The sequence below is a fragment of the Streptomyces scabiei 87.22 genome (genome assembly GCF_000091305.1).
In the GTDB taxonomy this organism is placed as follows: Bacteria; Actinomycetota; Actinomycetes; order Streptomycetales; family Streptomycetaceae; genus Streptomyces; species Streptomyces scabiei.
This window is the reverse complement of sequence record NC_013929.1, coordinates 5,567,606-5,623,603: the sequence shown is the minus strand read 5'-3', so window position 1 is coordinate 5,623,603 and position 55,998 is coordinate 5,567,606. Positions and strand designations below refer to the sequence as shown.

Annotated in this window: 52 protein-coding genes, 1 tRNA gene, 3 pseudogenes and 1 riboswitch (1 of these 57 running past the window's edge); of the genes and pseudogenes, 28 read left to right on the top strand and 28 right to left on the bottom strand. The window is 71.5% G+C overall.

Annotated elements, in window-relative coordinates; all coding sequences use genetic code 11:
* Window positions 1–150: 150 nt before the first annotated feature.
* Window positions 151–1,014: a hypothetical protein gene (locus SCAB_RS24085; RefSeq protein WP_049875771.1), complete on the top strand. Its 864-nt coding sequence runs from the start codon at window positions 151–153 to the stop codon at window positions 1,012–1,014.
* Window positions 1,015–1,073: 59 nt separating this feature from the next.
* On the top strand, window positions 1,074–1,754 hold the full coding sequence (locus SCAB_RS24080; protein ID WP_106437297.1) for a Uma2 family endonuclease: 681 nt from the start codon (window positions 1,074–1,076) through the stop codon (window positions 1,752–1,754).
* A gap of 21 nt (window positions 1,755–1,775) precedes the next feature.
* On the opposite strand, the gene SCAB_RS24075 is transcribed toward SCAB_RS24080, so the two are convergent.
* The 5 genes from SCAB_RS24075 to thrC form a co-directional block, all read right to left on the bottom strand.
* Window positions 1,776–2,897, bottom strand: coding sequence for an NADH:flavin oxidoreductase (locus SCAB_RS24075; RefSeq protein WP_013002671.1), 1,122 nt, complete (start codon window positions 2,895–2,897; stop codon window positions 1,776–1,778).
* 215 nt (window positions 2,898–3,112) lie between these two features.
* The gene (gene groL / locus SCAB_RS24070; RefSeq protein ID WP_013002670.1) at window positions 3,113–4,735 is read right to left on the bottom strand and encodes a chaperonin GroEL; all 1,623 of its coding nucleotides are present in this window, start codon (window positions 4,733–4,735) and stop codon (window positions 3,113–3,115) included.
* A 389-nt stretch (window positions 4,736–5,124) separates the two neighbouring features.
* Window positions 5,125–5,331: a cold-shock protein gene (locus SCAB_RS24065; protein ID WP_005486335.1), complete on the bottom strand. Its 207-nt coding sequence runs from the start codon at window positions 5,329–5,331 to the stop codon at window positions 5,125–5,127.
* 462 nt (window positions 5,332–5,793) lie between these two features.
* Complete coding sequence (locus SCAB_RS24060; RefSeq protein WP_013002669.1) at window positions 5,794–6,069, bottom strand: MoaD/ThiS family protein; 276 nt, start codon at window positions 6,067–6,069, stop codon at window positions 5,794–5,796.
* A gap of 119 nt (window positions 6,070–6,188) precedes the next feature.
* A complete protein-coding gene (gene thrC / locus SCAB_RS24055) occupies window positions 6,189–7,481 on the bottom strand; it encodes a threonine synthase (protein ID WP_037729124.1) in 1,293 nt (430 codons plus the stop codon).
* A 17-nt stretch (window positions 7,482–7,498) separates the two neighbouring features.
* A riboswitch (SAM riboswitch) is annotated at window positions 7,499–7,645 on the bottom strand.
* Window positions 7,646–7,776: 131 nt separating this feature from the next.
* Here thrC and SCAB_RS24050 point away from each other — a divergent pair.
* Complete coding sequence (locus tag SCAB_RS24050; RefSeq protein WP_013002667.1) at window positions 7,777–8,721, top strand: glucosyl-3-phosphoglycerate synthase; 945 nt, start codon at window positions 7,777–7,779, stop codon at window positions 8,719–8,721.
* A gap of 272 nt (window positions 8,722–8,993) precedes the next feature.
* Complete coding sequence (locus tag SCAB_RS24045) at window positions 8,994–10,412, top strand: alpha,alpha-trehalose-phosphate synthase (UDP-forming) (protein ID WP_013002666.1); 1,419 nt, start codon at window positions 8,994–8,996, stop codon at window positions 10,410–10,412.
* 28 nt (window positions 10,413–10,440) lie between these two features.
* On the opposite strand, the gene otsB is transcribed toward SCAB_RS24045, so the two are convergent.
* The 3 genes from otsB to SCAB_RS24030 all read right to left on the bottom strand — a co-directional run bounded on the left by otsB (window position 10,441) and on the right by SCAB_RS24030 (window position 13,174).
* The gene (gene otsB, locus SCAB_RS24040; protein ID WP_013002665.1) at window positions 10,441–11,301 is read right to left on the bottom strand and encodes a trehalose-phosphatase; all 861 of its coding nucleotides are present in this window, start codon (window positions 11,299–11,301) and stop codon (window positions 10,441–10,443) included.
* A 17-nt stretch (window positions 11,302–11,318) separates the two neighbouring features.
* Window positions 11,319–11,546: a DUF3263 domain-containing protein gene (locus tag SCAB_RS24035; RefSeq protein WP_013002664.1), complete on the bottom strand. Its 228-nt coding sequence runs from the start codon at window positions 11,544–11,546 to the stop codon at window positions 11,319–11,321.
* 311 nt (window positions 11,547–11,857) lie between these two features.
* Window positions 11,858–13,174 carry an extracellular solute-binding protein gene (locus SCAB_RS24030; RefSeq protein WP_013002663.1) on the bottom strand — a complete coding sequence of 439 codons (1,317 nt, stop codon included), beginning with the start codon at window positions 13,172–13,174 and terminating at the stop codon, window positions 11,858–11,860.
* Between the two features lie 182 nt (window positions 13,175–13,356).
* On the opposite strand from SCAB_RS24030, the gene SCAB_RS24025 reads away from it, so the two are divergent.
* From SCAB_RS24025 to SCAB_RS24015, 3 genes are all read left to right on the top strand, one after another.
* Window positions 13,357–14,337 carry an ROK family protein gene (locus tag SCAB_RS24025; protein ID WP_013002662.1) on the top strand — a complete coding sequence of 327 codons (981 nt, stop codon included), beginning with the start codon at window positions 13,357–13,359 and terminating at the stop codon, window positions 14,335–14,337.
* On the top strand, window positions 14,337–15,599 hold the full coding sequence (gene nagA, locus SCAB_RS24020; protein ID WP_231885114.1) for an N-acetylglucosamine-6-phosphate deacetylase: 1,263 nt from the start codon (window positions 14,337–14,339) through the stop codon (window positions 15,597–15,599). The genes SCAB_RS24025 and nagA overlap by 1 nt, the downstream gene beginning before the upstream one ends.
* 125 nt (window positions 15,600–15,724) lie before the next feature.
* Window positions 15,725–16,651: a 1-phosphofructokinase gene (locus tag SCAB_RS24015; RefSeq protein WP_013002660.1), complete on the top strand. Its 927-nt coding sequence runs from the start codon at window positions 15,725–15,727 to the stop codon at window positions 16,649–16,651.
* 24 nt (window positions 16,652–16,675) lie between these two features.
* Here SCAB_RS24015 and SCAB_RS24010 read toward each other — a convergent pair whose 3' ends face one another.
* Together SCAB_RS24010 and cdgB are read right to left on the bottom strand one after the other, a co-directional pair.
* Window positions 16,676–17,647, bottom strand: coding sequence for a carbohydrate-binding protein (locus SCAB_RS24010; RefSeq protein ID WP_013002659.1), 972 nt, complete (start codon window positions 17,645–17,647; stop codon window positions 16,676–16,678).
* Window positions 17,648–17,860: 213 nt separating this feature from the next.
* Window positions 17,861–19,624 (bottom strand): diguanylate cyclase CdgB, encoded by a 1,764-nt coding sequence (gene cdgB, locus SCAB_RS24005; RefSeq protein ID WP_013002658.1) that lies wholly within the window; start codon window positions 19,622–19,624, stop codon window positions 17,861–17,863.
* A 328-nt stretch (window positions 19,625–19,952) separates the two neighbouring features.
* Between cdgB and SCAB_RS24000 the strand changes: the two genes are divergently transcribed.
* Window positions 19,953–20,447 (top strand): DUF1877 family protein, encoded by a 495-nt coding sequence (locus SCAB_RS24000; RefSeq protein WP_013002657.1) that lies wholly within the window; start codon window positions 19,953–19,955, stop codon window positions 20,445–20,447.
* A 587-nt stretch (window positions 20,448–21,034) separates the two neighbouring features.
* Window positions 21,035–21,547, top strand: coding sequence for a flavin reductase family protein (locus SCAB_RS23995; protein ID WP_013002656.1), 513 nt, complete (start codon window positions 21,035–21,037; stop codon window positions 21,545–21,547).
* Between the two features lie 21 nt (window positions 21,548–21,568).
* Here SCAB_RS23995 and arfB read toward each other — a convergent pair whose 3' ends face one another.
* Window positions 21,569–21,997, bottom strand: coding sequence for an alternative ribosome rescue aminoacyl-tRNA hydrolase ArfB (gene arfB, locus SCAB_RS23990; RefSeq protein WP_013002655.1), 429 nt, complete (start codon window positions 21,995–21,997; stop codon window positions 21,569–21,571).
* 200 nt (window positions 21,998–22,197) lie between these two features.
* Here arfB and SCAB_RS23985 point away from each other — a divergent pair, with 200 nt between their 5' ends.
* Window positions 22,198–22,773 carry a TerD family protein gene (locus tag SCAB_RS23985; protein ID WP_013002654.1) on the top strand — a complete coding sequence of 192 codons (576 nt, stop codon included), beginning with the start codon at window positions 22,198–22,200 and terminating at the stop codon, window positions 22,771–22,773.
* Window positions 22,774–22,938: 165 nt separating this feature from the next.
* Here the strand turns inward: SCAB_RS23985 and SCAB_RS23980 are convergent, their stop codons facing one another.
* Entirely contained in the window at window positions 22,939–23,643 is a 705-nt protein-coding gene (locus SCAB_RS23980) for a hypothetical protein (RefSeq protein ID WP_041669561.1), read from the bottom strand.
* Window positions 23,644–23,753: 110 nt separating this feature from the next.
* Between SCAB_RS23980 and SCAB_RS23975 the strand changes: the two genes are divergently transcribed.
* Complete coding sequence (locus tag SCAB_RS23975; RefSeq protein ID WP_041670896.1) at window positions 23,754–24,740, top strand: GNAT family N-acetyltransferase; 987 nt, start codon at window positions 23,754–23,756, stop codon at window positions 24,738–24,740.
* A 27-nt stretch (window positions 24,741–24,767) separates the two neighbouring features.
* Here the strand turns inward: SCAB_RS23975 and SCAB_RS23970 are convergent, their stop codons facing one another.
* The gene (locus SCAB_RS23970; RefSeq protein ID WP_013002651.1) at window positions 24,768–26,264 is read right to left on the bottom strand and encodes a M1 family metallopeptidase; all 1,497 of its coding nucleotides are present in this window, start codon (window positions 26,262–26,264) and stop codon (window positions 24,768–24,770) included.
* 7 nt (window positions 26,265–26,271) lie between these two features.
* Here SCAB_RS23970 and SCAB_RS23965 point away from each other — a divergent pair, with 7 nt between their 5' ends.
* Window positions 26,272–26,772: a hypothetical protein gene (locus tag SCAB_RS23965; RefSeq protein WP_013002650.1), complete on the top strand. Its 501-nt coding sequence runs from the start codon at window positions 26,272–26,274 to the stop codon at window positions 26,770–26,772.
* A 381-nt stretch (window positions 26,773–27,153) separates the two neighbouring features.
* Here SCAB_RS23965 and SCAB_RS23960 read toward each other — a convergent pair whose 3' ends face one another.
* Window positions 27,154–27,822, bottom strand: a complete 669-nt coding sequence (locus SCAB_RS23960) for a pentapeptide repeat-containing protein (protein ID WP_231885113.1) — start codon at window positions 27,820–27,822, stop codon at window positions 27,154–27,156.
* A 162-nt stretch (window positions 27,823–27,984) separates the two neighbouring features.
* Here SCAB_RS23960 and SCAB_RS23955 point away from each other — a divergent pair, with 162 nt between their 5' ends.
* Window positions 27,985–29,193, top strand: a complete 1,209-nt coding sequence (locus SCAB_RS23955; protein ID WP_013002648.1) for an FAD-dependent oxidoreductase — start codon at window positions 27,985–27,987, stop codon at window positions 29,191–29,193.
* A 124-nt stretch (window positions 29,194–29,317) separates the two neighbouring features.
* Here the strand turns inward: SCAB_RS23955 and SCAB_RS23950 are convergent, their stop codons facing one another.
* Window positions 29,318–30,730, bottom strand: coding sequence for an NAD(P)/FAD-dependent oxidoreductase (locus SCAB_RS23950; protein ID WP_013002647.1), 1,413 nt, complete (start codon window positions 30,728–30,730; stop codon window positions 29,318–29,320).
* 118 nt (window positions 30,731–30,848) lie between these two features.
* On the opposite strand from SCAB_RS23950, the gene SCAB_RS23945 reads away from it, so the two are divergent.
* Entirely contained in the window at window positions 30,849–31,736 is an 888-nt protein-coding gene (locus SCAB_RS23945; protein ID WP_013002646.1) for an aminoglycoside phosphotransferase family protein, read from the top strand.
* A 135-nt stretch (window positions 31,737–31,871) separates the two neighbouring features.
* Window positions 31,872–33,002, top strand: coding sequence for a helix-turn-helix domain-containing protein (locus SCAB_RS23940; protein ID WP_041670892.1), 1,131 nt, complete (start codon window positions 31,872–31,874; stop codon window positions 33,000–33,002).
* 49 nt (window positions 33,003–33,051) lie between these two features.
* Here the strand turns inward: SCAB_RS23940 and SCAB_RS23935 are convergent.
* Window positions 33,052–33,125, bottom strand: a tRNA-Thr gene (locus tag SCAB_RS23935).
* Between the two features lie 233 nt (window positions 33,126–33,358).
* Here SCAB_RS23935 and SCAB_RS23930 point away from each other — a divergent pair.
* The 3 genes from SCAB_RS23930 (at window position 33,359) to SCAB_RS23920 (ending at window position 36,143) form a co-directional block, all read left to right on the top strand.
* Window positions 33,359–34,495, top strand: coding sequence for an ABC transporter ATP-binding protein (locus tag SCAB_RS23930; protein ID WP_013002644.1), 1,137 nt, complete (start codon window positions 33,359–33,361; stop codon window positions 34,493–34,495).
* Window positions 34,496–34,736: 241 nt separating this feature from the next.
* The gene (locus SCAB_RS23925; RefSeq protein ID WP_013002643.1) at window positions 34,737–35,186 is read left to right on the top strand and encodes a hypothetical protein; all 450 of its coding nucleotides are present in this window, start codon (window positions 34,737–34,739) and stop codon (window positions 35,184–35,186) included.
* A 225-nt stretch (window positions 35,187–35,411) separates the two neighbouring features.
* A complete protein-coding gene (locus SCAB_RS23920; protein ID WP_013002642.1) occupies window positions 35,412–36,143 on the top strand; it encodes a nucleotidyltransferase family protein in 732 nt (243 codons plus the stop codon).
* Window positions 36,144–36,241: 98 nt separating this feature from the next.
* On the opposite strand, the gene SCAB_RS23915 is transcribed toward SCAB_RS23920, so the two are convergent.
* The 6 genes from SCAB_RS23915 to SCAB_RS23890 all read right to left on the bottom strand — a co-directional run bounded on the left by SCAB_RS23915 (window position 36,242) and on the right by SCAB_RS23890 (window position 42,946).
* Window positions 36,242–37,969: a DoxX family protein gene (locus SCAB_RS23915; RefSeq protein ID WP_173402901.1), complete on the bottom strand. Its 1,728-nt coding sequence runs from the start codon at window positions 37,967–37,969 to the stop codon at window positions 36,242–36,244.
* A 128-nt stretch (window positions 37,970–38,097) separates the two neighbouring features.
* On the bottom strand, window positions 38,098–39,039 hold the full coding sequence (gene rlmB / locus SCAB_RS23910) for a 23S rRNA (guanosine(2251)-2'-O)-methyltransferase RlmB (protein ID WP_013002640.1): 942 nt from the start codon (window positions 39,037–39,039) through the stop codon (window positions 38,098–38,100).
* A 122-nt stretch (window positions 39,040–39,161) separates the two neighbouring features.
* Window positions 39,162–40,565 carry a cysteine--tRNA ligase gene (gene cysS / locus SCAB_RS23905; RefSeq protein WP_013002639.1) on the bottom strand — a complete coding sequence of 468 codons (1,404 nt, stop codon included), beginning with the start codon at window positions 40,563–40,565 and terminating at the stop codon, window positions 39,162–39,164.
* A 249-nt stretch (window positions 40,566–40,814) separates the two neighbouring features.
* A complete protein-coding gene (gene ispF, locus SCAB_RS23900) occupies window positions 40,815–41,345 on the bottom strand; it encodes a 2-C-methyl-D-erythritol 2,4-cyclodiphosphate synthase (RefSeq protein ID WP_086022883.1) in 531 nt (176 codons plus the stop codon).
* Window positions 41,335–42,111, bottom strand: coding sequence for a 2-C-methyl-D-erythritol 4-phosphate cytidylyltransferase (gene ispD, locus SCAB_RS23895; protein WP_013002637.1), 777 nt, complete (start codon window positions 42,109–42,111; stop codon window positions 41,335–41,337). Before ispD ends, ispF begins: the two co-directional genes overlap by 11 nt.
* Window positions 42,112–42,463: 352 nt before the next feature.
* The gene (locus SCAB_RS23890; protein WP_003953493.1) at window positions 42,464–42,946 is read right to left on the bottom strand and encodes a CarD family transcriptional regulator; all 483 of its coding nucleotides are present in this window, start codon (window positions 42,944–42,946) and stop codon (window positions 42,464–42,466) included.
* A 665-nt stretch (window positions 42,947–43,611) separates the two neighbouring features.
* Here SCAB_RS23890 and SCAB_RS23885 point away from each other — a divergent pair.
* On the top strand, window positions 43,612–44,304 hold the full coding sequence (locus SCAB_RS23885; protein ID WP_013002636.1) for a copper chaperone PCu(A)C: 693 nt from the start codon (window positions 43,612–43,614) through the stop codon (window positions 44,302–44,304).
* Between the two features lie 71 nt (window positions 44,305–44,375).
* On the opposite strand, the gene SCAB_RS23880 is transcribed toward SCAB_RS23885, so the two are convergent.
* Window positions 44,376–45,056, bottom strand: coding sequence for a response regulator transcription factor (locus tag SCAB_RS23880; protein WP_009340348.1), 681 nt, complete (start codon window positions 45,054–45,056; stop codon window positions 44,376–44,378).
* A complete protein-coding gene (locus SCAB_RS23875; protein WP_013002635.1) occupies window positions 45,053–46,318 on the bottom strand; it encodes a sensor histidine kinase in 1,266 nt (421 codons plus the stop codon). The genes SCAB_RS23880 and SCAB_RS23875 overlap by 4 nt, the downstream gene beginning before the upstream one ends.
* 288 nt (window positions 46,319–46,606) lie before the next feature.
* On the opposite strand from SCAB_RS23875, the gene phoU reads away from it, so the two are divergent.
* From phoU to SCAB_RS23860, 4 genes are all read left to right on the top strand, one after another.
* Complete coding sequence (phoU, locus tag SCAB_RS23870; RefSeq protein WP_005476809.1) at window positions 46,607–47,296, top strand: phosphate signaling complex protein PhoU; 690 nt, start codon at window positions 46,607–46,609, stop codon at window positions 47,294–47,296.
* A 272-nt stretch (window positions 47,297–47,568) separates the two neighbouring features.
* Window positions 47,569–47,736 carry a hypothetical protein gene (locus SCAB_RS47805; protein WP_106437295.1) on the top strand — a complete coding sequence of 56 codons (168 nt, stop codon included), beginning with the start codon at window positions 47,569–47,571 and terminating at the stop codon, window positions 47,734–47,736.
* A gap of 179 nt (window positions 47,737–47,915) precedes the next feature.
* Window positions 47,916–48,164, top strand: a complete 249-nt coding sequence (locus SCAB_RS23865; RefSeq protein ID WP_013002634.1) for an SCO4226 family nickel-binding protein — start codon at window positions 47,916–47,918, stop codon at window positions 48,162–48,164.
* A 131-nt stretch (window positions 48,165–48,295) separates the two neighbouring features.
* The gene (locus SCAB_RS23860; RefSeq protein WP_041669554.1) at window positions 48,296–48,595 is read left to right on the top strand and encodes a hypothetical protein; all 300 of its coding nucleotides are present in this window, start codon (window positions 48,296–48,298) and stop codon (window positions 48,593–48,595) included.
* Between the two features lie 638 nt (window positions 48,596–49,233).
* Here the strand turns inward: SCAB_RS23860 and SCAB_RS23855 are convergent.
* Window positions 49,234–49,656 (bottom strand): hypothetical protein, encoded by a 423-nt coding sequence (locus SCAB_RS23855; protein WP_231885112.1) that lies wholly within the window; start codon window positions 49,654–49,656, stop codon window positions 49,234–49,236.
* Between the two features lie 158 nt (window positions 49,657–49,814).
* Between SCAB_RS23855 and SCAB_RS23850 the strand changes: the two genes are divergently transcribed.
* Window positions 49,815–50,579 (top strand): maleylpyruvate isomerase family mycothiol-dependent enzyme, encoded by a 765-nt coding sequence (locus SCAB_RS23850; protein WP_013002631.1) that lies wholly within the window; start codon window positions 49,815–49,817, stop codon window positions 50,577–50,579.
* A 36-nt stretch (window positions 50,580–50,615) separates the two neighbouring features.
* Here the strand turns inward: SCAB_RS23850 and SCAB_RS48625 are convergent.
* Window positions 50,616–50,735, bottom strand: a pseudogene (locus tag SCAB_RS48625) (transposase); the annotation flags it as partial.
* A gap of 503 nt (window positions 50,736–51,238) precedes the next feature.
* Here SCAB_RS48625 and SCAB_RS23845 point away from each other — a divergent pair.
* Together SCAB_RS23845 and SCAB_RS23840 are read left to right on the top strand one after the other, a co-directional pair.
* Window positions 51,239–51,754, top strand: a complete 516-nt coding sequence (locus SCAB_RS23845; RefSeq protein WP_013002630.1) for a nuclear transport factor 2 family protein — start codon at window positions 51,239–51,241, stop codon at window positions 51,752–51,754.
* Window positions 51,755–52,003: 249 nt separating this feature from the next.
* Window positions 52,004–52,249: pseudogene (locus SCAB_RS23840) on the top strand (tyrosine-type recombinase/integrase); the annotation flags it as partial.
* An 80-nt stretch (window positions 52,250–52,329) separates the two neighbouring features.
* Here the strand turns inward: SCAB_RS23840 and SCAB_RS23835 are convergent.
* Entirely contained in the window at window positions 52,330–53,091 is a 762-nt protein-coding gene (locus SCAB_RS23835) for a phosphoglyceromutase (RefSeq protein ID WP_013002628.1), read from the bottom strand.
* Between the two features lie 153 nt (window positions 53,092–53,244).
* Between SCAB_RS23835 and SCAB_RS23830 the strand changes: the two are divergent.
* Window positions 53,245–54,456: pseudogene (locus SCAB_RS23830) on the top strand (MDR family MFS transporter); the annotation flags it as partial.
* A 954-nt stretch (window positions 54,457–55,410) separates the two neighbouring features.
* Here the strand turns inward: SCAB_RS23830 and SCAB_RS23825 are convergent.
* Entirely contained in the window at window positions 55,411–55,854 is a 444-nt protein-coding gene (locus tag SCAB_RS23825; protein WP_013002626.1) for a DUF2000 domain-containing protein, read from the bottom strand.
* Between the two features lie 49 nt (window positions 55,855–55,903).
* Here SCAB_RS23825 and SCAB_RS23820 point away from each other — a divergent pair, with 49 nt between their 5' ends.
* On the top strand, window positions 55,904–55,998 hold the beginning of the coding sequence (locus SCAB_RS23820) for a helix-turn-helix domain-containing protein (RefSeq protein WP_041669552.1). Its footprint extends 772 nt past the window's final position; the window shows 95 of its 867 coding nt (coding positions 1–95); its start codon is at window positions 55,904–55,906; its stop codon lies off the right edge, out of view.

Genomic DNA, 55,998 nt, shown 5'->3' with positions numbered 1-55,998 from the left:
CTTGCAACGCAACGTGACGTTGCTGATACGGTGCCCGCAGACGAAACAGCCCCCGCCAGGTGCTACCAACACCTGCGGGGGCTTGACCTCCGAGATCGAAACACAGGCGATCCCGTGGCTGCTGCCAACTTTAGTGCTGCACTCCGACCCGTGCACGCGGACCCTCACCCTCCGCATCGCCACCCCAGGGCCGCCCCGGGCTACGGCAAACGCGCCGCGCCCGGTCAACTCCCGCGCACCGCACACGACTTCGCGGACCTTCTCCCCCGCGAGGCGGCGATCGCCGCGTACCTCGACCGCCTCCCCGACGGCGCCGACATCAGCGTGAAGACGCTGGCCAAGGAGCTGCCGTACGGGCAGTGCGCCCTGCGGACCGCCCTCAACAGGCTGCAGGCGGCGGGGCACTTGCGCCGGGGGCGCGAACATCTGACCGCCGTGTCGGGCACCGCGCACTGGATCACCCGAACGTGGTTCTCTCGTACCGCGCGCGACGACGACTGGTGGGCGAGGTTCACCCGGGGTGACGTACCGGAGGAGTCGTACAAGCCACCGCCGACCCGCTCCCGCGCGCACATCCTCCTCGCGGCCCTGGGCCGGGAGACCCCCGCGCTCTCCCTCTCCCAGTCGGACTGCGCGGAACTGGCTCCACTGCTGCTGCCGTGGTTCGAGCGGGGCGCGACCGACGAGGTGATCCGCCGGGCCCTGGTCTCCGGCCTCCCGGCCCCCGTCCACAGCCCGGCCGCCCTCCTGCGCACCCGCCTCCTCGCCAAGCTGCCCCCGGAACCGGCGCCCGCACCCGACCCCGTACCCCCGCCGCCGCGCATGCTGGAGTGCGGCGAGTGCGGCACACCGGGTCCTCCGGAGGCCCTCCCGGGCGGAATGTGCGGCGCCTGCCGGGGCGAACGCGCCCCCGCCCGCCCCTACACGGCCCTCTCCGCAGCCGCGGTCCGCACCCACGCGTCCCGGATCCGAGCGGCGATGTCACCACAGCCCCGCGAAAGGACACCCGTATGACCGCTCCTACGGTCCGCCGCCATCACTCCGGGGCACGATGGGAGGAAGGAGGCGACACCATGACCCCTGACACCGCTGAGCGCCCGCAGATGTCCGTCGAGGACTTCGAGGAACTCGTCCGCAGGGCCCCCAGAGAGCTGCGGAACCGGCTGGAGTTCCTCGGCGGGAGGCTGTGTGTCCGGCACGGCCCGCTCGACGTCGACGAGTTCGAGGAGCTGGCCGCAGCGGCTCCCGAAACCGTGCGGCTTGAGTACATCAACGGAAAAGTAGAGGTCAAGGCAGTGCCGGACGGCAAGCACACGTCGATCTTCATGTGGTTGCTACGCCAGTGCATGCAGCAACGGCCCGATCTGGACCTCGCGCCCGAGCGTGGTGTGAAGGCAGAGGCCTACCGGAAGGGCCGCGCTCGCACCGACGGATTCCTGGCACCGGTCGATCACTTCGTGCATGACCGTGAGTGGTCCACCCCGGACGGCGCCCTCATGGCCGTGGAGATCACCTCCCACGACCGCGACACCGACCAGCGCGACCGCGTCGACAAGCCCCTCGGCTACGCGGCGGCCGAGATCCCCGTCTACCTCCTCATCGACCGCGACCACACCACCGTCACCGTGTTCAGCGAACCGAAGGACGGACGGTACCGGCGGACCGAGTCCTGCGCGTGGGGCGCGACCGTCGAGCTCCCGGCGCCCGTGAACATCACCTTGGACACCGAGAAGCTCAAGGACTACGCCGACTGACCCGCGGGCCCGGCCCCCGCCTCAGCTGAGCGAGGTCAGCGCCGCCGGCTGGAACGCCTTCAGTTCGTCGAAGCGGCCGTCGAGGACCTTCGCGGCCCACTGCGGGTCCTGGAGGAGCGCGCGGCCCACGGCGACGAGGTCGAACTCCTCGGCCTCCAGGCTGTTCAGCAGGTCGTCGATCCCCTTCGCCGACGCGCCCTCACCGGCGAACGCGGTGAGGAACTCGCCGTCCAGGCCGACCGAGCCGACCGTGATGGCGGGCTTGCCGGTGAGCTTCTTCGTCCAGCCCGCGAGGTTCAGCTCGGAGCCCTCGAACTCCGCCTGCCAGTAGCGGCGGGTGGACGCGTGGAAGGCGTCGACGCCGGCCGCGACGAGCGGGCTGAGCAGCGCCTCCAGCTCCTCGGGCGTGTCGGCGAGGCGCGCGTCGTACCCGTCCTGCTTCCACTGCGAGTAGCGGAAGATGACGGGGAAGCCGGCCGACACCGAGTCCCGCACGGCCGCCACGACCTCCGCCGCGAACTTCGTCCGGGCGACGAGATCACCGCCGTAGGCGTCCGTGCGGCGGTTGGTGCGCTCCCAGAGGAACTGGTCGATGAGATAGCCGTGGGCGCCGTGCAGCTCGACACCGTCCATGCCGATGCGCTCGGCCTCGGCGGCGGACTTGGCGAACGCCTCGACGACCTCGTCGATGTCGGCCTGCGTCATGGCCCGGCCGCCCTCGGCCTCGGTGCCGTCGACCCGCAGCCCGGACGGGCCGAGGACCGGCGCGTCGGGGAAGAGCTGTCCCTGCCGCCGGACGGCCCCGATGTGCCACAGCTGCGGGACGATCGTGCCGCCGTGGGCGTGCACCGCCTCCGCGACCTTCGCCCACCCCGCTAGCTGCTCCTCACCGGCGAACCTCGGCACGTTGTCCAGGTCACCGGCGGTCTCGTGCCCGATGTAGGTCCCCTCGGTCACGATCAGACCGACGCCCGCGGCGGCCCGCCGCCCGTAGTACGCGGCCACGTCCGGCCCCGGCACACCGCCGGGCGAGAACGTGCGCGTCATGGGCGCCATGGCGATCCGGTTCGGAACGGTCAGACCGTTGATCGTGACGGGCCGGGACAGTACCTCGGCGGCACGGGAGGTGGAGGCGGTGGTCACGTGAGGGCTCCTCGGGACGAACGGATGGAACAAGCGGGTGACTCGCATTACATGCGCGTGCATATAGCCACCCTCCGGACAACCGCCCCGCCCGCCCCGGCATTCCGCCCCCGCCCCCGCCTCCGATGTGACCCCGGACACGCCCGAGGGCGGCACCCCCTGTGTCCAGGGAGTGCCGCCCTCGGTACTGAAGGACGGTGATCGACCGGGGTCGATCAGAAGTCCATGTCACCGCCCGGCATGCCGCCGCCGGCGGGCGCGGCGGCCTTCTCCGGCTTGTCGGCGATGACGGCCTCGGTGGTGAGGAAGAGCGCGGCGATGGAGGCCGCGTTCTGCAGCGCGGAGCGCGTGACCTTCGCCGGGTCGATGATGCCCTCGGCGATCATGTCGACGTACTCACCGGTCGCGGCGTTCAGGCCGTGACCGACGGGGAGGTTGCGCACCTTCTCGACGATGACACCGCCCTCCAGGCCACCGTTGACGGCGATCTGCTTGAGCGGGGCCTCCAGGGCGAGCTTCACGGCGTTGGCGCCGGTCGCCTCGTCACCCGACAGCTCCAGCTTCTCGAAGACCGAGGATGCCTGCAGCAGGGCCACGCCACCACCGGCGACGATGCCCTCCTCGACGGCCGCCTTCGCGTTGCGAACGGCGTCCTCGATGCGGTGCTTGCGCTCCTTGAGCTCGACCTCGGTCGCGGCACCGGCCTTGATGACGGCCACGCCGCCCGCGAGCTTCGCCAGGCGCTCCTGGAGCTTCTCGCGGTCGTAGTCCGAGTCGCTGTTCTCGATCTCGGCGCGGATCTGGTTGACCCGGCCCTGGACCTGCTCCGAGGAGCCGGCCCCGTCGACGATCGTGGTCTCGTCCTTGGTGATGACGACCTTGCGGGCGCGGCCCAGCAGATCGATCGTGGTGTTCTCCAGCTTGAGGCCGACCTCCTCGGAGATCACCTCGCCGCCGGTGAGGATGGCGATGTCGTTCAGCATCGCCTTGCGGCGGTCGCCGAAGCCCGGGGCCTTGACGGCGACGGACTTGAAGGTGCCACGGATCTTGTTGACGACCAGGGTCGACAGGGCCTCGCCCTCGACGTCCTCGGCGATGATCAGCAGCGGCTTGCCCGACTGCATGACCTTCTCCAGGAGCGGGAGCAGGTCCTTGACGGAACCGATCTTGGAGTTGGCGATCAGGATGTACGGGTCGTCGAGCGACGCCTCCATCCGCTCCATGTCGGTGGCGAAGTACGCCGAGATGTAGCCCTTGTCGAAGCGCATACCCTCGGTGAGCTCCAGCTCCAGACCGAAGGTCTGGGACTCCTCGACGGTGATGACGCCTTCCTTGCCGACCTTGTCCATCGCCTCGGCGATGAGCTCGCCGATCTGGGTGTCGGCGGCGGAGATGGAGGCCGTGGAAGCGATCTGCTCCTTGGTCTCGACATCCTTCGCCTGCTCCAGCAGGGCGCCGGAGACGGCCTCGACGGCCTTCTCGATGCCGCGCTTGAGAGCCATCGGGTTGGCACCGGCGGCGACGTTGCGCAGGCCCTCGCGTACGAGCGCCTGGGCGAGAACGGTCGCGGTGGTCGTACCGTCACCGGCGACGTCGTCCGTCTTCTTGGCGACTTCCTTGACCAGCTCGGCGCCGATCTTCTCGTACGGGTCCTCGAGCTCGATCTCCTTGGCGATGGAGACACCATCGTTGGTGATCGTGGGGGCGCCCCACTTCTTCTCGAGGACGACGTTGCGGCCCTTGGGGCCGAGCGTCACCTTGACGGCGTCCGCGAGCTGGTTCATGCCGCGCTCGAGGCCGCGCCGTGCCTCCTCGTCGAACGCGATGATCTTGGCCATGTGAAGTGGTCCTCCCGGACAGGGGGTGGATTGCTCCGGACCGCGCTGGCGCCCGCGACGGACGGCCTGCCTGCCTCGTGGTTCCTTGCCCCACCCGGCTTGCGGGCCTCGCCGACCCGGTCCTCGTTGTCACTCTCACCTTCAGAGTGCTAACGCCAATGATTAGCACTCGCCCCCTGCGAGTGCAAGCGCCTCTCGATGATCCGCAGGTGAACGCGCCCCCCGCGCCCCGTGCGCGACCCCCGGTGCGCACCCCTGCCGGGGCCGGTTCGAGGGCCTGTGCGCACCCAGAGGGCCCGCGCACACAAGAGGGCTCGCACCCCGGAGCGGGGTGCGAGCCCTCCTATGAAGAACGAAGAACGTCGCTGCGTTGAAACCCGGCGCGTACTTCAGCCGGCCGCGAGCCGGACCATGTCCGCCTGCGGCCCCTTCTGACCCTGCGAGATCTCGAACTCGACCCGCTGGCCCTCTTCCAGGGTGCGGTAGCCGTCCATCTGAATCGCGCTGTAGTGGACGAATACATCCGCACCACCGTCGACCGCGATGAAGCCGTACCCCTTCTCCGCGTTGAACCACTTGACGGTGCCCTGAGCCATGCCTAACTCCCCTATTACTGGCCCTTGCACAGATCCACACTTCGCGGATCCGGGTCAGACCTCACCCCCCAACGGTTGGGGGTGTGCGCCGGAACGCGTCGACCGCGGCCGAATGTATCTGTCCAACTGCCCTCTGCAACAGGTCAATCGGACGAGAAATCTGGACACGACCGGTCGGGAATGTACGAACAATTCGCCCGAATTCAGGGCAAGTCGGGCCCCATAAAAGGAGCGAAACACGCAAATGCCCTGCACACTTTGGCTACTTCATATAGGGCGCGCGGCGGAATCACATATGCGTCCGGCATGGAATCACTACGGTGATCGCACCGGGTTCCCCAACTCTACAGTGCTCAACCATAGAGAATTGCCCCCTCCGCTTCTCTCACGGAGGGGGCAATTCGATGAACGCTCGGTAATCGAAGTTACCGACGGTTACTACCGACCGGTACGGACCGGGGGTCAGCCACCGGCGACGGCCGGAATGATCGACACGCCCGCGCCGTCCGGCGTCACCGTCTCCAGCCCCTGCTCGAACCGGACGTCGTCGTCGTTCACGTACACGTTCACGAACCGCCGCAGCTTGCCCTGGTCGTCGAGAACGCGGGCGGCGATCCCGTTGTGGTTCTTCTCCAGATCGGCGATGACCTCGGCGAGGGTGCCGCCCTCCGCGGCGACCTCGGCCTGTCCGCCGGTGTAGGTGCGAAGAATGGTGGGGATGCGGACGGAAACGCTCATGACGTGTGACCTCCGGTCAGTGCAGAAGAGTTAGGGGCGCGGGGCTGAGTCAGATGTGCGGCTACCGCCGCGTGGGCGCGACCAGCCCCCACAGGCCGCGGACGAACGACTACCAGTCCTTAGACAAGGCCGGCCTCACGGAACGAATCAAGGCTGGGCCGGATGGTGGCGGTGAGCCCCGTCCCCGCCACCGCGTCCAGCGTCTTGAGGCCGTCCCCCGTGTTGAGCACGACCGTGGTGAGCGTCGGGTCCAGCAGCCCGTCCTCGATCAGCTTCTTCGTCACGCCGACGGTCACACCACCGGCGGTCTCGGCGAAGATCCCCTCGGTCCGCGCGAGCAGCTTGATCGCCTCGACGACCTGCTCGTCCGTCACGTCCTCCACGGCCCCGCCGGTCCGCCGCGCGATGTCGAGCACGTACGGCCCGTCCGCCGGGTTGCCGATCGCCAGCGACTTCGCGATGGTGTTCGGCTTCTGCGGCCGCACCACGTCGTGCCCGGCCTTGAAGGCCACCGACACCGGCGAGCAGCCCTCGGCCTGCGCACCGAAGATCTTGTACGGCTTGTCCTCGACGAGCCCGAGCTTGATCAGCTCCTGCAGCCCCTTGTCGATCTTGGTGAGCTGCGACCCGGAGGCGATCGGCACGACCAGCTGGTCGGGGAGCTGCCAGCCGAGCTGCTCGCAGATCTCGTACGCCAGGGTCTTGGAGCCCTCCGCGTAGTACGGCCGCAGGTTGACGTTCACGAAGCCCCAGCCCTCGCCGGCCGGGTCGCCGATCAGCTCGGAGCAGAAGCGGTTCACGTCGTCGTAGTTGCCCTCGATGCCGACCAGCTCGCCGCCGTAGACCGCGGCCATGACGACCTTGCCCTGCTCCAGGTCGTGCGGGATGAACACGCAGGACCGGAAGCCGGCGCGGGCGGCGGCGGCGCCGACGGCACCGGCCAGGTTGCCCGTGGAGGAGCAGGACAGCGTGGTGAAGCCGAAGGCGCGGGCCGCCTCCAGCGCCTGGGCGACGACACGGTCCTTGAAGGAGTGCGTGGGGTTGCCGGAGTCGTCCTTGACGAAGAGCTTTCCGGCGTCGACGCCGAGCGCGGCGGCCAGGTTGTCGGCCTGCACGAGCTGGGTCCAGCCGGGATTGATGTTCGGCTTGGTCGCCACGTCGGCCGGGACGGGCAGCAGGGGCGCGTACCGCCAGATGTTCGCCGGCCCGGACTCGATCCGCTTGCGCAGCTCCTCCGTGTCGTACGCGGAGTAGTCGTACGCGATCTCCAGCGGCCCGAAACACTCCTCGCAGGCGAAGACCGGTCCGAGGGGGACGCGGTGACCGCACTCACGACAGCTCAGTGCGGCGGCCGGGCCGAGGTCTACTGTGGAGGGGGAGTCGGTGGTGCTTGCAACAGTCTGCGCAGCCATGGAGGCGAGGCCCTTTCTCCTCATCTTCCTCGCGGCGCACTTCGCCGCGAGACGGATTTGGCACCTTCCCGAGCCGGGAGCCTCACCACGACGACGTGGTCAGACCGGCTGGAGGGTTGCCGGGGCTTCATCGGGCCGTATCCCTCTGCCCCTCTGGATGAGCGGTATTTGGTTGTATGAGCCGACGGGCACCGACATGCGATGGTCACCAGCGTTGTCCAAGACTGTAACCGAAGGCCAGGACAGTTGAGAGAGCCGTCCGAACCGCGAGATGAACGCAGAGGAGCCGCGCACTGTGCTGAAGGAAGTCGAGCACTGGCTGAACACCCGCTCCTGGTCCACGGCCGACCGCCCGCTCCACAGGATCATGGCCGCGAAACGAGCGAGCGGCCAGTCGGTCAGCGTCGTCCTGCCCGCGCTGAACGAGGAGGAGACCGTCGGCGACATCGTCGCGATCATCCGCCACGACCTCATGCGGCAGGTCCCGCTCGTCGACGAGATCGTGGTCGTCGACTCCGGCTCCACCGACCGGACGTCCCAGGTCGCGGCGGCGGCCGGGGCGCGCGTCGTGCACCGCGACGACATCCTGCCCCGTATCCCGGCCGTGCCCGGCAAGGGCGAGGTGCTGTGGCGCTCGCTGCTCGTCACCCGGGGCGACATCGTCTGTTTCATCGACGCGGACCTCAGGGAGTTCTCGTCCGACTTCGTCTCCGGGATCGTGGGCCCGCTGCTCACGGACCCCGGGGTCGATCTCGTCAAGGCGATGTACGACCGCCCCCTCGGCTCCGCGGCCGGCCAGGGCGGCCGTGTGACGGAACTCATGGCCCGCCCTCTGCTCAACATGCACTGGCCCCAGCTGGCCGGCTTCGTCCAGCCGCTCGGCGGCGAGTACGCGGCGCGGCGCTCGCTGCTGGAGCGGCTGCCGTTCCCGGTGGGCTACGGCATCGAGCTGGGCATGCTGGTCGACGCGCTGCACCTCGTCGGCCTCGACGCGCTCGCCCAGGTCGACGTGGGCGTCCGCAAGCACCGGCACCAGGACGGGGCGGCGCTGGGCCGCATGTCCGCGGCGATCTACCGCACGGCCCAGCTCCGGCTGGCCCGCGGGCATCTCATCCGGCCGGTCCTGACGCAGTTCGAACGGGGCCGGGAGGGTTTCGAGCCGCGCACGTACTCGGTGGACCTGGAGGAACGGCCGCCGATGGTGGAGATCGCGGAGTACGCGCGGCGGCGGGCGGCGTAGGGGGCGGGCGTGCGGGTTTCGTCGCCGGGTGCGGGTGTGGGGGGCTTCTCGCGCAGTTCCCCGCGCCCCTAGACCCCCGAGCCCCGGAAGCCTCGAAGGCGGCCGGTGTGGACGCTGAAAAGCACGGGGCGCAGCCCCGGCTTTCAGGGGCGCGGGGAACTGCGCGACCAGCCCCCACACACCCGCACCCGCACCCCCCGTCCCCCCAGGCGCTCCTGTATACGGCCGAACCGCACGTTTGACCGCCGAACCCCCGGGCTAGGTTGAGCCGTATGGCATCAACGCACGGCGCGGCCCACGTACTCGTCGCGTCCAACCGGGGACCCGTCACCTACACGCTGGACGAGGAGACCGACACGCTCAGCGCGAAGCGCGGCGGCGGCGGTCTCGTCTCGGGTCTCTCCGCGATCGACCCGTCCTCCGGCGCCGTCTGGGTGTGCTCCGCCCTGGGCGACGGCGACCGCGAGGCCGTACGGCGCGGTGTCGCCGAACCGGGCGTGCGCATGCTGGACATCCCCGCCGACGTGCACCACGACGCGTACAACGGCGTGGCCAACTCCACGCTGTGGTTCGTGCACCACATGCTCTACCAGACCCCCCTGGAACCGGCCTTCGACGCGGAGTTCCGACGGCAGTGGGCGGCGTACGAGACGTACAACCGCGCCTTCGCCGAGGCGCTCGCCGACGAGGCGGCGGACGGCGCGGCCGTGCTGGTGCAGGACTACCACCTGGTCCTGGTCCCCCGGATGCTGCGCGACCTCCGCCCCGACCTGCGGATCGGCCACTTCTCGCACACCCCGTGGGCACCCGTCGACTACTTCCGGATGCTTCCCGACGACATCGCCGCGCAGGTGCTCGACGGCATCCTCGGCGCCGACCGGGCCGCGTTCCTCACCCAGCGGTGGGCGGACGCGTTCACCGCGTGCTGCCGGGCCGTCCTGGGCCCGGAGAGCCTGTCCGGCACCCGGATCGGCGTGCACGGCCTGGGCGCCGACGCGGACTTCCTGCGCTCCCGCGCCCACCAGGCGGACGTCGACGACCGCATCGCCCTGCTGCGGGAGCAGATCGGTACGGCCCCGGAGGGCACCCCGCGCCGCACGATCGTCCGCGTCGACCGCACCGAGCTGTCGAAGAACATCGTGCGCGGCCTGCACGCCTACCGGCAGCTCCTCGACGACCGGCCGACCTGGCGCGAACGCGTCGTGCACGTCGCCTTCGCGTACCCGTCGCGGCAGGACCTCGCGGTGTACCGGGACTACATGACCGAGGTCGAGCGGGTCGCGGACGACATCAACGAGCGCTACGGGACACCGGACTGGACCCCGGTCGTCCTCCACCTCAAGGACGACTTCGCCCGGTCCCTGGCGGCGTACCGCCTCGCGGACGTGGCCCTGGTGAACCCCATCCGCGACGGCATGAACCTCGTCGCCAAGGAGGTGCCGGTCGTCTCCGACGAGGGGTGTGTGCTGGTGCTGTCCCGGGAGGCCGGGGCCTTCGAGGAACTGGGCGACGACTCGGTGGTGGTGAACCCCTACGACGTGGTGGGTACGGCGGCCGCGCTGCACGAGGCGCTGAGCCTGCCCGCGGACGAGCGGGCGGAGCGGGGGAAGCGGCTGGTCGCGGCGGCCACCGCGCTGCCGCCGACCCGGTGGTTCCTGGACCAGTTGCGGGCGTTGGAGGAGGGCCGGTAGCCGGGGCCGCCGTTCAGGGCCCTCCTCGTCAGACGTGCGCGGCGACGGCCGCCAGGAGGTCGACGACTCCCTGTGGGCCGTCCACCACCAGGTCAGCCCGCTCGGACAGTTCGTTGACCTCCGCGCTGCCGCTGCAGACCAGGAGGCCGGGCGTGCCCTCGGTGCGGAGTTTCTCGACGGCGGCGAAGGCGGGGAGGTCGCCGAGGTCGTCACCGGCGTAGAGGACGGACGCGGCGCCGGATTCCGCCAGGTACTCGCGCAGGGCGACGCCCTTGTCCATCCCCGGGGGCCGCAGTTCGAGGACCATGCGGCCGGGTTCGACGATGAGGCCGTGGCGGGCGGCGAGGTCGGTGAGCGGGGCGCGCAGCGCGTCGAAGGCGGCCTGGGGGTCGGTGGCGCGGCGGGTGTGCACGGCGACCGCCCGGCCCTTCTCCTCGATCCAAGTGCCCTGCCAGGCGCCGACGCCGTCCAGGAGGCCGGGCAGTTCCGCGCGGACCGCCGCGACACCGGGGTGCGGGGCGGGGGCGCTGACGGTGCCGGTGACGGCGTCCCAGCGTTCGGCGCCGTAGTGGCCGAGGACGACGAGGCGTTCCAGTCCGGGGACACCGGCGAAGCCGCCGTGGCGGACGGCGACGGCCGCCGGGCGGCCGGTCACCACGGCGACGGAGGCGACCTTCGGGGCGAGGGCGGCGAGGGCGGCGACCGCGGCGGGGTGGGCGCGGGCCTGCTCGGGGTCGGGGACGATCGGGGCGAGCGTGCCGTCGAAGTCGAGTGCGATCACCGTGCCGCCCGGACGGTCGAGGATCGCGTCCAGCGCGTCCCGCCCGGCCTGGGTCGCGGGGGTCGGCAAGGTGGCCCTGGGGTTCTCTGCGTCCTTGTGGCTGCCCATGCCGTCGACCCTATCCGTCATCGCTCGGCCCGGCGTCCCTCCCGGACCCTTCGCAGCCGGTTGACGGTGACCGGGTCGTGGGCGAGGGCGCGGGGGTCGTCGAGCAGGGCGTTGAGCAGCTGGTAGTACCGCACGGGGGCGAGGCCGAGCCGCTCCCGGATGACCCGCTCCTTGGCCCCGGGCCCGTCCCACCCCTGCCGCTCCACGGCAAGAATCGCCTGCTCCCGCGCGTCCAGCTCGTCCATACGACGACGGTAACGGAGGGGTGCGACAGCGCGAGGGGGTGGGGCGGGGTGGGGTGGGGTGGGGTGCGTTGTCGGGTGCGGGTGGGTGGGGGCTGGTCGCGCAGTTCCCCGCGCCCCTGAAAAGCAGGGGCTGCGCCCCGAGCTTTTCAGGCCCGCAGGGCCGTCGGCTTTCAGGCCCGCAGGGCCGTTGGCTTTCAGGCCCGCAAGGCCTGGGCTTTCAGGGGCGCGGGGAACTGCGCGAGAAGCCCCACCGGACCCCCACCCGACCACGCACCGACCCCGACCCCCTGGCCCCCGGCCAAGAGCCCCCCTCACTCCCCCCGCTCGGCGACAGTGGCCGTCTGCTGCAGCTCGGTGAGCACGGCCCCCGGCTTCGCATCGCGCCGCACCGCCCGCCCCACCTGTTCCTTGACCGCCGCGCTGACATCCGACCAGGACGTCTTGCCCACCGGATACAGCTCCGCGCTGGGCAGCGCGTCGAGGAACGGTCCGAGCGCGGCCTCGTCCTTGTCCCCGGCCATCTCCTGGGACGCGGACGCGGTCACCGGGAGCAGGTCGTACTCCCGGGAGAAGTCGAGCACGTTCTCGTCGTTGTAGACGAAGTCGAGGAAGTCACCGATCTCCTCCCCGTGGCCGTTCTGCTTGAAGGCCATCATCCAGTCGGCGACCCCCATGGTCGCGTGCTCCCGCTCGTCGCGCCCCGGCATGGCGGCCGTGCCGTAGGCGATCCCCTTGTCGGCGGCCATCCGCATCAGGGTGGGGTGCCCGTTGAGCATGCCGACCTCGCCCCGCGCGAACGCCGCGAAGGCGTCGGCGCGGTCGAGTTCCGCGGGGGCGGTGGGCCCGGTGAGGCCCGGGTCGACGAGCTTGTCCTTGAGCCAGGTGAAGGTGCGGACGTTGTCCGGGGAGTCGATGCGGTAGGTGCCGACGTTGTCGGTGTAGCCGCCCCCGCCGCTGAGCAGCCACTGCATGGTCTCGGCCTGCGCCTCCTCGGACCCGAGCGGCAGCGCGTACGGGGTGGTGACTCCGGCGCGGTCGAGGGCGGCGGCATCGGCGGCCAGTTCGTCCCAGTCGCGCGGGGCGTGGTCGAGGCCCGCCTTCGCGAACAGCTTCTTGTTGTAGAAGAGGACGCGGGTGGAGGCCGCGAACGGCATGCCGTACGCGACCCGCCGTACCTTGCCCGCGTCGGCGAGCTGGGGCAGGAATCCGGCCTGGACGGGGATGGAGAGCAGGTCGTCGACCTCGTAGAGCCGGCCGGCCGAGGCGTAGTCGGCGTAGGTGCCGGCCTGCGCGAGATCGGGGGCCTCACCGGCGGCGACCATCTCCTTGATCCGGCGGTCGACGTCGTTCCAGGAGTAGACGCTGACGTCGACCTTCACGCCCGGCGTCTTCTTCTCGTACGCCTTCACGAGCGCGTCCCAGTACTTCTGGGAGCTGTTGGCCTTGGAGTCGCCGTAGTCGGCGGCGACCAGTCTCAGCGTGACGCCGGAGCCGTCGGCCGCGGAGCCGCCGCAGCCCGCGAGCGTCGCCGTCAGTCCCAGCACGGTGAGCGCCGCCACGGCACTGTTCCTGACTCCGCTGTTCCCGGCTCCGGTCTTCGTCCGCCGCTGCCTCTGCCGCTGTCGCACTCCCACTGCCCCAAACCTGTCGTACGAGCCCCGCGCACAACAGCCTGAATCACAGGCCCCGCACGCAAGGCCGTTGATCGCTCAACTTCCCAAACGCTCCATAAGGTCTACACCACAAGGTCTACACCACGACTCGGTAAGTGGACTAGACCTCTCGCGGGTCAAAGGGCCACACTGTCCCCGTGAGACATGTCATCGCCCTCGATGTGGGCGGCACCGGGATGAAGGCCGCACTGGTCGGGGCCGGCCCCGTGCCCGGCGCACCCCCCGTGCTGCTGCACCAGACGCGGCGCGCCACCGGACGCGAGCGCGGGGCGGAGGCGGTGGTCGGCTCGATCCTCGACTTCGCCGCCGAGCTGCGTGCCCACGGCGAGCGGCACTTCGGCGAGCCCGCGGCCGCCGCCGGGGTCGCCGTGCCGGGCATCGTCGACTCCGGCCGGGGCATCGCCGTCTACGCCGCCAATCTCGGCTGGCGCGACGTCCCGCTGCGCGCGCTCCTCGCCGAACGCCTCGGCGGCGTCCCGGTCGCCCTCGGCCACGACGTGCGCACCGGCGGGCTCGCGGAGGGGCGCGTGGGAGCGGGCCGGGGCGCCGACCGCTTTCTCTTCGTGGCACTCGGCACCGGGATCGCCGGCGCGATCGGCGTCGACGGCCGGGTGGAGGCCGGCGCCCACGGCTTCGCGGGCGAGATCGGCCACGTCGTCGTACGGCCCGGGGGCACCCCGTGCCCGTGCGGGCAGCGCGGCTGTCTGGAACGGTTCGCCTCCGCGGCGGCCGTCAGCGAGGCATGGGCGGCGGCCTGCGGCGACCCCGGGGCCGACGCGGCGGACTGCGCCAAGGCCGTCGAGTCGGGCGACCCGCGCGCCGTCGCCGTCTGGGGGCACGCGGTCGACGCCCTCGCCGACGGTCTCGTCACCGCCCTCACCCTGCTCGACCCCCGCACCCTCATCATCGGCGGCGGTCTGGCGGAGGCCGGTGACACCCTGTTCGGTCCTCTCCGCACCGCGGTGGAGAACCGGGTGACCTTCCAGAAGGTCCCCACCATCGTGCCCGCGGCCCTGGGCGACACCGCGGGCAGCCTGGGCGCGGGCCTGATGGCCTGGGACCTGATCGCCCCCGCGCACCCCGCCACCCCCACGGACCTCCCGGAGGTAACCCCCTGATGGCCCCCGCATTCTCCGACCAAGGGTCCGACGACAGCGCCCCCTCAGGGGCGCCGGGAACCACGCGACCGGCCCCCGCCCATCCGCGGTCGCGGAACACGGCGCATCCCTACGTCCTGGAAGGCGCCCACGTCGTCCTCCCCACCGGCACCGTGAAAAACGGCCGTCTCGCCGTCCAGGGCACCAGGATCGCCGCCGGCACCCCGGAGAACGCCCACACCGTCGACGTCCGCGGCCACTGGCTGGTCCCCGGCTTCGTCGACCTCCACAACCACGGTGGCGGCGGAGCCTCCTTCACCTCCGGCACCGTCGAGGACGTCCTGCACGGCATCCGCACCCACCACCTGCACGGCACCACCACCCTCGTCGCCTCCACCGTCACCGGCGACATGGACGGCCTCGCGCACCGCGCCGGCCTGCTGTCCGAACTCGCCGAGCAGGGCGATCTCGCCGGCATCCACTTCGAGGGCCCCTTCATCTCCCCGTGCCGCAAGGGCGCGCACGCGGAGTCGCTCCTGCGCGACCCCGACCCCGCCGAGGTCCGCAAACTGATCGACGCGGCACGTGGCAGGGCGGTGATGGTCACGCTGGCCACCGAACTCCCCGGCGGCCTCGACTCCGTACGCCTGCTCGCCGAACTCGGCGTCATCGCGGCGATCGGACACACGGACGCCACGTACGAGCAGACGGTCCGGGCCATCGACGCGGGCGCGACCGTGGCGACCCACCTGTTCAACGCGATGCCCCCGCTCGGCCACCGCGAGCCCGGGCCGATCGCCGCGCTCCTGGAGGACGACCGGATCACGGTCGAGCTGATCAACGACGGCACGCATCTGCACCCGGCCTCCCTGCAACTGGCGTTCCGTCACGCGGGCGCCGGCCGGGTCGCGTTCATCACCGACGCGATGGACGCCGCCGGCTTCGGCGACGGCCGCTACATGCTCGGCCCGCTGGAGGTCGAGGTCGCGGACGGTGTGGCCCGCCTGGTGGAGGGCGGCTCGATCGCGGGCTCCACCCTCACCCAGGACCGCGCCCTCAAACGTGCCGTCACCGTGGACCGCATCCCGGTCGAGGACGCCGTCGCCGCCCTGTCCGCCAACCCGGCCCGCCTGCTCGGCCTCTACGACCGCATCGGTTCCCTCGACCCGGGCAAGGACGCCGACCTCGTCCTCCTCGACGCGGACTTCGACCTCAAGGGCGTACTGCGCAAGGGCGAGTGGGTGGTCGATCCGTTCGGCGACGGGCCCGGACGAGCGGCCTGATCCGGCCGGGGGTGCGCGGCGGCGGACGGCCGGACGGACCGTCAGGCGGTCTGGGCCGACCGCCGCGCGTTTGGGATGATCGAGCGTCCGCCCAGTCGCAGTCGAGTCCCAAGGGGTGAGCCCAGGTGATCCTCACGGTCACGCTGAACACCGCTCTCGACATCACCTACCGCGTACGGGAACTCCGGCCGCACGCCACGCACCGGGTGACGGACGTGACCGAACGCCCCGGCGGCAAGGGCCTGAACGTGGCCCGCGTCCTGGCGGCACTCGGCCACGAGGTGACGGTCACCGGCTTCGCCGGCGGCGCGACCGGCCGGGCCCTGCGGGACCGGCTCACGCACACACCGGGGGTGGTGGACGCGCTGCTCCCGGTGGAGGGCGCCACCCGCCGTACGGTCGCCGTGGCCGACGCGAGCGGTGACACGACCCAGCTCAACGAACCGGGCCCGCTCATCTCCCCCGCCGAGTGGTCCGCCTTCCAGGAGGCGTACGTCGAACTGCTGCGCTCCGCCTCGGTGGTGGCCCTGTGCGGCAGCCTGCCGCCGGGAGTGCCGGTGGGCGCGTACGCGGGTCTGATCCGCACGGCCAGGACCCACTCCGTGCCCGTCCTGCTGGACACCAGCGGCGAGCCCCTGCGCCGGGGGGTGGCGGCCCGCCCCGACCTGCTGAAGCCCAACGCCGAGGAACTGGCCGAACTCACCGGCTCCCACGAGCCGTCCCGTGCGACCCGGGACGCCCGCCGCCGGGGCGCGCGGTCGGTCGTGGCCTCGCTGGGCCCCGAAGGTCTCCTCGCCCACACTCCCGAAGGCAGCTGGCGCGCCACGCCGCCCCGCCGCTTCCGCGGCAACCCGACCGGAGCGGGCGACTCTGCGGTGGCGGGCCTGCTCTCCGGCCTGACCGACCGGCTCCCCTGGCCCGACCGCCTGGCCCGGGCCGTGGCCCTGTCGGCGGCGACCGTACTGACCCCGGCGGCAGGCGAGTTCGACCGTCAGGCGTACGAGGAACTGGTGGGCCGGGTGACGGTGACGGGGGAGGTCACGGCGGCGTGAGGCATCAGCTCAAGGGAGCGAGCCTCAGGTCCTCCAGCCCTTCTTCAAGTACATCTGGTCGAAGTTGACGTCACAGGAATTGCCCTCTTCGCAGGAGATCTTGATCTCGTTGCTGCCCTTGTTGAGCTGGATGGACGCGAAGGTGTTCGTCCAGCCCTTCTCGTAGTCGCCCTCGGGGCCCTTCGAGAAGTTGGCCAGGTTGAGCGCACGGCCCTGGGCCGTGCCGTTCACCGTGAGAGTGGCGTCGGCGTCCTTGCCCGGGACGCCGTAGAGGACGTAGAGCGTGTACTTGCCGCTCTCCGGGACGTCGTCCGCCTTCCAGGTGATGGAGGACCCGACCGAGTTGAAGTTCCCCACATAGAAGCCCCCGTCCGACCTCGCGCCCGGCACGTCCGAGGCGATCGCCGCGTTGCCGCCGAGGAGGAGGGTCTTGGCCTCGGCCTTGGGGAGTTCGCCGGGCTCCGTCTTCTTCGACTTGCTGGGCGACGCGCTGGGGTCCTTGCTCTCCCCGGTGGTGGGGGTGGTGCCGGCGCCGGTGTCCTTGCCGGAGGCGTCGTCGTCGTCGCCGCCGAGCATGACGACGCCGATACCGATCACGACCGCGGCCACGACGGCGATCGCGCCGATGAGGAGGCCCTTGGTGTTGGGGCCACGGCCGCGGCCGCCCCCGCCGTTGCCGTACGCCTGCTGTCGGGTCGTCGGGGCGCCGCCGGAGAAGTTCTCGGCGGTCTGGTGGTGCCCGTTCGGCCGGGCGGGCGGCTGCTGGCCGTACCCCTGCTGCGGGACCTGTCCGTACTGCGCGGTGGCGGCCTGCGGAGCCTGCTGGGTCTGCTGCCCGTACTGGCGTTCCCCGACCGGCCGCGTCCGGTTGACCGCGTTCGGGTAGCCGTAGCTCGCGCTGGGCGGCTGGGCTCCTCGGGCCTGCCCGTCCTCGTAGAGGTAGCCGAACGGGTCGTCGTCCTCGGGCGTGCTCGCGCCGTTGTTGCCGGGCGTCATCCCTAGGTCTCCTCAGCGGTGCGGTACTTACACGTACGGGTGGCGGGTCATTGCTTCGGGGTGTAGGAGAGCGAGCCTACCCGCTCGTGGGGACCCAAACGGGTGACTCGGACCTCATCACCGGGCCCACCCACCGCCCACCGGCCGAATTCCCTCCGGTACACGCCTCTGACCTGCACCGATACACGCATGTATGCAGCGTCACTCCGGACGTTACCCGGCCCGCCTGTGCTGCCTGGGACGAGATCGTTTCTCGACGTACATCCGCTCGTCAGCTGATTTCAACACCTCGTCCGCCGTCATTCCGCAGTGCGCCCATCCGATGCCGAAACTGGCACCTACGCGCATCGCGCGGCCGTCGACCCGGATCGGCTGGATGATCTCGTTGCGCAGGCGTACGGCGAGGTCCTGGGCGTCCGCGCGGCCGAGGCCGTCGGCGAGGACGACGAACTCGTCGCCGCCGAGCCGGGCCACCGTGTCGCCGTCGCGCACCCCCCGGCTGAGCCGCCGGGCGACCTCGATGAGGACGGCGTCGCCCGAGTTGTGCCCGAACCGGTCGTTGATCGACTTGAACCCGTCGAGGTCGCAGAAGAGCACTGCGAGCCCCTTGGTCCCGTCGTCCCGCTCGTCCTCGGGCGCGACCGTGTGGACATGGTGGTCGAAGCTGTCGAAGGGGCCGCCGGCCCGGTGGAAGTCGAAGGCGTGCACGTGGTGTCCCGCGGCCTCGTAGTCGTCGAACGACGGGTGCGGCAGCCGCGCCGCGTGCTCGGCACCGCCGTGCTCACCGAACTCCCCGAACCCGCCGCCGAAGTCCCCCTGCTCCCCGAACTGCCCGAAGGCCGCGTTCATGGAGTCGGCCGCCGCACCGGCCGGGAGCGACTGGGGGCGCTGGCACAGGCGGGAGGACAGGCGCGAGCGCAGCTCCGCGGAGTTCGGCAGCCCGGTCAGGGCGTCGTGCGAGGCCCGGTGCGCGAGCTGCAGCTCACGCCGCTTGCGCTCCTCTATGTCCTCGACGTGGGTGAGCAGGAACCGGGGCCCGTCGGCGGCGTCGGCGACCACGCTGTTGCGCAGCGACACCCAGACGTACGTCCCGTCGCGCCGCCCGAGCCGCAGCTCCGCGCGCCCGCCCTCGGCGGAGGTCCGCAGGAGGGTGCCTATGTCCTCGGGGTGGACGAGGTCGGAGAAGGAGTAGCGCCGCATCGCGGAGGCGGGCCGCCCGAGCAGCCGACACAGCGCGTCGTTGGTCCGCAGGATCCGGCCGTGCTGGTCGCCGCCCATCTCGGCGATGGCCATACCGGAGGGGGCGTACTCGAAGGCCTGCCGGAAGGACTCCTCGCTGGCGCGCAGCGCCTGCTGCTCCCTTTCGAGCCTGACCAGTGCCCGCTGCATGTTGGCGCGCAGACGGGCGTTGCTGATCGCGATGGCGGCCTGGAAGGCGTACATCTGGAGCGCTTCGCGGCCCCATGCGCCCGGTCGCCGACCGTTTCGCGGCCGGTCCACCGAGACGACACCGAGCAGTTCGCCGCAGGAGGCGCCACTGGCGCCCGGGGTGTACATCGGGGCGAAGAGCCGGTCGGAGGGGTGCCATTCGTCCTCGAACCGGGGGGCGGGGCCGTCGGTGTACCACTGCGGTACGTCGTCCTCGTCGAGCACCCAGCCCTCGGTGTGGGGTATGAACCGCAGGTCGCCCCATGCCTCGCCCATGGTCAGCCGGCGGTCCCAGGCTTCGCGGGAGCCGACGCGGCCGGTGATCAGGGCCTCGGCCGCGCTGTTCCCGGCGAGGGCGGCGACGACCAGGTCGCCGTCGGGGCGGACGAGGTTCACGCAGGCCAGTTCGTAGCCCAGGCCGTTGACCACGCCGTCGGCGACGGTCTGCAGCGTGTCGGCCAGGCTGCGCGCGGTGTTCATGTCCGCCATCACCTGGTGCAACTGCCGCAGCGTCGTCAGCCGGACGTAGGGCTCCGAGTCGGTTTCCATTCGCCCTCCCCCCGAGATCTCGTGGCAGCTCCAGGCTCCAGGTAACCTGCTTAACTCGCGGGCTTACTACCGCTTACAGTTCCCGCTTACAGCTTGCAGCGTCCCCGCCACTGAATCACAGCGCGAAGCCCACTCGGTACACAGGGTCAACAAAATATGGCTCCTGTGACTCAAGTCACAACAGAACATGAGCAATTGAGTGGAGTTTATGCGTTTCTCTCGTGCGCTTCCTGAACAGAATTCAGAACTCTGTGTAGGCGCTGTGCACGGGGGCCGACCGGGGACGATCGCCTGCAGCGGGGCCGACCTGGGCTCCTAGCATGAGCCCATGGGCGACACCGTGGAGTACCTCCGCCTGACGGCGAACGAGTTGGAGCGGATCAAAAACGATCCCGACTGGGCGTGGAACCACATGGAGGACGTCCGCGAGGGCGAGGAGGCGTACGAGCCCGCGCCCCGCGACGCGCGCTACTACGCCATCGACTCCCGCAGACTCCAGGAGCTGCTGCTCCGGCGGGCCGGGTTCCCCGTGGACGTGATCAACGGCGAGCAGCCCGTCCGCTACCCCGACCCGTCCGCCGGGGACTACCACTACCTGACCGCCGGCCAGGTCGCCACGGCGGCGAACGCGCCGGCCGCGCTGGAGTGCGACCGGCTCGTCGCGCACACCGACCTGAGGGAACTGGTCGAGACGGGGTTCTACCCGGACGCGCCCACCGCGGCGCTGTACCTCGACGCGGTACGGCACCACCACGACGGACTGACGGAGTTCCTGGGCGCGGCGGCCCGGGAAGGCCGGGCCGTCCTGGTCTGGCAGCTCTGACGGCCGGGCCGGTGGGTGCGCTCGGCCGGGTCTACGGGGGGGGTGCCCGGCGGGCTGACGAGGGCTCTCGGCGGGGTCGGCGAGATGCGACGGCCTGGCCGGCGGATGCGCTCGGCCGACGGTGCGAGGCCGCCCTCCGGCGAGGACGCGTCTGGCCGGAGCGGCTAGGGCCTGTCGTTTGGATCATGCCGGCTTCGGGCCACGGTGTCTGATGACCGCCGGTGAGCGGGGCTTGGTGTGTGCAGATGCAAGGCGGAGGAAGGCGTCGACGCGATGGGGGTACCTCCCGCTCGAGCGAAGCCGAGAGTGGGGGAGTCGGCAACTGACGACAACGCCGCTGGGGGTCCCCCCACGCCCTTGAGGCAGTGGGGGAGTGCGTGCCAAGCCCCGCGGCCCAGGCGTGATCCAAACGACAGGCACTAGGTCGCAGGTCCGGGGAGGGATCGGGCGGGGGCCCGATGTGGCGGGCCACGGCCGCGGGCTAGCGTGCGGGCGTGCCGAAGAACTCGCTGTCAGCCTTTCCCCCGGCCGCGCCCGCCCCCGCCCCGGTTTCGCCCGCCGCTGCCCCCTCGGTCCATGCTGAGGGGGTGAGTGAAGACGAATTCCGCGCCGCGATGTCCCGGCTGGCGGCCGGTGTGGTCCTGGTGACCGCGCACGAGGCGGCGCTGGACCCGGACGGGCCGCGCGGCGAGGACGTAGGGATGACGGCCACCTCCTTCATGTCCGTGTCCCTCGACCCGCCCCTCGTCATGGTCAGCCTGCGCGAGGGCTCCCGGATGGACGACCTCCTCGCCGAGCAGCCGCTGTGGGCGGTCTCCGTGCTGTCCGAGCACCAGCGCACCGCGGCGGCCCGCTTCGCCATGAAGAACCGCGTCAGCGACCGCCTCCTCTTCGAGGACCTCGCGCACACCCGGGGCGGGACCAGCGGCGCCCTCCTGATCGACGGCTCCCTGGCCACCCTGGAGTGCCGCACCGAGCAACGGGTGACCGCCGGCGACCACACCCTGGTCATCGGACGGGTCCTCGCCGCGACGGCGGCGGGCACGACCACGGGCCCTCTCGGCTACTTCCGCGGCCGCTACCGGCAGCTGGCCCCCTAGGACACGCCCACCGCGTACGGCTCAGCCCCAGTCCCGCCCCGACCGTCCCCGCTTGGTGTCGGACCGCTGCTTCTTCTCCCGCAGCCGCCGTTCGTTGATCCCTCTCGGGATACGGGTCGCCCGCCGGGGCTTGGGCGGCGGCGCGGTCGCCTCCGCGAGCAGCGCGGCCAGACGTACGGCGGCGGTCTCCCGGTTGCGCCACTGGGAGCGGTGCTCGGAGGCCCGGACGCTGACGACCCCGTCGACGAGCCGGCTCGCGAGACGCTCCAGCGCACGCGCCTTCCACACCTCGGGCAGGGCCTCGGTGTTCGCCAGGTCGAAGCGCAGCTCGACCTGGGAGTCGCTGGTGTTGACGTGCTGGCCGCCAGGGCCGGAGGAGCGCGAGAAACGCCACTGGAGCTCGGCCTCGGGGAGCGAGACGGAGCCACGGATGACGTGAGGACCGGACATGCCCCCATGGTCGCGCGGATGTCCGGCCCACGTCACGCCCTTTTCACCGGGCCCCGGGATGGTGGGTAAAGAAAGTAAAAAGCGCTGGAACCTCTGGCGCCCCTCCCGACGTTCATAGGGGTACAGGTAGCTTCGTCCCCGGTACGAAGCCCGTACAGGCACGCAAGTGCCCGCACGCAACGAGGGAAGGACTCCCAACCATGGCTGTAAGCCTGTCCAAGGGTGGCAACGTCTCGCTCACCAAGGAGGCTCCGGGCCTGACCGCCGTCACCGTGGGCCTCGGCTGGGACGTCCGCACCACCACCGGCACGGACTTCGACCTCGACGCCTCCGCGATCGCGGTCAACACGCAGGGCAAGGTCTACTCGGACGGTCACTTCGTCTTCTTCAACAACAAGCAGACCCCGGACCAGACCATCGTCCACACCGGCGACAACCGCACGGGCGAGGGCCAGGGCGACGACGAGGCGATCAACGTCAACCTGGCGGGCCTCCCCGCCGACATCGACAAGATCGTCTTCCCGGTCTCCATCTACGACGCCGAGAACCGCTCGCAGAACTTCGGCCAGGTCCGCAACGCCTACATCCGCATCGTCAACCAGGCCGGCGGCGCCGAGATCGCCCGCTACGACCTCTCCGAGGACGCCGCCACCGAGACCGCCATGGTCTTCGGCGAGCTGTACCGCAACGGCGCCGAGTGGAAGTTCCGCGCGGTCGGCCAGGGTTACGCCTCGGGCCTCGTCGGCATCGCCCAGGACTTCGGCGTCAACGTCTGACGTCCGGCCCGCCGCCCGGGGCACCACCGCTCCCGGCGCACCGCACCACCGCACCACGCTGCCGAAGGCCCCGCCCCGACACCCCTGTCGGGGCGGGGTCTTCGGCCGTCCCGCCCGCGCCCGTGCCCCTGCCCGCGCCGGCTCGCCTCTGCCGCGCGACCCGGATCACACGCGCCACTCGGGGGAGTACTGGATGTGCAGCGAGGCGGGCACGCCCCGTCGGTTCTGCGGCCGCGACCAGGGCCCCGCGCCCAGTTCCACGCAGAAGTGCCGGGCCTGCGGATGCCGGTGCCCGTCCGACGGGGCCTCGTCGACGAGCCCGCGCAGGAGAGCGCCGCGCTCGCGGAACGCGGTGGGGCTGCCCACGACGAAGAGCGTGTGCGCGGCGATGTCGAAGGCGAGGTGGTCGCGGTAGGACCGGTGGTGCCACCGTTCGTACCGGACGGCGTCCTCCTCCGGGAAGTCCCGTTCCGGGGTGCCCGTCGTCTGCGGCCTGCCCGCGTCGAGCCGGGCGCGCACCTCTTTCCACGACGCCGTCGGAAACCGCAGGCTGTGGTGGAGCAGCACCAGGTCCAGCGAGACGGGTTCGCCCTCGCCGCCACCGTCGACACCACCCTCGCCATCGTCGACGCCGTCGACGCCCTCGGGAGCGCGGTGGGCACGGAGCGGCAGATGGACCAGCGAGCGGGCGGACCGGGCGGCCAGCGCCCACAGCGCGACCAGTTGCTCCGCGCCGGCCCGGTCGGCGTACATCGACAGCCAGTGCCGGTCGTCACGCAGCACCAGCCGCGCGGGGGACGGGACGGGCCGGATCACCCGTACCTCGTCGCCGCCCAGCCGGGCCCTGTGCACCCGGACCCTCTGCTCCACGCGCTCCCCCTCGCTCCTCGCTCCCCGAGAGAAACTGTAGGCGGGCACGTTGCAGGGCCGCTCCGAACCGATGCCCGGCTGTCGGACCCGGTCGATAGCGTGCGGCCATGCTGCTGCTCGCGCCCCTCCGCACCGCCGAGGACGGAACCGTCCCCGGCCCCCTCCTCGACGAACTCACCGCCCTGTACTCCTCCCAGCGCGACTTCTACTCGCTGAGCGGTGACTTCCCGGACGCGAACGACATCCGTCCCGAACAGGTCGCCGCGGCCCTGTCACTGGAGCTGGCCGACCCGGAGACGGAGATCCTGCTCGCCCGCACCGCCGGGGAGGGGCGGCTCGTCGGGGTCGCCATCACCCTCGCCCGCCATCCCGATCCGGCCGACCCGGACCCGTGGATCGGGCTGCTGCTCGTCGACGCCACCGCGCAACGACGTGGGTACGGCAGCCGGTTGGCGCACCTCGTCGAGGAACGCTTCCGGCGGGCCGGGCGTACCGCCGTACGACTGGCGGTACTCGACAACAACCCCGGCGGCCTCGCGTTCTGGACGTCCCTCGGCTACGAGGCGATCGAGCGGCGCCGGGACCGGCAACTGGGTCGCCCCTGCAGCGTGTTGCGCAGGACACTGCGTACACCGCGGCAGGCCGCGCGGGTCGCCGTACTCGATCCGGACGGAGCGGTCTTCCTGTTCCGGTACGACAACGAGGAGGTGGGCGTGCACTGGGCCCTGCCCGGCGGCGGTCTGGAGCCCGGTGAGACACCGCGCGAGGGCGCCCGGCGGGAGCTGCGCGAGGAGACGGGCTGGACGGACGTGGAACCGGGCGCGTTCCTCCGCACCTGGACCCATGACTTCACCCGCGTCGGCGTCCCGATCCGCCAGCACGACCACCTGTACGTCGCCCGGGGCCCCCGCCGCGAGCCGGCGGGCGGCCACCTCACCACGGCGCGCGCGGCGGAGGGCATCCTGGCCTGGCGCTGGTGGAGCCGCCGGGAACTCTCCGCGGCGGCGGAGTCCGTGTGGCCGCCCGAACTGCCCCGGCTGCTCACGGAGTACGAGGAGTCGGAGGACCCGTCGTGGCGCGGGACCGGCCGTCCCTGACGCCTCGACGTCCAGACGTCCGGCTCCTCAGGGCTTCGGCGGTCTGCCCTCCCCGTACAGCCAGTCCTCCCAGACCGGGGTCAGGTCCGCGTCCGGAGCCGCCTTCGCCGCGTACTTCTCCACGTACGCCGTGAAGTCGGCCGTGTCCGCGTTGCCGTGGCGGTGGGCGGTCGCCCAGCCCCGGATGAGCCCGAAGAAGGCGTCGTCGCCGACGGCCCCGCGGATCTTGTGCAGGACCATGGCACCGCGTTCGTACACGGGGCTGTCGGAGATGCGCGCGGCGCTCGGCGGCTTCGCGGGCGGGAAGTCCCAGACGGCCTCGTTCGCCTCGGCGTCCCGGAAGTGGTCGCCCGCGTACAGCGCGTCGAAGGTCTCCTGGGCAGTGTCACCGCCGTGGTCCTCCGTCCACAGCCACTCGGCGTAGGTGGCGAACCCCTCGTTCAGCCACATGTCCCGCCAGCTCCTGGGGGTGACGGAGTCGCCGTACCACTGGTGGGCCAGTTCGTGGACGAGGAGGGAGAGGTCGGGGGCGCCGGGGAAGACGGGCCGGTTCTGGGTCTCCAGCGCGTACGCCACGTCCTGCGGCCGCTCGACGATCGCGCCGGTGGAGGAGAAGGGGTACGGGCCGAAGCGGCCCTCCGCCCACGCGACGACCTCCGGGATCCGGCCCAGGACCGCACGGCTGTCCCCGGCCTGCGTGGGATCGACGGCCACGTACACCGGCAGCCGCCCTTTCCCGTCGCCCCTGCTCACCGCCGAGCGGTCGATCTCGTACCGCTCGATCTCGTACCGCCCGATCGCGAGCGTGGCCACGTAGCTCGCCATCGGCTCGGTGACGCGCCAGGAGTACGTCGTACGGCCGCCCTCGACGGTCTCGCTCCGCAACTCCCCGTTGGAGACGGCCCGCAGGCCCTCGGGGACGGTGACCGTGAGGGCGTAGGACGCCTTGTCGGAGGGGTGGTGGTTGCCGGGGAACCAGGTCATCGAGCCCGTCGGCTCGCCGAGCGCGAGGGCGCCGTCGGCGGTCGGCAGCCAGCCCTCCCGGGAGCCGTCCGGGTCGGTGACCGTCTCCGGGGTGCCCGAGTAACGCACCGTCGTACGGAACGACCGCCCCTCGTCGAGCCCCCTCCCGGGAGTGACGGTCAGCTCCTGGCCCGCCCGCTTCCACCGCGCCGCCGCCCCCTCGACGGCGACCGACGCGACGTCCATCCCCCGGAGGTCGAGGTGGAAGGAGGAGAGGTCCCGCGTCGCCCGCGCGGTGACGACCGCGGTGGCCCGCAGGAGGGCCGGCGCGTCGGGGTCGTAGTCAAGGGTGAGGGCGTAGTGGGTGACGTCGTACCCGCCGTTGCCGAGCCCGGGGAAGTACGGGTCCCGGAGGCCGGCGGAGCCCCTGGTCCTCTCGGCCCCAGCGCCGCCGTCGGTGCAGGACGTGAGTGAGAGGGCGAGTGCGACGGCGAGGAGGGCGGACGGGACAACTCGTGCGGATCGGGACACGTCGGGGATCCTATGAGGACATGACACCATCGCCTACGTGCTCGACATCGGCTACGCCCTCTCCAACCGCTTCCCCGACCCGCCGCAGACGGACTACCGCCGCGCCGACGTGTACGCGCTGCGGCACGACCTGTTCTGCGGTGACGTCTACCTCGCCGACGCCAAGGCGGACCGGGAGCTGTCCACAGCCTGGGGATGGGTGCCGGTGCTGGACTTCGCGTGGGCGCTGTGCGACATCGTGGAGCGGCTGGACCAGGACCCCGCCGGTTCCCGCGCCTCCCGTCCCCAGTACGCGGAACTCGACTTCACCGAGTCCACCGACCGCATGCTCTTCGAGCGGCGCTTCGGATGGGTGGACGTGGAGGCGGACTGGATGCCGGCGGAGGAGCCTCCGCTCACCTTCTCCCACACCGAACTCCGCCGCGAGGCCCGCGACTTCCTGCACGACGTGATCGCCGACCTCTGCGACCTCCACGAGGCCCTCGCCGAAAACCCGGCGATCTGGACCCTGCAGTCCCGCTTCCCGAGAATGCCGTAGTCCCGCCGGGGGGTGCGGTATTTCGTCTGCGGCCCGGTGGGGGCTGGCCGCGCAGTTCCCCGCGCCCCTAAAAAACCCAGGCCCACGTCGGCCCAGAAGATCAGCCCCGTTGCAGCCCTGGAAAACCAGACCCCCGTGGCCCTGAAAGGCCAGCTCTCGTGGGTCTGCAAGTCGGCCGGTGTCGGGCCTGGAAAGCAGTGGGCGCAGCCCCTGCTTTCCAGGGGCGCGGGGAACTGCGCGACCAGCCCCCACCGGGCGGACGTCTCGGGGTCGAAGGGGCGCAGCCCCTGATGGGGGCACCTCCCGCTCGAGCGAAGCCGAGAGTGGGGGAGGGACGGGTAGGGGCGGCGGGGGCGAAAACCAACCCGGCACCCCCGAACGTCACCCCTCCACCCGAATCCCCATCTCCCCCGCCAACACCGGCGCCAGATCCATCAACTGAGCCGCGCTGATCACCGCCCCCGACAACCGCTCCACCCCCCGCGCGATCTCCACCGAGGCAGCCCCCCGCAGATCCACATCCACCAAGGTCACCCCGGTCAGATCAACCCCCTTGAGCGCACACCCCTCGAACGCCACCCGCTCCAACCGCGCACCCCCGAAATCCGGCTCCACCAGCACACAGTCCTCGAAGACCACGTCCCTGAGCCGAGCGTCCCGCAGATTCAGGTAGTCGATCTTCCCCCCACGCACCACCACCCGCTCCAGCACGGCCCCGTGCAACCGCACCCCACCGAGCCGCGCGTCCACCAGCTCCACATCCCGCAAGGTCGCCTCGGCCAGATCCGTACCGACACCCCGTATCCCGGTGAGGACGGAGTCGAGCACCCGGGCCCGCCGCAGCCGCGTCTCGTCCAGCGCGCACCCCGTCAGCGCGCAGTCCATGAACCGGGCACCCCCGCCGTCCTGCCCCGCGAGGTCCCGCTCCCGGAACTCCAGCCCGTCATAGTCCCCGTCGGGCTCCAGCTCCCCGCCCGCGAACGCCTCCAGCACCGGCAGCCGCACCTCCGGCCGCCGCGCCGCCTTCACCACCGACCTCGCCCTCGCCATGCCCCCATCCTGCACCCCACCACCGACAATCCCCGTGACCTGCGCGAACACCCCGCCGTAACCCGGCCATGTCACATTCCGGCGCCCCCGACCCGTCGTACGCACCGACAGCCGCGTCACCAGCCGACCGGCAGAAGGCACCGACCCGAGGGAGCCCCCGCCATGCCCACCAGCCGAACCCGCACCCCCCTCACCGTCGTCGGCGGCGGCTTCGCCGGACTCACCGCGGCGATCACCGCCGCCGAGGCGGGCGCGCGGGTCACCGTGTACGAGGCGCACCACACGCTCGGCGGCCGGGCCCGGTCCGCGGAGGGGCCGTACCGGACCAACGAGGGACCGCACGCCCTCTACAGCGGCGGCCCGCACTGGACGTGGCTCACGCAGCGGGACCTGATCGGGCCGCTCGCCCCGCTCCCGCCCCTGGAGGCCGCCCGGCTGCGCCTGCACCACAAGGGCGTCCTGCGCCGGACACCGCCGTTCGCGATGCTCAAGCTCCTGCGCCCCCGCCGCACGGCCCCGCACGCGCCCGTGGACGTCGACTTCCTCACCTGGGCGACCGGGCAGGCCGGCGAGGAGGCCGCGCGTGCCGCGGCGCACTACGCGGCGGTGGCGCTGTTCCACCACGACCCGGGCTCCCTGTCCGCCGCGTTCGTGCAGGAACGGCTGCGCCGGGCCACGAAGCTGCCCCCTGAGGCGCACTACCCGCGCGGCGGCTGGGCGAGCGTCATCGACCGGATGGCGGCCCGTGCCTGGAACCTGGGCGTCCGCATGGAGACCCTCAGCCGCGTCGACAGCCTCGACGCCCTCGGCTGCAGGGGCACCGGCCCGGTCGTCGTCGCCACCTCCCTGGACGCGGCCCGCCGCCTGCTCAAGGACGACTCTCTGACGTGGCCGAGCGGCCGTACCGCCCTCGTGGACCTCGCCCTGCGCACCCGCCGCGGCGACGCGTTCGTCGTCTCCGACCTGGACGCGCCCGGCTGGATCGAGCGGTTCACCGCGCAGGACCGCACGCTGGCCCCCGCGGGCGAGCAGCTGCTCCAGGGACAGTTCCCGATCGGCCCGCACGCGGCACGGGCCGACGGAGTCGCCCGCGCCGAACACCTGCTCGACCTTGGGTTCCCCGGCTGGCGGGACCGGGTCACCTGGCGCCGCGAGGCCACGTCGAACGGCCGTACGGGCGCGGTCGACCTGCCCGGCACCACCTGGCGCGACCGCCCGGCCATGGACCGCGGCGACGGCGTCTACCTCGCGGGCGACCAGGTGGCGGCACCGGGCGTGCTGTCGGAGGTGTCGTTCAACAGCGCCCTGGCGGCGGTCTCCCTGGCCCTGGGCCGCAGGTCACGCCCCACCCAGCACCTGAAGCGCGCGTGAGCCGCCCCCGCCCCCATCAGCCCCGCGCCGCGGACCTGCCTCCACCGGCCCGCACCACGCACCCTCCCCCACCAACCCGCGCCGCGCACCCGCGCCCACCAGCCCGCGCCGCGCACCCGCGCCCTCAGTGCCGCCCCGCCACCCGGTCCGCCACCCGCGCCAACCGCGACGACTCCCCCTTGTGCGAAGCCGCCTCCCGCCGGTCGGCGGCGCGGTACGTGGCGTACATGCCCTGCACCCCCGCCCAGCGCAGCGGCTCCGGTTCCCACTTGCGCACCCGGTGGTTCACCCACGGCAGCGAGGTCAGCCCGGTGTCCCCGGCCTGCCCGGAGTCCCGCCGGACGAGGTCGCGCAGGGTGCGGGCGGCGAGGTTCGTGGTGGCCACACCGGAACCGACGTAGCCGCCGGCCCAGCCGAGCCCCGTCGAGGGGTCGAGGGTAACCGTGGCACACCAGTCGCGGGGCACCCCGAGCACGCCCGACCAGGCGTGGTCGACCCGCACCCCCGCCAGCGAGGGGAAGAACCGCACCAGGATCTCGTACAGCGCCTCGACCGTCGCCGCCTGCGTACGCCCGTCGTTGTCCGTCCGCGACCCGAAGCGGTACGGCACCCCGCGGCCGCCGAGCGCGATCCGATCGTCGGCGGTGCGCTGCGCGTACATGTACGCGTGCGCCATGTCGCCGAGCGTCTCGCGGCCCTCCCAGCCGATCGCCGCCCACTGTTCGCCCGTCAGCGGCGCGGTGGCGATCATCGAGGAGTTCATGGGCAGCCAGGTACGCCGCTGGCCCTTGAGGTTCGCCGTGAACCCCTCCGTGCAGCGCAGCACATAGGGCGCCCGGACCGTGCCGTACGGCGTGACCGCGTGCCCGGGCCGGATCTCGGTCACCGGCGTCAGCTCGTGCACGGTCACGCCCAGCCCCTCGACGACGGCGGCCAGCCCCGTCACCAGCTTCACCGGGTTCAGCCGTGCCCCGTGCGGTGTCCACGTCGACCCCACGGCGCCCGCGACCCTGATCCGCTCGGCCGTCTCCCGCGCGCCGTACAGCTCGCGGTCGTCCTCCCCGTAGGCCCTCTCGTGCTCGTGGAAGGCCCTGAGGCGGCTCAACTGGGCCGGGGTGTAGGCGACTTCGAGCACGCCGCCCCGGTGGATGTCCGCCTCGACGTCCTCCTCGGCCGCCACCCGCACGACCTCGTCGACGGTCTCGTTCATCGCCCGCTGCAACCGCACGGCGGCATCCCGCCCGTGCAGCCGGGCGTACCGGTCCCGCCCCGCGATCCCGTTGTAGAGCCAGCCGCCGTTGCGCCCCGAGGCCCCGTACCCGCAGAACTTCTGCTCCAGGACGACGATCCGCAGACCGGGCGCGGCCTTCTTCAGGTAGTAGGCCGTCCACAGCCCGGTGTACCCGCCCCCGACGATCGCCACGTCGGCGGCCGTGTCCCCGGCCAGCGGCTCCCTCGGGACGGGGATGCCCGCCTGCGCGTACCAGAAGGAGATCCCACCGTTGACGGTGCCGGCCATCGCGTCCGAGCTGCTCATGGCGGGACGCTAACCCCTGCCGAGGGGCCCTGTCTCCTACGGATTCCGTGGCCCACGAGCCGCCGCCGGGCCGGAAATCGAAGGCGTACCGGGCCGGTACGCCCGTAGGGTCGCCCCCATGACCGACACCGTCCCGGTACCGGCGGAACTGGCCGCCACGCTGGAGAAGTACTTCCAGGAGAAGGGCCGGTCCTTCGCCGCCGCCCTGCCGGGCCTGGCCACCCGGTTCCTGGACCACTGGGGGCTGCGCCCCGACGGACCGGCCATGCACGGCATGTGCGCCCTGGTCCTGCCCGTGGTCCGCACCGCCGACGGCACCCCGGCCGTGCTCAAGCTGCAGATCCTCGACGACGAGAGCGAGGGCGAGCCGGTCGCCCTGCGCGTCTGGAACGGCGACGGGGCGGTACGGCTGCTGGACCACGACCCCGCGACGGGCACCATGCTGCTCGAACGCCTCGACCCGGCCCGCATGCTCTCCCATGAGCCCGACACCCACGCGGCCGTCCTGGTCATCGCCGGCCTCCTGGCCCGTCTGACCGCCACCCCGGCCCCGCCGGCCCTGCGCCGCCTGGCCGACATCGCGGCGGACATGCTGGACCGCACGCCCCCGGTGCTGGCCCGCATCCCGGACACGTCCGACCGCCGTCTGATCGCCGACTGCGCGGCGGCGCTCCGCGAGGTCATGGCCGAACCCGGCGACCGCCTCCTCCACTGGGACCTGCACTTCGACAACGTCCTGGGCGCCGACCGCGCCCGCTGGCTCGCCATCGACCCCAAGCCCCTCGCCGGCGACCCCGCCTTCGACCTCTGGCCGGCCCTCAACAACCGCTTCGACCCGGACGATGTCGTCTGGCGCTTCGACGCGATCACCGAGGTCCTCTCCCTGGACCGCGACCGCGCCCTCGCCTGGACCCGCGCCCGTCTCCTCCAGAACGCCCTCTGGGAGATCGAGGAGGGCCGGCCCCTGGACCCGGAGGACCTGGAACTCGCCCGCCGCCTGCGCTGACCGGCCTCCAGGACGAGGGGGGAACCACCCCGGGCCCTCCCGTCCTCTCCCCTCATGAGGAGTCACCTTCATGAGGAGTCACCTTCATGAAGGGTGCCCGGGACGCCGTCCCGGGACGCGAGGCAGGAGGACCGGGTGCCGTCCCAGGACGAGGTGGAGGAGTTCGCGGCACTGCTGCGACACCTGAAGGGGCGCACGGACCTCAGCTACGCGGCCCTGGCCCGCCCCCTGCACATCAACGCCTCCACACTGCACCGGTACTGCGCGGGGGAGGCCGTACCGCTCGGCTTCACGGCCGTGGAACGGTTCGCCGCGCTGTGCGGGGCCGACCCGGCCGAACGCGTCGAGCTGCACCGGCGGTGGATCCTGGCGGTCGCGGCACGCCGACGCTCCCGGACGGCGCCCCCGCCCGCCCCGGACGCCACCGAGCCCCCCGACCTCCCTCCCCTTCCCGCGCCCGTGCCCGCCCCGCGAACGCCCTGGTACAGGGGCCGCGCAGCGCTCGCCGCGGCTGTAGTGACCGCGCTGGCAGCCACCCTGATCGGCCTGTCCGCGCTGACGTCCCCGACGACCGCGAAGACGGCGGACCCGCGGCACGGCTCCCCGACACCGCCCGCACCCGCCTCGGTCGGAAAGGCCACCCCGGAGACGACAGCCCCACCCCTCACCTGGACCGTGAACTCCCAGCTCTGGGGGACCGGTTGCGACCACGACTACGTCATCGACAAGGCACCCCGGCAGGTACCGCCGCCCCCGCTCCCGCAGGACGCCGCCCTCTGGGCGCGTTCGCAGGGCGCGGTGCACGGCGGCCGGACACTCGTGGACATCACCGTGCAGGGCCGGACGGACACGGCCGTCGTCCTGGAGGCCCTGCGCGTCCGCGTCGTGGAACGATCCGCCCCGCTGAAGGGCACCGTCTACTTCACGGGCCAGGGCTGCGGCGCCGACCTCGACCCCCGCACGTTCGCGGTGGACCTGGACGAGGACCGCCCGGTCGCCCGCCCGGCCCAGGGCATCGAGGGCGGCACGGGCACCCCGGCCAGGCGCATGCCCTACCGGGTCTCCGCGAAGGACCCCGAGGTCCTGATGATCGACGCCCGCACCGTCGACTGCGACTGCAGCTGGTACCTGGAACTCGCCTGGTCCTCCCAGGGCCGCACCGGCACCGCCCGCATCGACGACCACGGCACCCCGTTCCGCACCAGCAGCACCAAGGGCCTGCCGCAGTACTGGTACGCCAACGGCGGCTGGACCCCCACGACCTGAACCAGAAAAAACCCCAGGTCAGACAAATCCGACCCGGGGTTTCCGACAGAGCCCCCTGTCGGATTCGAACCGACGACCTACGCATTACAAGTGCGTTGCTCTGGCCAGCTGAGCTAAGGAGGCGGGGCCCCTCGCGGGGGCGCCCGTGCAGTGTACCCACGTCACAGGGTGTGCTCGTCGAAAATTTCCGCGAAGTTCACAGGGGTCCGGGTACTGACAGACCAGGTGAACGACAGGTACCGTCCTGACCCAGTCCACTGCCGTGGACTACACCACCGTGGAACCGTCCGCGGCGGATCACCACCTTTACTCGGATCGTCCGGCACGTTCCTGCCGGTGAAGGGGGCCTACGACCCATGGCCACAGTTACGTTCGACAAGGCGACCCGCATCTACCCGGGTTCCACCAAGCCCGCCGTCGACGGGCTCGAGATCGAGATCGAGGACGGCGAGTTCCTCGTCCTGGTCGGCCCGTCCGGTTGCGGCAAGTCCACCTCGCTCCGCATGCTCGCGGGGCTCGAGGACGTCAACGGCGGCGCCATCCGCATCGGTGACCGCGACGTCACGCACCTGCCGCCGAAGGACCGGGACATCGCCATGGTGTTCCAGAACTACGCGCTCTACCCGCACATGACCGTCGCCGACAACATGGGCTTCGCGCTCAAGATCGCCGGCGTCAACAAGGCGGAGATCCGGCAGAAGGTCGAGGAGGCCGCGAAGATCCTCGACCTCACCGAGTACCTGGACCGCAAGCCGAAGGCCCTCTCCGGCGGTCAGCGCCAGCGTGTCGCCATGGGCCGCGCCATCGTGCGTGAGCCCCAGGTGTTCCTCATGGACGAGCCGCTGTCGAACCTCGACGCCAAGCTCCGCGTCTCGACCCGTACGCAGATCGCCTCCCTGCAGCGCCGCCTCGGCATCACCACCGTCTACGTCACCCACGACCAGGTCGAGGCCATGACGATGGGCGACCGCGTGGCGGTCCTCAAGGACGGTCTGCTCCAGCAGGTCGACACCCCGCGCAACATGTACGACCGCCCGGCCAACCTCTTCGTCGCCGGCTTCATCGGCTCCCCGGCCATGAACCTGGTCGAGGTCCCGATCACCGACGGCGGTGTGAAGTTCGGCAACAGCGTCGTCCCGGTCAACCGTGACGCCCTCAAGGCCGCCTCCGACAAGGGTGACACCACCGTCACCGTCGGTGTCCGCCCCGAGCACTTCGACGTCGTGGAGCACGACGGCTCCGTCGCCTCCGCCCTGTCCAAGGACGCCGCGGACGCCCCGGCCGGCCTCGCCGTCACCGTCAACGTCGTCGAGGAACTCGGCGCCGACGGTTACGTCTACGGCACCGCCGAGGTCGGCGGCGAGACCAAGGACCTCGTGGTCCGCGTCAACGGCCGCCAGGTCCCCGAGAAGGGCGCGACGCTGCACGTCGTACCGCGTCCGGGCGAGAACCACGTGTTCTCGACCTCCACGGGCGAGCGTCTCTCCGACTGATCCGGGCACGGCCCGTCCGTGACCGTGCGCGAAACCTCCAGCCCGGGATAAATCACCCAGGTTGACGAAGAAGGCCCCGCAAACATCCGCGGGGCCTTTTTCGCTGCCGTCAACTACCCCGACAAACAGGATGATTTCGACCAGTGTGCGTCAACCCGCCACCCGGAGGGCGGCGCTTCGACATCCCCCGTATCGGTGACCTAATGTCGCCATATCACTACCCCGCGCTACCCTCACTCGCGTGAAGCACACCCACACCCACACGCAACGGACGCGCCACGGCCGCGGTCCCGCCCGCCGGATCGGCCGCTCCCTGGCCCTGGTCCTGCCCGTCGTCATGGTCCTCTCCGGCACCCTCGCGGTCACCCGGGTCAACTGGACGGGCACCGAGCCCGCGGAGTCGATGCTCGCCGCCTCGGAGGTCTCCCAGCGCGCCAAGACCCGTGCCCCGCACGAGGTGCTGCGCGACAAGCTCCTCGTCGAACTCCAGGAGGAGAACCCGGGCGTCGCCCTCACCCACCTCCAGCAGGCGGTGAACGGCCGCCCGGCACTGGCGAAGCACTGCACCTCCATCGCCCGCGCCCTCGGCCGCGCCGCGGTCCGCGCCTACGGCCCCACCCGGGCCCAGTCCTTCGCCCGCCCGGTCTGCGACACCTCCTTCGCGACGGGAGTGGCCGCCCAGTACAGCTGAGGACGGCGCAGCGCGGCGCCGATGAGCGCCCGTCGCGCCGCTGAGGGCCCCGCAGCGCCGTAGAGACCGCGGAGACGCATCCAGCGGCTCCCCAGGGGCTCTCAGAGGCTCCCAGAGGCTTTCCAAGGCCCCGCAGGATCTCCGGGCGCTCCCGGCGCCCGGCATCCCCGTACACCGATCCCAGGGCCGTGCTCCCGCGAACGGGGCGCCACGTACAGTTCGGGCATGACCGATCCGAACGCCGCGTCGCGCCCCGTTCAAGCCGTGGTCCTCGCCGGTGGCCAGGGCTCACGGCTGCGTCCGTACACCGACGACCGGCCCAAGCCCATGGTCGAGATCCCCGGTACGGGCACCCCGATCATCGGCCATCAGCTCACCTGGCTCGCCGAGGAGGGCGTGACCGACGTGGTCGTCTCCTGCGGCCACCTCGCCGACGTCCTGCAGAAGTGGCTGGACTCGGCCGACCTGCCGGTCCGCGTCACCACGGTCGTCGAGACGGAACCCCTGGGCCGGGGCGGCGGCCTCAAGTACGCCGCCTCCCACCTGCCCCACCCCGACCAGACCTGGTACGCCACCAACGGCGACATCTGGACCCGTTTCTCGCTGCGCGACATGGCGGACTTCCACGCCGAACGCGACGCCCTCGCCACCCTCGCGCTCGCCCGCCCCCGCATCCCCTGGGGCGCCGTGAAGACGGACGGTTTCGGCCGCGTGACGGACTTCATCGAGGCCCCGCCCACGACGTACGAGATCAACGCGGGCGTCTACGTCTTCTCCCCCGAGTTCACCGACCTGCTCCCCGTCCGCGGCGACCACGAGCGCACCACGTTCCCGCGGCTGGCCCGGGAGCGCCGGCTGGCCGGCTTCCCCATCCCCCAGGGCGCCTACTGGCGGGCCATCGACACGGCCAAGGACCTCACGGAGGCGGCCAAGGAACTGGCGGCCCTGAGCCGCTGAACGGCCGCCGCCTTCCTCATCTCCTCCCCGGACACGCCAGTGGGCCCCGCGCGAAGATCGCGCGGGGCCCACTCGCACATCGCCGGAACCGGCGGGACCTACCCCAGCAGGCCCCCCACCAGCCCGGGCTGCCCGCCCGAGGAACTACCCCCGCCGGACCCCCCGGTGGACCCGGTGGCACCCCCGGTCGCACCGCTGGAGGCGCCTCCGCTGGCGCTGGGACCGGCGGTGGTGCTCGGCGCCTGCTGGGCCGGCGCGGTCTGCTGCGGCGGCGCCTGTCCCGCCGTCCCCTGCGTCTGACTCGGCTGCCCCCCGGTGACCGCCCCCGTGGACGGCTGCGCGGCCCCGGGAGTCGTGGCCGCCTCCGACGGCGTCGCCGACGTCGCGCCCGCGCTGGGCGAGTTGGAGGCGGACGGGCTCTTCTCGCGGCGTGCGCTCGGCTCACCCGGCAGCGGCGATCCCGGCAGTTCGTTGCGCGGCGCCTCCCCGGGCCCGGGGACGACGATCCGGTCGGCGTCGCGCACCGCCCCGCCGAACAGGGACCCCACGAGCAGCGTCAGCCCGACGACGATCGCGGCGACGAGTGCGCCGCGCCGCAGCACGTAGCGCCGCAGCTCCCAGATGTCGGCGCGCGGCCCGAGCGTGCGCCAGGCGCCGCCCGCGAGCCGCCCGTCGACCGAGTACACCGGCGCACCCGCGATGATCAGCGGGGACCAGGCGGCGAGGTAGATGATGTCCGGCGTCTCGTAGACGGGGACGGTCTTCCAGCTGACGGTGACCAGCAGCGCGGCCGACAGCAGCGCCCCGACACCGGCGGCGACCCGCTGCCAGAGTCCGAACACGGTCAGCACGCCCACGATGACCTGGGCGAAGGCGATGACGAGCCCCGAGCCCACCGGGTGTTCCAGGGCGAACTGCCGCAGCGGCTCGGCGACTTCCCACGGGTGCAGCGTGTTCAGCCACTTCACCATGGAGCCGCGCTTGCCGCCGTCGAAGTAGTGCGGGTCGCAGAGCTTGCCCATGCCGGCGTAGACGGAGATGAAGCCGAGGAAGACGCGCAGCGGCAGCAGCACCACGCCGAGGTTCATCCGGCGGCCGGGGTAATAGGCGTGCCGGACGGGCTCGTTGCCGGTCCGGCGCCCGCCGCGCTCGTCCCCGTCGTCGTAGGAGTCCGCGAACTCCCCGTCGGCGTAGGCGTCCTGGCCGTACTCCGGTTCGTCGTACGCGCTGTCGACGGTCCGCATGGCGGGGAGCAGCCGGGTGCCGTCGGTGTGGTCGCCGTGCGTGCGCTGGCTGCCCACGATGGGCGTCTCGACGGTCTCGACGGTCAGGTCGGCGCCGTAGCGTCCGTCCTCGTCGCCGTAGCGCCCCCCGCCGCCCGCGTAGCCGCCGCGCGGCCCGTCCACGCGGGGGATGACCTGGGTCGAGCCGGTGTCGCCGAGCGGATCGGGAGCCCCGCGGCCGACGCCCGCGCCGCGTACCGCCTGGAGGAGCCGGTGGGCCCCGGTGTCGTCCGGCGCGGACCTCCCGCTCCAGACGACGGGCGCGCGCCGGCGCCCGGCGGCGGGCGCCCCGGAGCGCCCTGCCGCGCCCGCGGCCGGGATACGCGCGGTGTCCGCGCCGACGCTCAAGTGCCGTGCGATGCGCGGGGACGCCCGCGTGGAGGCGCCCAACTGCACGCGGAAACTCGCGTGGTTGACGATGACCTGCGCCGGATCGCTCGGCACCTTCACCATGCTCAGCGCGGGAGCGTCGTCGAATCCCGATTCGAATCCCGACGAACGGTCCCCCGTGGGTGTGCGGGGTGTTCTGGTGTCCACACTCATCTAACCGAGTGACGTGTCGTTAGGACACTGCTTTGACCGCCCTGATCTGTCCGGACCCCGTCAAGGTGATCCGGCGTTCCCGGAAACCCCAGTTGGGGCCCGGTCGCCCACCCGTCACACCGACGGAACTACGCCCGACGACGGGCCGCCTCGTACAGCACGACTCCCGCCGCGACACCGGCGTTCAACGACTCGGCCCCGCCCGGCATGGGGATCCGCACCCGGTAGTCGCACGTCTCGCCCACGAGGCGGGACAGGCCCTTGCCCTCGCTGCCGACGACGATGACGACCGGGCCGCCGAGGGCCTCCAGCTCACCGATCTCGGACTCCCCGTCGGCGGCGAGTCCGACCACCACGACACCGGCCTTCTTGTACGCCTCCAGCGCGCGCGTCAGGTTGGTGCAGCGGGCGACGGGCGTACGGGCGGCCGTGCCGGCGGACGTCTTCCACGCACCGGCGGTCATCCCGGCCGCACGCCGCTCGGGGACGAGGACACCGTGGCCGCCGAACGCGGAGACGGACCGGACCACGGCACCGAGGTTCCGCGGGTCGGTCACCCCGTCGAGGGCGACGATCAGCGGGTCCTCACCCTCGTCGTACGCGGCGTTCGCCAGGTCCTCGGGGTGCGCGTACTCGTACGGCGGGACCTGGAGGACGAGCCCCTGGTGGTTCAGCCCGTTGGTCATGCGGTCCAGCTCGGGCCGCGGCGCCTCCATGAGGTTGATGCCGCCGCGCTCGGCCGCGAGCTGCAGCGCCTCACGCACCCGCTCGTCGTTGTCGATGAACTGCTGGACGTACAGCGTCGAGGCGGGCACGCCCTCGCGCAGCGCCTCGACGACGGGGTTGCGCCCGACGACCATCTCGGACGTGCCCTTGCCGCCCCGGCCACGCGGCGCGGGACGGCGTGCGGCCTGCTTCGCCTTGGCGTTGGCGATGCGGTTGGCCTTGTGCTTCTTGCGCATCTCGGCGGGCGGCGTCGGGCCCTTGCCCTCGAGACCCTTGCGCCGCTGGCCGCCACTGCCGACCTGCGCGCCCTTCTTGCCGGACATGCGGCGGTTGTTAGCGGCCATGACCTACCCGTCTCTGAAGCGTGTGTGCGTACGCGTCGGGCGTACGTCGTCGTGTGTACGTAATGCAGTGTGCCGCCCGGAGGCCCGGGCGGCACAATCGATCAAGGTGACCGGAGTCCTGCTCAGCGCGGGCCGAGGGTCCAGCGCGGGCCGTCGGGGCCGTCCTCGATGGCCAGACCCGACTGGTTGAGCTGGTCGCGGATGGCGTCCGCGGTCGCCCAGTCCTTGCGGGCGCGGGCCGCCTCGCGCTGCTGGAGCACGAGCCCGACGAGCGTGTCGACGACCCCGTGGAGGTCCTCGCCGCGGTCGCCCTCGGCGCCGGCCCAGTGGGCGTCGAGCGGGTCGAGGCCCAGCACGCCGAGCATGGCCCGCACCTCGGCGAGCCGGGCCACGGCCTCTTCCTTGTCGTCGGCGGCCAGCGCGCTGTTGCCCTGCCGGACCGTGGTGTGCACGACGGCGAGCGCCTGCGGCACCCCCAGGTCGTCGTCCATCGCCTCGGCGAACGCCGGCGGCACCTCGGCCGCGGGCTCCACGACCCCGCCGGCCTTCTCGATGACCCGCTGGACGAACCCCTCGATCCGGGCGAACGCCGACTCCGCCTCGCGCAGGGCGGCCTCGCTGTACTCGATCATCGAGCGGTAGTGCGGGGTGCCCAGGTAGTACCGGAGCACGATGGGCCGCCAGTGCTTGACCATCTCGGAGACGAGGACGCTGTTCCCCAGCGACTTGGACATCTTCTCGCCGCTCATGGTGACCCAGGCGTTGTGCACCCAGTACGTGGCGAAGTCGTCGCCGAAGGCCTTGGCCTGCGCGATCTCGTTCTCGTGGTGCGGGAAGATCAGGTCGAGGCCGCCGCCGTGGATGTCGAACGCGGTGCCCAGGTACTTGTGCGCCATGGCCGAGCACTCCAGGTGCCAGCCCGGCCGCCCCCGCCCCCAGGGCGTCTCCCAGGTGGGCTCCCCCGGCTTCGCCGACTTCCACATGGCGAAGTCACGGGGGTCGCGCTTGCCGGTCTCGCCCTCGCCGGAGGGCTGGAGGAGGTTGTCGAGCTCCTGGTTGGACAGCTGCAGATACCCGGGGAACGACCGCACGTCGAAGTAGACGTTCCCGTCGGCCTCGTAGGCGTGACCGCGCTCGATCAGGCCGCGCATCATCTCGACCATCTCGGTCACGTGCCCGGTGGCCCGCGGCTCGTAGGTCGGCGGCAGGCAACCGAGCACGCCGTACCCGTCGTTGAACGCGCGCTCGTTCTCGTACCCGATCGACCACCACGGGCGGCCCTGGTCGGCCGCCTTCACGATGATCTTGTCGTCGATGTCCGTGACGTTCCGGACGAACGTCACGTCGTACCCGCGGTACTCGAACCACCGGCGCATGATGTCGAAGTTGAGCCCCGACCGGATGTGTCCGATGTGCGGGGCCGCCTGCACCGTGGCGCCACACAGGTAGATCGAGACACAACCCGGCGTGAGCGGGGCGAAGTCACGGATCTGCCGGGCGCTGGTGTCGTACAGGCGAATAGTCACGCCCCCAAGCGTAGTGGCCCACCAGCCGTGCCCCGAGCCCTTCACCCCGAGGACGGCAGATTCGTGACGTATGCGCGCCGGCCCCCACGCCCTTGATGGGCCGCAGGCCCGAACAGGGGCGCGGGGAACTGCGCGAGAACCCCCACCGGCCCGACACGTACCCACCCCACGCGAAGCGCGAGGGGGGTCAAAGGGGCGCAGCCCCTTGAGGACGGGACGGGTAGGGGCGGCGGGGGCGAAACCCGAGGCTCACCCCACCCGCACGACAAGCGCCGTGGCCACCGCCATCAGCCCCTCACCCCGCCCGGGGAACCCCAACCCGTCCGTAGTCGCCCCGGACACCGACACCGGCGCCCCCACCACCTCCGACAACACCTTCTGCGCCTCGTCCCGCCGCTTCCCGATCTTCGGCCGGTCCCCGACCACCTGCACGGCCACGTTCCCGATGACGAACCCCCCGGCCCGTACGATCCGCGCCGCCTCCGCGAGCAGCGTCACCCCGGACGCCCCCGACCACTCCGGCCGGCCCGTCCCGAAGTGCTGCCCGAGATCGCCCATCCCGGCCGCGGAGAACAGCGCGTTGCACGCGGCGTGCGCCACGACGTCCGCGTCGGAGTGCCCGGCGAGACCCGGCCCCTGGCCCTCCCATTTCAGCCCGGCGCACCACAGCTCCCGCCCCTCCTCGAAGGCGTGGATGTCGGTACCGATCCCGACCTGCGGCAGCACCAGGGAACTGGGCAGCGACACCGGCGCCGCTGCCCCGACGTTCTCAGAACCCATCGTTCAGCCTCCTGCGCGCCAGAACCGCCTCCGCGAGCACCAGGTCCAGCGGCCGCGTCACCTTGAACGCCTCCTCGTGCCCGGGCACGACCACGACGCCGAGCCCGAGTCGCTCGACCATGCTCGCGTCGTCGGTCACCTCCCCGGTGACCGTCTCGTGCGCCCGCAGCAGCGTCTCCCGGTCGAACCCCTGGGGCGTCTGCACGGCCCGCAGCCGCGCGCGCTCGGGCGTGGCGACGACCGGCTCCGGCTCACCCGGCGTGTCCGCCGGCCCGACCTCCTTGACGGTGTCGGCGAGCGGCAGCGCGGGCACCACGGCGACTGCCCCGTCCCGTACGGCCTCGATGACCGCGTCGACGGTGTCCACCGGCACGAGCGGACGGGCCGCGTCGTGGACGAGGACGACGTCGTAGCCGGGGGGCAGTGCGTCGAGCCCGAGCCTGACCGACTCCTGGCGCGACTCTCCGCCGGGGACGACGAGGAAGTCGGTCCGCTCGGGCAGGGCGTGCGCGTCGAGCAGGGTCTTGACCTCGGGGGCGCCGTCGGGCGGCGCCACGACGATCACCAGGGAGACCGCGCGGGAGGCCGCCATGGCCCGTACCGCGTGGATCAGCATCGGGGTGCCGTTCAGCGCGCGCAGCGCCTTGGGGGCGCCCGGGCCGAGGCGTACGCCCCGGCCCGCCGCCGGAATCACGGCCGCCGTGCGGGGTGCCGTACGGGGTGCCGCCCCGGCTGCGGAAGGCGAAGGGCGCGAATCGTCAGACATCGGTTCCTGTCAGGTTTGTGTGCTCGGCCTACGTGGGTATGGCCACAGCGTGCCGGGCGCGACACCTTGACCGGACCCTTCCGTGACATCTGGTCGAGCCAGCTGCCCGGGCCCGGCACGCCAAGTACGAGCCAGGAGTACGCGTACGACAGGTACGGGCATTCCGAACTCGCAGGAGCACCGGGGCACGCCAAGTATCGCCGAGTATCGGGGTTCCCCTTCAGGCGTTCGGCATCCGGGCACGAACATGCCGCAGCGCCCGGCGACATTACGTACGTCATCGGGCACCGCGGCATTTCGATGTGCTGCGCTGAACGGCTGAGCGGGCTGGCTGCCTGCCTCAGGCGTCAGTTCAGGACGCGAGAACCTCGTCGAGCAGGGCCTCGGCCTTGTCCTCGTTCGTGTTCTCCGCGAGGGCGAGCTCGCTCACCAGGATCTGGCGGGCCTTGGCGAGCATCCGCTTCTCGCCGGCGGAGAGTCCGCGCTCCCGCTCGCGACGCCACAGGTCACGCACGACTTCCGCGACCTTGATGACATCGCCGGAGGCGAGCTTCTCCAGATTTGCCTTGTAGCGACGCGACCAGTTCGTGGGCTCCTCGGCATACGGTGCGCGCAGCACCTCGAAGACCCGGTCCAGGCCGTCTTGACCGACCACATCACGTACACCGACGAACTCCGCATTGTCCGCCGGCACACGCACCGTCAGGTCGCCCTGAGCGACCTTGAGCACCAAGTAGGTCTTGTCCACGCCTTTGATCTGGCGAGTTTCGATGGCCTCAATCAGCGCGGCCCCGTGATGGGGATAGACCACGGTGTCGCCAACCTTGAACGTCATGTGACAGGTACCCCTTCCGTGGCTATCCAGGGTAACACGGAAACGGCGTGTTCTGAATGGCGTTTTCGCAGGTCAGGGCGCATCTCGGGGCTTGACAACTGCAACAGGAACGTGCTGCGAGGGCCGAACGGAAGAGGGTATCCGCAGGTCGGAGCCGCTCTCCGGGCGGAAGGAAACGCGTACGTTACACGCATCCGGAGGGCCGCACGAGCGCCCGAACGTCCCGCTTTGTCCGGCCCCATGTGTGCGACTTACGCTACTCCGTTCGATGAGCGGAGTCGGGTACGAGACGAATCCGGAATTGATCAAGGAGTTCGATCAACCCCCTCCGTTCCGCCGTTACCGGATCGTGTTCTGAAGCCGTTCCGGTGACGTTTCGAGGGCGGTTCCCGCGCGTGTTCTGCCCGGCGTCCGGCCGCTGTTCTGACGGCTGATCGATTTTCCGTACCGGCCGGCATTCCCCGGCGGAAATCCGCGGCACGGCCCCGGGGAAGTCCGAGGGGGTTTTGTGAATGCCGGACAGAGGTGCCGGAGACGGCCGCCCATTGCTTCCGGTGACTTGTCGGGGACTTGGGGAGGGTCGGGTGCGGCGGCGGAGGGACGGCTCGGTAACCTAAGGCCGCTACAGACCACGTACCGCCCACGTTCTAGGAGTTGCCGCCGCCGTGAGCAGCAGCCTTCGACGCGGCGCCCTCGCCGCCGCCGCCATCGCGTTCTCGATCGCCTCACTCGCCGCGTGCGCCGCCGGCAACAACGCCCAGACGCTGGAAGTCAAGCCGGACAACGCGGCCACCAGCGTCGGCGACATCAAGATCCAGAATGCGATCGTGGTCACCCAGCCCGGCACCGAGACCAAGGGTCCCGCCGTGGTCTCCGCGACCGTCTTCAACGGTGCCACGACCGACCAGACCCTGGAATCCGTCACCGTCGAGGGCGCCGGCACCGCCGAGCTGACCCCCGCCAAGGGCGAGGGCAAGGGCGGCAGGATCGTCGTCCCGGCCGGCGGCTCCGTCATCCTGGGCGGCGAGAACAACGCCTCCGCGGTCCTGACGGACCTCACCGAAGCCGTTCAGGACGGCAACGCCCAGAAGGTCACCTTCTCCTTCAGCGAGACCGGCGAGGTCGGCCTGCGCGCCTTCGTGATCCCCGCCGAGCACTACTTCGAGAAGTGGGGCCCGAGCGACATCCCCGAGGCCCCGCCCGCCAGCGCGTCCCCGTCCGAGAAGACCTCCGGCTCCCCGTCCGCGACCGTCTCGAGCTCCCCCGCCGACGGCGAGTCCGCCGCCGAGGAGGGCGCCGCCGCCGGCTCCACGGCCTCCCCGTCCACCTCGTCCTCCGAGGAGACCGGCGGCCACTGAGCCGCGCACCCACGCCGAAGGGCGGCACCCCCCGCGGGGGGTGCCGCCCTTCGGCGTTCGGTCACGTCGGCCTACGGCTCGAACTTGTATCCCAGCCCCCGCACCGTCACCAGGTACCGCGGCGCGCCCGGGTCCGGTTCGATCTTGGCTCTGAGGCGCTTGACGTGGACGTCGAGGGTCTTGGTGTCGCCGACGTAGTCGGCGCCCCAGACCCGGTCGATGAGCTGCATACGGGTCAGGACACGGCCCGCGTTGCGCAGCAGCATCTCGAGCAGGTCGAACTCCTTGAGGGGGAGGTCGACCTTGGAGCCCGAGACAGTGACCACGTGACGGTCGACGTCCATCCGGACGGGACCGGCCTCCAGCGCGGCCGGGGTGACTTCTTCGGGCTCGCCGCGGCGGCGCAGTACGGCCCGGATACGGGCGACGAGCTCGCGGGAGGAGAAGGGCTTGGTGACATAGTCATCGGCTCCTATTTCCAGGCCCACGACCTTGTCGATCTCGCTGTCCTTGGCGGTCACCATGATCACCGGGACGTTGGAGCGGCCGCGCAGCTGACGGCAGACCTCGGTGCCCGGCAGCCCGGGCAGCATCAGGTCGAGCAGGACGAGGTCGGCTCCGTTGCGCTCGAACTCGTCGAGGCCGTCGGGTCCGGTGGTCGCGATGGCGACCTCGAAGCCCTCTTTGCGGAGCATGTAGGACAGGGCGTCGGAAAAGGACTCCTCGTCCTCGACGACGAGCACTCGGGTCACGGAAGGACCTCCGGGGCGGGATGCGATGCGTACGGTCCGTACGGGGATGGGGCGGTGTGAGGCTGTCCGTCCTCGTCGTCGAGGTCGGGGTGCCGGTCCGCACGGACACGGGACGCGCCCGCCTCCGGCAGCTTGAGGGTGAACGTGGAGCCCTGTCCCTCCGAGCTCCACACCGTGACTTCCCCGCCGTGCGAGGCGGCCACGTGCTTGACGATCGCGAGACCGAGACCCGTGCCGCCGGTCTGGCGGGAGCGGGCCGGGTCCACGCGGTAGAAGCGCTCGAAGATGCGCTCCTTGTCCTTGTCCGAGATGCCGATGCCCTGGTCGGTCACGGCGATCTCGACATGGTCCCCGCCGGGCGCGGACACCTGGCGTGCGGCTATGCCGACGCGGGTGCGGGCCGGGGAGTAGTTGACGGCGTTCTCGACGAGGTTGCCGAGGGCGGCGGCGAGCTGCCCGCGGTTGCCCCACACGCGCAGCTCGGCGGTGCCGCCGGCGGCCATCGTGATCTGCTTGGTGCCCGCCTGGTGGCGGCAGCGGTCGACGGCCTCGGCGACCAGCTCGTCCACCCGGACGGGTTCGGCGTCCTCCAGCGGGTCGTCGTTCTGCACCCGGGAGAGGTCGATGAGTTCCTGGACGAGGTTGGTGAGCCGGGTGGCCTCGATCTGCATGCGCCCGGCGAACCGCTCCACCGCCTCGGGGTCGTCCGACGCGCCCATGACGGCCTCGCTCAGCAGCGACAGCGCGCCCACCGGCGTCTTCAGCTCGTGGCTGACGTTGGCGACGAAGTCCCGCCGCACGGCCTCGATCCGGCGGGCCTCGGTGAGGTCCTCGACCAGGAGCAGCACCAGCCGGGAGCCGAGCGGCGCGACGCGCGCGGAGACGGCGAGCGCCTCCCCGCGTCCCGTGCCGCGCCGGGGCAGGTCCAGCTCGACCTGTCGTATCTCGCCGTCCCGGCGGGTGTCGCGCGCCATCTTGAGCATCGGCTCGATGGAGAGCTTGCCGCCCCGCACGAGCCCGAGGGCGTACGCGGCGGAGCTGGCCTTGACGACGGCGTCGGCCTCGTCGAGCACGACGGCGGAGGAGCGGAGCACGGAGAGCACGGTGTCCACACCGGGCGGGAGCACCGGGTCCGTGTGCAGGGAGGTCCTGGTGGGACGCTTCTGCTCGCGTTCGCTGACACGGAACGCCAGCATGGCGATGACGCCGGTGAGTACTCCGGCGATCGCTGCCGCTGCGGCGACCGCCGCGTTCACGTCCATGCATCCAGGTTAGGCACGAGGTCGGACATCCCCACAGCGATCGGAGGGCGACCTCGAACACTCGTCGCCCAGAGTTCACCTTGGAGCCAGTATTGGTTCATTTGGGATGGCCGAAACGGACGCGTACGGGCCTGAACGTGGGAGCGTGGGGTTCGTCCGGGCCCCCGGTCACCGTTTCGCCGTCGCCGTTCATATGGGTCGTTCGGCCTTCCTGGCCTGGCGCAACGGTCTCCGGAACGGCTTTTCTGGTAACCCACGAGCTGACGTACGTAAGAGAGGGACACCCTGATGCGGGACGCGTACCACGAGGAACTTGACTCGATCGGTGAGGGCCTGGTCGAGATGGCCCGACTGGTCGGTTCGGCGATCGGTCGCGCCACGACGGCGATGCTCGACGCCGACCTGAAGCTGGCCGAGAGCGTGATCGAGGCGGACAAGAAGGTCGACGACCTCCAGCACGACCTGGAGGCCCGCGCGATAGCCCTGCTGGCCAGGCAGCAGCCGGTGGCGACGGATCTGCGGATCGTCGTGACGTCGCTGCGCATGTCGGCGGACCTGGAGCGCTCCGGCGACCTCGCCCAGCACGTGGCCAAGCTGACCCGGCTCCGCTTCCCCGAGAACACGGTCCCGCGTGACCTGCACGCGACGATCCTGGAGATGGGCCAGCTCGCCCAGCGCCTGATGGCGAAGGCCGCCGAGGTCATCATCACCAAGGACGTCGACCTCGCGCTCCAGCTGGAGAGCGACGACGACGCGATGGACCTCCTGCACCGCACCCTCTTCCAGCACCTCATGGACGACCGCTGGAAGCACGGCATCGAGACCGCCGTCGACGTCACCCTCCTCGGCCGCTACTACGAGCGCTTCGCCGACCACGCCGTGTCCGTCGCCAAGCGCGTGGTGTACCTGGTCACGGGTGAGCACGCGGACGAGCTGCAGGCGGACATCCAGCCGGTCACGGGGGTCGAGGGGGCCTAGTCCGGTCGAGGGGGCGTAGTCCCTCCTCGCGAGAGGGGAGCGTGGGGCTCCCGTTGCGGAGCCCCCGGCGCCCGCCCGCCCTGTGGGGCGTGCGGGCGCCTCCGTGCGCCGTTGATGCGCCCGGCCACAAGGCCCTGCAATGGGACCAACAATGGGTACGGGCAGGACGCGGGCGGGGCTCGGACCATCGATGCCCTGCGCGGGCCCGGTCGGCCGACCGCCGGCGGCCGCCCTGCCGCCCCAGCTGCCTCAGCTACCTCCGAGGAGGGACCATGGCCGACTCCCCATCACCCGCCAGCCCCAGCACTCCGGACCCGACACAGGTACGGGACACCCATCAGCCCGCGGACATCAGGATTCTGCCCCTCGTCGGCGCCTGCGGCTGCGGCTCCGGCTGCGGCTGCGGCTGCCAGTCCGGCAACCCGTGCCAGTGCGGCTGACCGGCACGGGCCGCTGTCGCCCGTAGGCGGGAGGAGGGGCCGCGGCCGCCCGTGGCGACGGCCCCTCCTCTTCCCTCGGACCCCGGCGCGGCCGGCGAGGGGTCGCACCCGTGGACGTACGGGCGCAGCATGTAGGGAGGACCGAAGCAGAGGCCGACCAGGAAGAGGGAGGTGCGGCCATGAGCAAGTTCATGGACGTCCACCACAACATGAAGGGCATCACGGCGGACCAGCTGCGCGAGGCGCACAACGCCGACCTGGCCATAGAGAAGGACGAGCAGGTCCACTTCGAACGCGCCTGGGCCGACCCCGAGTCCGGCACGGTGTACTGCCTCTCCGAGGCACCCTCCGCCGAGGCCGTGCAGCGCATCCACGAACGCGCCGGCCACATGGCGGACGAGATCCACCCGGTGCCCCTGGCGGTCTGAGCGCGCGGGGCCCTCGCCTGGCGCCGGTACGCCTCCGCACGCCCTGTCCGGCGGACCTCGCGGGATGGAACCATCCACTTGCCCACCGATTGCGGTGCGCACACGGTTGCGGTGCGAGCAAGGGGGATGCGATGGCTGTGGTGATGTCCATGCTCTGGGCGGACGTGACTCCGGAGCAGTACGACGTGGTGCGGGACGCGGTGGACTGGGAGGAGGTCCCGGCGGCCGGCGGCCACCTGCACGTGGCCTGGTTCGACGACCGGGGCCTTCATGTCACCGACGTCTGGGAATCCCAGGAGGCGTTCGAGACGTTCTTCGCCGAACGCCTCGCCCCCGCGATCCAGAAGGCCGGCCTCACGGGCACCCCGGAAACGACTCTGAGCCCCCTGCACCGCCGCTTCGTCGCACCGGACGTCACGGGCGCCGCGTGACATCCGGCGTCGGGGCCCCGTGACCCTGCCCCGACGGCGGATGCCGATGAAGCTGGGCCGATGCCCGGACAGCGCAGAAGGAGACGACGACAACAGGCCGAGGCCCGGCGCACCGCGGCGCGCTTCGCCTCGGACTCGGGCCGGTGGGAGGTGCTGTTCGAAACGCAGGACGCATCGGAATGGCACACGCATCTCCGCCGCCTCCGCGCGTCGGACGACCAGATCGACGGGACGGCGGCACGGCTGGACAGACTCTGCGGCCGCGACACCCACCCGACCACGTTCCGCCCGAGCGCCTTCGTGCGGAGGCGCGAGCCGAGCCGAGCTGAGCTGAGGTCTGACGGGGCCCCTGCGGGCCCCGGCCGATCAGAACGGCCCCTGCCTGTGCCGTGTGCGCGGGCGGGGGCTTGTGCGTGCGGGGTTACTGGGCAGGGGCGGCGGGCTCGTACGCCGGATGGTCGTCGTTGGTCGTCATTCCATGGCCGAGTCAAGCCGTCGACCATCTTGAAATCCGTCGTGGCGCAGGTCTCCGTGGTGCAATTCCCACACCCACCGCATTCCCGCGGCTTCCCGCACGATCGGGCACGGATGGGGCATGGAGCTTTGTTGTTGTGCCCTCATGGCTACCGGAGCTTCCATCAGGAGAGACCGCTGGCCCTTCGCAAGTGATCGGTGATCTCGTCTCGGATCCGCATCAACTGCCGGGCTGGTTCCACCAGGAGCGTGCCATCACCTGAGCGTTCGACCGCAACAAGCAGCCGGTAGAGAGGGGCGATCTGATCTTCCAACGACTTCACCGGGCCGAAGGCGCTACGCGGCCCTACGAGGCGGACCATCGTGCCGTGCCGTCGCACTTGGGCTATGTGGCTGTCTATCGCTGTGACAACCTCTTGCATCTCGACGCTGTGGCCCTCGCCGAACTGCTCGGCCGTCTGCCGGAGAGTACGTGCGATGTCCGTGACCGCCTGCAGGAGATCGGCGTACGCCTGAAGTGACCGAGCCTCTTGATCGGTATGCCGGGTCCGCTGCCACTTGCCTCGCTCCAAGTACGCGTTGCCCACGAGGGTCAGCGTGACTCCAGCAAGGGCGGATGCCACCGGGAGCACTTGCGTTGCCAGATCAGCCTGATCCGTAGCTCTGCTGGGCACTCCCGGCACACCTACTGCCGACCGGTATTAATCGAGTGTGCGAGTCCCGGCCCGGGTGATACAAGGTCTGCGTGACTGAGCATCCCTGCTTCCCCACCCTGCTGCGGATGATTGACGAGCGGTCCGCCGCGTTCCGCGCCGCCGTCGCAGCGGTCCCCAGCCTCGACGCCGACATCCCGTCCTGCCCGGGCTGGACGCTGTACGACCTGGCGAACCACCTCAGTGAGGGGGACCGGTTCTGGGCCTACATCGTGCTGAACACCGCGCCGGGAGACGAGCGGCCGAGCAAGGACGGGCTGGCGGCGCCCAGGGAGCGCGAGGCTCTCCTAGCCTGGCTGGCCGACTCGACGGAGCAGCTGCTTGCTGCTCTGCGCGAGGCCGGCCCGGACCGGGGCTGCTGGGCCTGGTGGGAGCCGCTGGCCTCGCCGCACAGGGCCGCCGCCGTGGCTCGCCGCCGCGTCCCGGAGTCCCTGATCCACACCTACGATGCCCAGCTGGCCTCCGGTACCCCGCAGGAGTTGCCGACGGCCGAGGCGGTCGACGCCATCGAGGAGTTCCTCGCCACCGTCTGCACCGTCACGGTCCCGTGGCCGGGCGAGCCCGCCACCATGGACTACCACGCAGCCGAGTCCGGCTCTTGGCGCCAGACGGTGGACACCGCCGGCTCCCGCTTCACCCGCCTCACCGCGGCGGAGGCCGCCGAGAGCAAGCCCACCGCCGCCATCTACGGCACGGCGAGCGAGCTGGCCCTGCTCATGTACATGCGCATCCCGGCCGACTCGCTGCGGATGGAGGGCGACGCCGACCTGCTCCAGCAGATGCAGGACTGGGGCTAACTGATCATTTCGGAATGAGGTTCGGAGCCGCCTCAAACAGATGATGCTGCAGGCGAGTCGGAGCAGTCCGAGGTGGAGGTCGGCTCGTGTCTCGTAGCGGATCCGCCAGCGTTTGAGCTGGTGAAGCCAGGTGAACGTTCGCTCGACGACCCACCTGGTCAGCGACACGACGAGAGGTGTTCCGTGGCGGTCAGGTGATCAGATGGTGCTTGCCGCCAGACCTCGCACGGTCGACCGGCGAAGGACCGGTGTGAGTCCCCTGATCCTCGGACGGACCACGACGGCCCAACTCTGCCGCACTCGCTTGACGGCCGGCACCCTCGATATACCCGTCCGAACCTCAGCCGACGACAGCCAGCCACGACCGTGGTTTTCCGCTCTTTCGGGCACGCTATGGGCACGACGCCGTGGAACGCCGGGTCGATGCGTAATTGAACCTGGGCCTGGGCACTTGACCTGCCGCAGAGGCGAAATTCGACTCTTTGACATGTACGTGGACGCTGCTCCATCCTGCTGTTACGCTCCCACAAGTGCGATGGAGATGAGCGTTTCAGCAGGTCGCAGGGGTGACCCCGCCACTGTCCGGGCTGACCGACACCTTGACGTCCGGACCGAGTAGGCGTCCACCACGTCCGGCGCATCCTGCGAAGGAGCCTGTCATGAAGGCCGACGAACTGCTCGCCCGCGCGGAGATCCTGGACGTACTCGCCCGCTACGCCCACGGATGCGACCGCCAGGACTCCGAACTGGTCCGAAGCACGTACCACCCCGACGCATACGACGACCACGCCAGCTACAAGGGCGGCATCGACGGTCTGATCGACTTCTTCACCCTCCTCGGCCCGAAGGTGGAGAGCACTTCGCACCAGCTCGGGCAGAGCCTCTTCGTCTTCGAGGGCGAGGACGTCGCCCATGTGGAGACGTACTGCATCTACCGGCTGAAGTTGAAGTCGTCCGCGCCCGACGACGCCGTTCTGCAGGGTCTGCGCTACTTCGACCGTTTCGAGCGCCGGGACGGCCGGTGGGCGGTCGCCGAGCGGACCGTGATCCTCGACTGGGAGCAGGCGTCGCAGCCTCCCACCACCCCCAGCGGGCCGGGCTGGGCCCGAGGGACGCGGGGGGAGACCGATCCGGCCGCCTCACTCACCGCCATGCTCCGTGCCGAGCGACAGTGAAAGTGAACAGGGCGCCGACGGTACGCATCGCGGGCCGGTGAGATGGTGCGCAGTGCGACGGCTGCCCAACTGTCGGCCTGGGGTGCCGTGTAGGCGTCGAAGGATGCTCGGAGTATCAACGGGCCCTCGTCGGTGAGGTCTTCGGTCCAGCACTCGCACCAGTCGCCCCGGCGAACTTCGTCCTTCAGCACAGGTGGTCTCCCGGTCGGGGGCCGGTGAACAGTTCCGCGGTGACCGCGTAGCCGCCCTCGGTGGCCGGGCGATTCCTACGCCGAGTCCCGCGAGAACGGCATGCACGCGCTCCGCCACTTCTACGCCTCGGTCCTCCTGGACGCCGGAGAGAACATCAAGGCTCTCGCCGAGTACCTGGGTCACTCCGACCCCGGTCTGACCCTCCGCGTGTACGCGCATCCCACGCCGTCCAGCCAGAAGCGCACGCGCAAGGCCGTGGCCGCCGTCTTCGACACGGCCCGGCCCGAGCCGTCCCGCACCTGACGGCCCACAGACGGCCCAGCCCCACCAAGAAGCCCCCTACCGGCGGAGAACTCGCAGGTAGGGGGCTTGTTCGGCGCTGCTTACTTCTTCTTGCCCTGATTCTTGACCGCCTCGATCGCCGCCGCCGCGGCGTCCGGGTCGAGGTAGGTGCCGCCGGGGTTGAGGGGCTTGAAGTCGGCGTCCAGTTCGTAGGAGAGCGGGATGCCGGTGGGGATGTTGAGGCCCGCGATGTCGGCGTCCGAGACGCCGTCGAGGTGCTTGACCAGGGCGCGCAGGGAGTTGCCGTGAGCGGCGACGAGGACCGTGCGGCCCGCGAGGAGGTCGGGGACGATGCCGTCGTACCAGTACGGAAGCATGCGGACCACGACGTCCTTCAGGCACTCCGTGCGGGGGCGGAGCTCCGGCGGGATGGTCGCGTAGCGCGCGTCCGAGGCCTGGGAGAACTCCGAGTCGTCCGCGAGCGGGGGCGGCGGGGTGTCGTACGAGCGGCGCCACAGCATGAACTGGTCCTCGCCGAACTCGGCGAGCGTCTGCGCCTTGTCCTTGCCCTGGAGGGCACCGTAGTGGCGCTCGTTCAGGCGCCACGAACGGTGTACCGGAATCCAGTGGCGGTCGGCGGACTCCAGGGCCAGCTGCGCGGTGCGGATGGCGCGCCTCTGGAGGGAGGTGTGGAGCACGTCCGGGAGCAGGCCGGCGTCCTTCAGCAGCTCACCGCCGCGCGTCGCCTCCTTCTCTCCCTTCGGCGTGAGGTTGACGTCCACCCAGCCGGTGAACAGGTTCTTCTCGTTCCACTCGCTCTCGCCGTGGCGGAGGAGAATCAGCTTGTACGGTGCGTCGGCCATGGCTCCGAGCGTAATCCACGGCCGGGAATCACCACCCACCTGGCCGACAGGCGGACAGGCCGTCGAGGGACGGGGTAATTCGGTGGCCCTGCCCCGAGCACGTTCGTAAGGTGTGTCCGCTGTCTTGGCCGCTTACGTCCGTGGGGGATCCGCATGCCACTCGTCGCCGTCAGGCGTGCCGTCCGGGAGTCGGTCTCCGGGCTGCCCCGGGAGTTCTGGTGGCTGTGGACCAGCACGCTGGTGAACCGGCTGGGCGCGTTCGTCGCCACCTTCATGGCGCTCTACCTGACGCTGGACCGCGGGTACTCCGCCTCCTACGCCGGCCTCGTCGCCTCACTGCACGGGCTCGGCGGGGTCGTCTCCTCGCTCGTCGGCGGCGTCATGGCCGACCGGCTCGGACGGCGGCCCACCCTGCTCGTCGCCCAGGCATCCACGGCCGGATCGGTCGCGCTCCTCGGCTTCGTCCAGGATCCCGTGGCCATCGCCGCCGTCGGCTTCCTCGTCGGGGCGGCCAGCAACGCCTCCCGCCCGGCCGTCCAGGCGATGATGGCGGACATCGTCCGGCCGGAGGACCGCGTCCGGGCGTTCTCCCTCAACTACTGGGCCATCAACCTCGGTTTCGCCGTCTCCTCCATGGGCGCCGGGTTCATCGCCGAGGTCAGCTACCGCGCCGGTTTCCTGGCCGAGGCGGGGATGACGCTGGTCTGCGCGATCGTCGTCTTCCTGAAGCTGCCGGAGTCCCGCCCCGAGCGGACGGCGGCGGAGAAGGCCGGGGCAGAGGACGTCGGACTGGGGACCGTGCTGCGCGACGGCCGGTTCATGGGTGTCGTCGGGCTCTCGTTCCTCGTCGCACTGATCTTCCAGCAGGGGTCGGTGGGTCTGCCGGTCGCGATGGGTGCGGCCGGTTTCACTCCCGCCGACTACGGGCTCGCCATCGCCGTCAACGGAGTGCTGATCGTGGCCCTGCAGATCCCGGTCACCCGGGTCATCGAGCACCGAGACCCCGGACGGCTTCTCATCGTCTCGTCCGTACTCGCGGGGTACGGCTTCGGCCTCACCGCCTTCGCCGGGTCGATCGGGGTCTTCGCCCTCACCGTCTGCGTCTGGACCCTGGCGGAGATCGTCAACGCGCCCACCCAGACCGGCCTCGTGGTCCGCCTCTCGCCCACGCAGGGGCGCGGCCGCTACCAGGGCATGTACACGACGTCCTGGTCCGTGGCCGCGCTCGTCGCGCCGCTGATGTCCGGTGTCGTCATCGACCGCTGGGGTGCCGGGTGGCTGTGGGGGCTGTGCGCCGTGATCGGGACCGTGGCGGGGGTGGGGTACTGGGCGTTGATGCGGCGGCTGCCGGGGGCGGAGGCGGAACTCGCCGAGACCCACCCCACCAGGGAGCCTCGCGTCGGGGTGTCGGGCGTTGGGGTGCCTGAGGTTGCTGAGGTTGGCCTGCCTGGTGAGGTGCGGGAGGCGGTGGAGCGGGAGGCGGTGGCGCCTGAGGTCGTAGTGCCTGCGGTAGTAGCGCCTGAGGTCGTGGTGCGCGCGGTCGCGGTGCCTGCGGTTGATGCGCCTGGCATCGGAGTGCCTGCCGTCCGGGAGCCCGGGGCCGGGGAGCCTGTCGGCGGAGGGTCTGGCTTCGGGAAGCCCGTCGCCGGGCGACCGGTGGGCGGAGGGCCCGGTGCCAGAGAGCCATTGGGCGGAGGGTCCAGCGCCGTAGAGCCCGTCGGCGGCCGGCCGGTCCACCTGAAGCCGGTCGACGGAGAGCACGTCGCCGGAGGGACGGTCGTCTGAGAGGGGCCGCCCGAGAGCCGTCCGAGAGATGGCCGTCCGAGAGGCGGCTGCCCGAGGACGCCACCTGAGCGGCGTCGGGAGGCCCGCCGGAGGACCGGCAGCGGGCACGGCCCGTAGAAGCGGCCCGCAAGGGCCGCCGACGGAGACAACGGCCGAGGCACCCCGCGGACACAACAGGCCGAGGCACCCCGCAGAGACTGGGGAGCGGCACCCGACGAAGACCGGCGGCGGCACCCGGCGGAGACCGGCGCCAAGCCGTCCGACGGAGACCAGCGACAAGCCATCCGGCGCAGACCGGCGCCAAGTCGTCCGACGGAGACCAGCGACAAGCCATCCGGCGCAGACCGGCGCCAAGCCGTCCGACGACGACCGGCGCCAAGCCATCCGGCGGAGACCGGCGGCCGAGGGCATCCGACGGACGCGGGAGGCAGCCCTGCGCCGGCGGCCGGACAGACCCCCAGCAGCCCCGAGGCGGAACCCCCGCCCGGTCGCGTCGGCCGAAGAGACCGGCGCACGCGGCTCGGCCCAAGCCGGCTACGGGTGCATCCGCGCCCCCTTCACCACCTTGTCCACCCCATTGCGCGGCCCGTACACCGCGAGCCCCACCAGGTCCAGCTCCCCCGCGCCCACGGCCCGTACGGCCGCGCGGTTGTCGCGGTCGTTGCCCGTGGTGAAGAGGTCGGACGTGAACAGGGCGCGGGGCAGCGCCCGCGCCAGCGCCCGGGTGTGGGCCGCCCTCAGCACCTCCTTCGTCCCCTCGAAGACCAGGACCGGCTGGCGGAACATCGGGAGGTACGCCGTACCGTCAGCGTCCTCGTACGGCTCGCCGACCACCTCCGGGATCATCGGGCCGATACCGCTGACCAGGAACGACGTGACGTTGAGGCGTTGCCAGGTCTCCAGGTCGTCGCGGAGGAGGACGGCGATCTTGGTGTCGAAGCGGATGGGGGGCGTACTCGCGGAGGTCTCACTGCTCATGGAACGAGACTGCCGACCGGCGCACGCCCCCGTCTTGTACGTTCTTTGCATGTGCCCTCAGCGGCAGCGATCCCCGCAATCGCAGCGGCGCCCTCAGCGCGAGGTGGCCGCCTGGCGGCCGCGCGTGCCCGGCATCGTCGAGGT

Bases quoted from the DNA above. Each gene is read 5' to 3' on its own strand.
- SCAB_RS23860 (WP_041669554.1), top strand. From the start codon at position 48,296: ATGGCTGTGGTGATGTCCATGCTCTGGGCGGACGTGACTCCGGAGCAG.
- SCAB_RS23875 (WP_013002635.1), bottom strand. From the start codon at position 46,318: ATGGACGTGAACGCGGCGGTCGCCGCAGCGGCAGCGATCGCCGGAGTA.
- otsB (WP_013002665.1), bottom strand. From the start codon at position 11,301: ATGGGCAGCCACAAGGACGCAGAGAACCCCAGGGCCACCTTGCCGACC.
- SCAB_RS24065 (WP_005486335.1), bottom strand. From the start codon at position 5,331: ATGGCTCAGGGCACCGTCAAGTGGTTCAACGCGGAGAAGGGGTACGGC.
- thrC (WP_037729124.1), bottom strand. From the start codon at position 7,481: ATGGCTGCGCAGACTGTTGCAAGCACCACCGACTCCCCCTCCACAGTA.
- SCAB_RS23845 (WP_013002630.1), top strand. From the start codon at position 51,239: ATGAAGGCCGACGAACTGCTCGCCCGCGCGGAGATCCTGGACGTACTC.
- ispD (WP_013002637.1), bottom strand. From the start codon at position 42,111: ATGTCTGACGATTCGCGCCCTTCGCCTTCCGCAGCCGGGGCGGCACCC.
- SCAB_RS24035 (WP_013002664.1), bottom strand. From the start codon at position 11,546: ATGGACGAGCTGGACGCGCGGGAGCAGGCGATTCTTGCCGTGGAGCGG.
- SCAB_RS24000 (WP_013002657.1), top strand. From the start codon at position 19,953: ATGGGCGACACCGTGGAGTACCTCCGCCTGACGGCGAACGAGTTGGAG.
- SCAB_RS24010 (WP_013002659.1), bottom strand. From the start codon at position 17,647: ATGACGCCCGGCAACAACGGCGCGAGCACGCCCGAGGACGACGACCCG.
- SCAB_RS24045 (WP_013002666.1), top strand. From the start codon at position 8,994: ATGGCATCAACGCACGGCGCGGCCCACGTACTCGTCGCGTCCAACCGG.
- SCAB_RS23835 (WP_013002628.1), bottom strand. From the start codon at position 53,091: ATGGCCGACGCACCGTACAAGCTGATTCTCCTCCGCCACGGCGAGAGC.
- SCAB_RS23985 (WP_013002654.1), top strand. From the start codon at position 22,198: ATGGCTGTAAGCCTGTCCAAGGGTGGCAACGTCTCGCTCACCAAGGAG.
- SCAB_RS23865 (WP_013002634.1), top strand. From the start codon at position 47,916: ATGAGCAAGTTCATGGACGTCCACCACAACATGAAGGGCATCACGGCG.
- SCAB_RS23930 (WP_013002644.1), top strand. From the start codon at position 33,359: ATGGCCACAGTTACGTTCGACAAGGCGACCCGCATCTACCCGGGTTCC.
- SCAB_RS24080 (WP_106437297.1), top strand. From the start codon at position 1,074: ATGACCCCTGACACCGCTGAGCGCCCGCAGATGTCCGTCGAGGACTTC.
- nagA (WP_231885114.1), top strand. From the start codon at position 14,337: ATGGCCCCCGCATTCTCCGACCAAGGGTCCGACGACAGCGCCCCCTCA.
- SCAB_RS24060 (WP_013002669.1), bottom strand. From the start codon at position 6,069: ATGAGCGTTTCCGTCCGCATCCCCACCATTCTTCGCACCTACACCGGC.
- groL (WP_013002670.1), bottom strand. From the start codon at position 4,735: ATGGCCAAGATCATCGCGTTCGACGAGGAGGCACGGCGCGGCCTCGAG.
- SCAB_RS23915 (WP_173402901.1), bottom strand. From the start codon at position 37,969: ATGAGTGTGGACACCAGAACACCCCGCACACCCACGGGGGACCGTTCG.
- arfB (WP_013002655.1), bottom strand. From the start codon at position 21,997: ATGTCCGGTCCTCACGTCATCCGTGGCTCCGTCTCGCTCCCCGAGGCC.
- SCAB_RS23970 (WP_013002651.1), bottom strand. From the start codon at position 26,264: ATGGTGTCATGTCCTCATAGGATCCCCGACGTGTCCCGATCCGCACGA.
- SCAB_RS23890 (WP_003953493.1), bottom strand. From the start codon at position 42,946: ATGACGTTCAAGGTTGGCGACACCGTGGTCTATCCCCATCACGGGGCC.
- SCAB_RS23960 (WP_231885113.1), bottom strand. From the start codon at position 27,822: ATGGCGAGGGCGAGGTCGGTGGTGAAGGCGGCGCGGCGGCCGGAGGTG.
- SCAB_RS23950 (WP_013002647.1), bottom strand. From the start codon at position 30,730: ATGAGCAGCTCGGACGCGATGGCCGGCACCGTCAACGGTGGGATCTCC.
- SCAB_RS47805 (WP_106437295.1), top strand. From the start codon at position 47,569: ATGGCCGACTCCCCATCACCCGCCAGCCCCAGCACTCCGGACCCGACA.
- SCAB_RS23945 (WP_013002646.1), top strand. From the start codon at position 30,849: ATGACCGACACCGTCCCGGTACCGGCGGAACTGGCCGCCACGCTGGAG.
- phoU (WP_005476809.1), top strand. From the start codon at position 46,607: ATGCGGGACGCGTACCACGAGGAACTTGACTCGATCGGTGAGGGCCTG.
- ispF (WP_086022883.1), bottom strand. From the start codon at position 41,345: ATGGGTTCTGAGAACGTCGGGGCAGCGGCGCCGGTGTCGCTGCCCAGT.
- cdgB (WP_013002658.1), bottom strand. From the start codon at position 19,624: ATGGAAACCGACTCGGAGCCCTACGTCCGGCTGACGACGCTGCGGCAG.
- SCAB_RS23825 (WP_013002626.1), bottom strand. From the start codon at position 55,854: ATGAGCAGTGAGACCTCCGCGAGTACGCCCCCCATCCGCTTCGACACC.
- SCAB_RS23955 (WP_013002648.1), top strand. From the start codon at position 27,985: ATGCCCACCAGCCGAACCCGCACCCCCCTCACCGTCGTCGGCGGCGGC.
- SCAB_RS23920 (WP_013002642.1), top strand. From the start codon at position 35,412: ATGACCGATCCGAACGCCGCGTCGCGCCCCGTTCAAGCCGTGGTCCTC.
- rlmB (WP_013002640.1), bottom strand. From the start codon at position 39,039: ATGGCCGCTAACAACCGCCGCATGTCCGGCAAGAAGGGCGCGCAGGTC.